Here is a 56,275-nt window from a genome sequence, read left to right on the forward strand (position 1 = left end):
AGTTGTGCCGCGGCGGCGGGCACGAGGTCGCCCACTCCAGCGACGCGCCGAAGCCCCACGGGTCGTCGACGGTGACGTGCGGCGCATGCCGCTCGCTGATCCAGACGTTCCAGAGGAAGACCAGGGTCGAGGCACCGAGGAGGAAGGCGCCGACGCTGGAGACCTGGTTCAGCCAGACGAACCCGTCCTTGGGCAGGTAGTCCGCGTAGCGGCGAGGCATGCCCCAGACGCCGAGCAGGTGCTGGATGAGGAACGTCGTGTGAAACCCGATGAACAGCATCCAGAAGTGGATCTTGCCGAGCCGCTCGTCGAGCATCTTGCCGGTGAACTTCGGCCACCACAAGTAGAACCCGGCGAACATCGCGAACACTACGGTGCCGAAGACCGTGTAGTGGAAGTGGGCGACGACGAAGTAGGAGTCGGTGACGTGGAAGTCCAGGGCCGGGCTGGCCAAGATGATGCCGGTCAGCCCACCGAAGAGGAAGGTCGTGATGAACCCCAGCGCCCAGACCAAGGGTGTGTCGAGGGTCAGCTGGCCACCCCACATGGTGCCGATCCAGTTGAAGAACTTCACCCCGGTCGGCACCGAGATGAGCATCGACATGATGGCGAAGAAGGGCAGCAGCACCTGGCCGGTGGCGTACATGTGGTGGGCCCACACGGCTGAGGAGAGCGCGGCGATCGCGATCAGCGAGAAGATCATCGACTTGTAGCCGAACAGCGGCTTGCGGCTGAAGGCGGGGATGACCTCGCTGATGATGCCGAAGAACGGCAGCGCGATGATGTAGACCTCGGGGTGGCCGAAGAACCAGAACAGGTGCTGCCACAGGATGGGTCCGCCGTTGGCGGTGTCGACGACCTGCAGGCCCGGGGTCCAGAGCTCGGCGCGGATCATCATCGCGAGCACTCCACCGATGACGAAGAACACGAAAGACGTTGCGAGATATAGCAGTCCGATGACCTTGTGGTCGGTGCTCGCCGCCCAGCGCACCCAGTAGCCGGGGGAGCGACGTGGCGGACCAGGGGGAGCGGTTGACGTCGTCGAAGGTGCCTGCAGCCGGTCCGAAAGGATAGCCATGATGGTCCTCCCCGGTGCGCGTGACGGATGCCGACGCTGGGGTCCCAGTGCCGAGCGAGGCAAGGTCCAGACCTGACCCCAGTGGACCACCGACAGCAGACGGGCACAAGGGTCGGTGCATCGGGGTGCGGGTCGCCTGGGGCCGACCTAGACTCGGCACACGTCGTCCCCGCACCCGAGAGAACGGCATCGCCATGGCTGAGCTCGTCATCGACCGCGACTTCGCCGCCCCGTGCGAGCGACTCTTCCAGGCCTTCACCGACCCGACCGTGCTGGTCGAGTGGTACGGCCCCGTGGGCTTCTCCGTCCCCCGCACCACCTGCGAGATCGACCCCCGCGTCGGAGGCCGCCGACGCCTGGAGCTGGTCAACGACGACGACCCCGTGCAACGCCTGTCGGTCGACGCGACCTTCACCGAGCTGGACCCGCCGTGGCTGATCGCGTCGCAGGAGGAGCTGCCCGACGGCGGCACCTACGCGCTGCGGATCGAGATCGACTGCTGCGAGGGCAAGGAGCGCAGCCACGTCCGGCTCGTCCAGCTGCCGTGGCCGGGCGCCGACGTCGAGCAGATCCGCTCGGGCTGGGAGAGCTCGTTCACCAAGCTCGACGCGCTGCTCGACCTGTAGACCGGGCTCAGCGGCTCAGCGGCTCAGCGGCTCAGCGCCAGCACCGGCCCAGGGTCCACCGCCGTCGTCACGTCACCGCCGGCCGCGCGCACCTCGACGTGCAGCTGGCACCCGTCCGGTGCGCCCACCGATCCGGCCGTGGCGATCGGCTCGCCCACCGCGACCCGCTGCCCAGGACGCACGCGCACCGAGGCCGCGTGGGCCACCAGGACGTCCATCGCGTTGTCGGACGTCCGGATCCGAAACACGGTGGGGCCGTAGGAGCGCCCTGGTCGCGTCGGGGTGTCCGGAGCAAGGACCGTGCCGGCGATGCCGGCCAGGATGGTGGTGCCGCACGCCATCGCGATGTCGGTGCCGTGGTGGAATCCCTGCTTGCCCGGGCACCGCGGGTCGGAGCCGTAGAGCGGGGACGTGGTGCAGCCGAAGGGGTTGAGCACCGGCCAGGCCTCGGTGAACCACGGCGAGGTGTAGCGCGTGCGATCCGTCGTCGCGAACACGTCGTGCGGATCGACCGGCGGCTGCGCCGGCGCGCGTGCCGCCGTGCTGGTCGGGCTGCTGGTCGGGCTGGGTGAGCTGGGCGAGGCTGCGGCCTTCGTGGTCGTACTGAGCGACGGGCTGGTCGACGGGCTGGTCGACGGGGCGACGGTGGGGGCGACGGACTCCGTGGTCGAGGCGCCGCTGCAGGCGGGGAGGGCGCCGAGGGCTGCGCAGAGCAGCACCGCGCCTACCGAGCGCCGTGCACCAGGCGCCTGTGGGTCGCGCGGCACAGCGAGCTCAGCCGGAGACGCCCAGGTCGACGACGACCACGGTGATGTTGTCGCGGCCGCCCTTGTCGAGCGCCAGCTCGACGAGCGAGCGGGCGGCCTCTGCGGGCGTGCCGGTGCCGAGCCACTCGGCGATCTCGTCGTCGGTCAGCTCGCCGTTGAGCCCGTCGCTGCACAGCAGCAGCCGACCCGTGGCCGGCAACCGGGTGAGCGTCACGGTCGTGTCGGCCGCACCGGTGCCGGTGAGCGCGCGGGTGAGCTGGTACTGCCCCGGGTGGTGCTGGGCCTCGGCCGCAGTGATCATGCCGAGCGCGAGCATCTCCTCGGCGACGTTGTGGTCGCGGGTCACCTGCGTGAGGGCCTGGTGATCGCCGCGGTCGTGGCCGCCGCCGTCACCACCACGTGCGCCGAGGACGTAGGCGCGGCTGTCGCCGACGTGCCCGATCACCACCTCGTCATCCTCCTGCACGGCCAGGATCAGCGTGGTGCCCATGTCGGACGTGACCTCGTCGCCGTCGGCCGCGCGCTGCAGCAGGTCCAAGGCGTCGGAGAAGGCTGACTCCACCAGCTCGACCAGGGACTGCCCGGGGTGCGGGCCACGCTCTACGCGATTCACGGCCGCCTCGACCGCCAACCGGCTGGCCACCTCGCCGGCCTGGTGCCCGCCCATGCCGTCGGCCACCATCCAGTAGAAGTCGCCGACCGCGAAGCTGTCCTCGTTCTGGGCGGACACGCGCCCGATGTCGGTGTGCGCGGCATAGCGCGACCCGGTCGAAGTGGTCATGGGGGTGATCCTGCCAGGTCGACCGCCGATCCGCAGCAGCCCCAGCGCCTAGGCTGGTGCCATGTCGAGCACCATCACCGTGAGCGACCGGGTCTGGACCGTCCCCAACGCGCTGTCCGTGGTCCGGCTCCTCGGGGTGCCGCTCTTCTTGTGGCTGATCATCCGCGGGCACGACGGCTGGGCGCTGGCGGTCCTCGCCGGCTCTGCCGCGACGGACTATCTCGACGGCTGGATCGCCCGGCGCTTCGACCAGGTGACCCGGTTGGGGCAGCTGCTCGACCCGGTCGCGGACCGGCTCTACATCCTCTCCGCGCTCGCCGGGCTGCTCGTGCGCGGCATCGTGCCCTGGTGGCTGGTGGCGCTCATCGTGGGCCGTGACCTGTGGGGCGCCCTGGCGCTGCGGCGCTGGCGGTCCTACGGCCTGCGCACCCTGCCGGTCACGTTCGTCGGCAAGGCCGCGACGTTCAACCTGCTCTACGCCCTGCCGTTGCTGCTCCTCGGGCACGGCAGCGGGGCGGTGGCGGACGTGGTGCGGCCCATCGCGTGGGCCTTCACCTGGTGGGGCGTTGCCCTCTACTGGCTGGCCGCCGTGATGTACTTCGTCCAGGCCCAGCACCTGGTGGCAGCGGTCCGACACGAGGCTGCGGCCCCGCCGTCGACGCGCCGTCACCGGCTGGGCCCGACCGTCCAGCAGGCAGCGCACGAGCAAGCAGCGCACGAGCAGGGAGAGGTGTCACGGTGAGCACGGCTGCGCCCCGGCGTCCAGACGCCTCGATGACCCTGCTCACCGAGATGATGGAGCGGCCGCTCGACCCGGCCTACGCGGCCGAGGCCGAGCGACGGGTCGCCCGCGGTCTGTCACCGACGCCGCCCCCTCGACCGCTGCGCATCGCTGCGATCCTGCTCGTCCTCGCGCTGGTCATCACGATCGCCGCCCTCGCGCTGCGCCAGCCCCGAGCCGTGATCGCCGAGCAGAAGGCCGACCTGATCAGCCGCATCGAGGAGCGTCAGCAGGCCGGCGACGCCCAGCGGGCGCGGGCCGCCACGCTCAACCAGGAGATCGCCACGGCGCGCGGTCAGCTGCTCGCCGCCCAGGACCTCCAGACGCTCAACAGCGAGCTCGCGGCTGCCGAGCTCGGCACCGGCGCCATCGCGGTCAGCGGCCCCGGGGTGGTCATCACGCTCGACGACTCCGCACAGGCCGCAGGATCCGGCGCCGCGGGCGACCCTCGCGCGGCCGGTGACGTCGACCAGGGCCGGGTGCAGGCTCGCGACCTCGCGATCGTCGCCAACGGCCTGTGGCAGGCCGGTGCCGAGGCGGTCTCGATCAACGGTCACCGACTCACCTCGCTGTCGGCGATCCGGTTCGCAGGCGACGCGCTGATCGTGGACTTCCGTCCGCTCACCCGGCCCTACGTCGTCTCGGCGATCGGTGAGAAGGGCCAGCTGCACACGCGGTTCGTCGGCACCGACGCCGGCAGCTACGCCCAGGGTCTCGCCGACAACTATGGCGTCCGCTACTCCGTGGACGACCACGACCAGCTGACCCTGCCCGCCGATCCGTCCATGGACGTGCGCGTCGCCCGGGTGCCCGGTGCCGGCCCCAGCGCCGCAGCGACCAGCGGCGCAGCCCCCACTACCGCCACGAACACTCCCGCAGCGACCACCACCGCAACGACCACCAAGGAGGCGGTCTCCCCGTGATCCCAGCCCTCGGACTGATCGTGGGCATCGCCCTCGGCATCTTCCTGGACCCCTCGGTGCCGGTCTGGCTCCAGCCCTACCTCCCGATCGCGGTCATCGCGGCGCTCGACGCGGTCTTCGGTGGCATCCGGGCCGTGCTGGACGGCATCTTCAACGACAAGGTCTTCGTGATCTCGTTCCTGTCCAACGTGGTCGTGGCGGCCCTGATCGTCTTCCTCGGCGACCAGCTGGGCGTGGGCTCGCAGCTGTCGACCGGTGTCGTCGTGGTCCTCGGCATCCGGATCTTCTCCAACGTCGCCTCCATCCGCCGACACCTCTTCCACGCATGAGCAGCACGACGCCTCCGCCGCCGCCCACCGACCCCACCCGGCAGGAGTCGGGCTGGAGCCGGCTGCTGGAGGCAGCCAAGCCACGGGCCAACCGCAAGACGGCCGTCGCCACCGCGCTGGCCCTCGCCCTCGGGTTCGCCGTGGCGACGCAGGTGCAGGCCACCGGCAAGCAGGGCCTGGAGTCGTTGCGCACCACCGACCTCGTGCGCATCCTCGACGACCAGACCTCGCGCAACGAGCGCCTGGACCTCGAGACGCGCCGGCTGCAGGCCACCCGCGACGAGCTCGTCAACGGCAGCTCCAAGGACGAGGCCGCCGTCAAGGCCGCCACGGAGCGGCTGAACCAGCTGCGCATCCTCGCGGGCACGGTCAAGGCCACCGGGCCAGGCATCACCATGACCATCACCGGCCAGCCCGGTCAGGTCACCTACCCCACCCTGCTGGACCTGGTGCAGGAGCTGCGCGACGCGGGTGCCGAGGCGATCCAGATCGGCACGGCCCGGGTGGTCGCCCAGTCCTACATCGCCGAGCACGACGGTGCGCTCTACGTCGACAACACCAAGCTCACGCTGCCCTACACGATCAAGGCCGTGGGCGACGGAGACACCCTGCAGGCGGCGATGAACTTCCCCGGTGGGATCGTCGAGACGATCCGCCAGCAAGGTGCCGAGGCCACCGTCACCAAGGCGCCGTCCGTGCTGGTCGATGCGTTGCAGCAGCCACCGACCGATAGATACGCTCGGCCTGTCCCGAGTGCCAGCCCGTCCGCTCCCTGAGCGGCCACCCACTCGACCAGCTGGACCCGGCCGACCGGCCAGCGCCACGACCCATTCGTGCCAGTCACCGCCGCAGTACCTCGAAGGAGAGCCATGTCCGAGCTGACCTACCCGTCGTCCCTTCGCTACACCACCGACCACGAGTGGGTGAAGATCGACGGCGACCAGGCCACCGTGGGGATCACGGCGTTCGCCCAGGACGCCTTGGGCGACGTGGTCTACGTGAGCCTTCCGGCCGTCGGTGACGAGGTCACGGCGGGGGAGTCGTGCGGCGAGGTGGAGTCGACCAAGTCCGTCTCCGACCTCTACGCCCCGCTGACCGGCACGGTGACCGCCGCCAACGAGCAGCTGGACGGTCAGCCGGAGCTGGTCAACACCGACCCCTACGGCGACGGCTGGATGTTCACCGTCCAGATCTCGGACGAGGGCGAGCTCGACGCGCTTGTCGACGTCGACACCTACCAGGACAGCCTGACCTGACCAGTAGCATGATGCTTCGGCCGGCTGGCCGAGCGTAGGAGGGAGACTGCACGTGAGCAGCCAAGACAACGATCGTCCGGCACGGGTCGACGGTCCGTCGACAATGCACTTCCCCGGCGTCGGGGTCGAGCCCACCGATACCGGCCATGACATCGAGGGCACCCTGACCACCCAGGACCAGGCGACCGTCGACGCCCTGCGTCCTGGCACCGCCCTGCTCGTCGTGCTCCGTGGACCCAACACCGGCGCCCGCTTCCTCCTGGACGCCGACGAGGTGAGCGCCGGCCGCCACCCCGACAGCGACATCTTCCTCGACGACGTGACCGTGTCCCGACGGCACGCGGTCTTCGTCCGGAACGGCTCGCACTTCGAGGTCCGCGACGTGGGCTCCCTCAACGGGACCTACGTCAACCGCGAGCGCACCGACGTCGGCGCCCTGAACGCCGGCGACGAGGTGCAGATCGGCAAGTTCCGGCTGGTCTTCTACGCCGCTGCCGCGGGGGCGTGAGCGCTCGACCGCTGACCATCGGGGCGGTCCTGGCGCAGCTGCAGCCGGACTTTCCCGACATCAGCATCTCCAAGATCCGGTTCCTGGAGGCCAAGGGCCTCGTCACGCCCGCACGGACCGGGTCCGGCTATCGCACCTACACCGCTTCGGACGTGGACCGGCTGCGCTACGTCCTCACCGCCCAGCGCGACTGGTTCTGGCCGCTCAAGGTGATCGCCGACGCGCTGGACGCGATGGACCGCGGGCTGGAGGCGCCGACCCCGAGTGCTGGTGCGGGATCCCTTCCAGCGGCACCGCCGGCGCCCGTCGACCCGTCCCTGCCGAGCGCGGCCGACCTCTCGGTCGCCCCGACGACGCTGCGCCTCACCGGTCGTGAGCTGGCGACGGCAGCCGGCCTGGACGAGCCCACCGTCGCCGCCCTGGTGCAGTTCGGGCTGCTGCGAGCCGACGCCCAGGGTCACTTCGACGACGCTGCCCTGGCGGTGGCCCGGGCTGCCGGCGCTCTCGGGTCCTACGGCCTGGAGGCGCGCCACCTGCGCCCGTTCAAGATGGCGGCCGACCGAGAGCTCGGCCTGGTCCAGCAGGTGGCGCGACCGCACCGGGGCTCGGCCGCCGACCCCGAGGGGAGCGATCGCACGGGTGAGGTGCTCGCCGCCTGCCTCGCCCTGCACACCGCCCTGGTGCGTCAGGGGCTGACCGCGAGGTAGGTTGGACGGGTGAAGAGGCTCGAGGTCCACGGAGTTCGCGTCGAGATGCCGACCAACCAGCCGATCGTGTTGCTGAAGGAGAGCGACGGCACGCGGTACCTACCGATCTGGGTCGGGGCGGCCGAGGCGACGGCGATCGCGTACGCCCAGCAGGGCATCGTGCCCCCGCGCCCGCTCACCCACGACCTGCTGGTCAACGTGATCGAGGCCCTCGGCCACACGATCACCGAGATCCGCATCGACGCCATCGTCGACAACGTCTTCCACGCCGTCCTCGTCTTCGACCACACCATCGAGGTGAGCGCGCGCGCGTCGGACGCCATCGCGCTGGCGCTGCGGCTCGACCACGAGATCGTGGGCCGCCCCGAGGTCGTCGAGGAGGCCGGCGTCATCATCAGCGAGGGTGAGGACGCCGAGGACGAGGTCGAGAAGTTCCGCGAGTTCCTCGACCAGATCTCGCCCGAGGACTTCGAGGGCGAGGAGGGGCCGGACCGGCCCGCGTCGTCCTGAGCAGCCGCTCGGCGACACGCCCGCGGACGCATGGACCCGTTCGGTCGTTGACCGCGACCGAGGCGCGCCGTACCGTCAATAGCGTGTCGACAGCCTGGCTCGACGCTGGACGAGGAACTGGAGGCGATGTGAGCGGGACCCCTCGTGAGCCCTCCGCCTCCCAGGGCAAGCTCTTCGACGACGACCTTCCGGAGCTGTCCGAGGACATCGGCTACCGCGGTCCGACGGCCTGCCGGGCGGCCGGCATCACCTACCGCCAGCTGGACTACTGGGCCCGCACCGGCCTGGTCGAGCCCTCCGTGCGCACCGCTACCGGCTCCGGCACCCAGCGGCTCTACGGCTTCCGCGACATCCTCGTGCTCAAGGTCGTCAAGCGACTGCTCGACACCGGCGTCTCGCTGCAGCAGATCCGGGTCGCCGTGCAGTCGCTGCGCGACCGGGGCGTCGAGGACCTCGCCGGGATCACCTTGATGAGTGACGGCGCCTCGGTCTACGAGTGCACCTCCGCCGACGAGGTCATCGACCTGGTCCAGGGTGGCCAGGGCGTGTTCGGGATCGCCGTCGGGCGCGTGTGGCGCGAGGTCGAGGGGGAGCTGTCGGCGCTGCCGAGCGAGCGCACCGACGACCACGCCGAGTTCCCGGGCGACGAGCTGTTGGCGCGGCGTCGCGCCCGTTCGGCGGGGTAGTCGCGGGCCTCGGGTGCTAGCCTGACCCCGCCGACAACTCCCGTGGGAGAGTCCCCGCTCGACGGGGCGCCGAAGGGGCAACCTCCCCGGAACCTCTCAGGCACCAGGACCGCGGGGGCAGGTGCACTGGAGTCCACCAAGCACTGACCACGGATGACAGGCGGGGAACGCCACCCGAGCGGGTGCGCGTGCCGTCCTACGTGAGGAGCAGTCCCGTGCTCGACCCGTCCCCGTTGCCCGAGTTCGTCGGCCGCCACATCGGCCCGAGCGATGCCGACGTCGAGCACATGCTCTCGGTCGTCGGTCAGCCGTCCATCGAGTCCCTCCTGGCCAGCGCCGCGCCGGCCGCCATCCGCTCGGTCGAGCCGCTGGACATCGAGCCGGCCGCCAGCGAGCAGGCCGTGGTGGAGGAGCTGCGCGCCATCGCGGCCAAGAACCAGCTGCTCACGTCGATGATCGGCCAGGGCTACTACGGGACCGTCGTGCCCCCGGTGGTCAAGCGCAAGCTGCTCGAGAACCCCGCGTGGTACACCGCGTACACGCCGTACCAGCCGGAGATCTCCCAGGGCCGGCTGGAGGCGCTGCTCAACTACCAGACCATGGTCAACGACCTGACGGGTCTGGACATCGCCAACTCCTCGCTGCTCGACGAGTCGACCGCCGCGGCCGAGGCGATGACGCTGATGCGCCGCTCCAGCAAGGTCGCCAAGGACGCCGTGCTGCTCGTCGACGAGCAGGTCTTCACCCAGACCATCGCCGTCGTGTCGACCCGTGCCGTGCCCCTCGGGCTGGAGGTCGTCGTGGCCGACCTCACCCAGGTCCGCGACGCCGACTCCCTCGCGGCTGCGGCCGGGGGACGGGCGGTGTTCGGCGTGCTGGTGCAGTACCCAGGCGCCGACGGCCGGCTGGTCGACTGGTCGGCCCTCGCCGAGGCGGCGCACGAGGCCGGGGCGCTCGTCACCGCCGCCACCGACCTGCTCGCGCTCACCGTCGTCACGCCGCCGGGGGAGTGGGGCGCGGATCTCGCCGTCGGCTCCAGCCAGCGCTTCGGCGTGCCCATGGGTTTCGGCGGCCCGCACGCCGGCTTCATGTCCGTGCGGCGGGGGCTTGAGCGGTCCATGCCCGGTCGGCTCGTCGGGGTGAGCGTGGACGAGGACGGCCAGCAGGCCTACCGGTTGGCGCTGCAGACCCGCGAGCAGCACATCCGGCGAGAGAAGGCCACCTCCAACATCTGCACCGCGCAGGTGCTGCTCGCCGTGATGGCCTCGATGTACGCCGTCTGGCACGGTCCGAAGGGGCTCAAGTCGATCGCGGAGCGCACGCACGCCACCGCGGCCGTGGTCGCCGATCGGCTGCGCGCCGGTGGCGTCGAGCTGGTCGCCGACCGGTTCTTCGACACCGTCGCCGTCCGCGTCCCGGGCCGGGCCGCCGAGATCGTGGCCGCGGCGCGGGACGAGGGCGTCAACCTCTGGCAGGTGGGCGAGGACCAGGTCCAGCTCAGCTGCGACGAGGTGACGACCGCGCGCGAGCTGAACGCTGTGCTGCGCGCGTTCGGGCTGCCCGGTGACATCGAGTCCGTGCCGCGCGCGCTGCCCGAGCCGGCCGCCCTCGACGGCTTCGGCCGCACCAGCGACTACCTCACCCACCCGGTCTTCAACTCGGTGACCTCCGAGACCATGATGCTGCGCTACCTGCGCCGGCTCGCCGACCGCGACTACGCGCTGGACCGCGGCATGATCCCGCTCGGGTCCTGCACCATGAAGCTGAACGCCACGACCGAGATGGAGCCGATCACCTGGCCGGAGTTCGGGGCCCTGCACCCGTTCGCCCCGGTCGAGCAGACCGAGGGCATCCGCCAGATCGTGCGTGAGCTCTCGGACTGGCTGCTCGAGATCACCGGCTACGACGACATCTCGTTGCAGCCCAACGCGGGCGCCCAGGGCGAGCTGGCCGGTCTGATGGCGATCCGCGCCTACCACCGGGCCAACGGTCAGGGCGCGCGCACCATCTGCCTGATCCCGGCGAGCGCCCACGGCACCAACGCCGCGAGCGCCGTCATGGCGGGCATGAAGGTCGTCGTGGTCAAGACGGCCGCGGACGGCTCGGTGGACATGGAGGACCTGGCCGCCAAGGTCGAGCAGCACCGCGACACCATCGCGGCGATCATGGTGACCTACCCGTCGACGCACGGGGTCTACGAGGACACCATCACCAAGCTCTGCGGGCTCATCCACGACGCGGGTGGGCAGGTCTATGTCGACGGCGCCAACATGAACGCCCTGGTGGGGCTCGCGAAGCCGGGCCACTTCGGGGCCGACGTGTCGCACCTCAACCTGCACAAGACCTTCTGCATCCCGCACGGCGGCGGTGGCCCCGGGGTGGGCCCGGTCGCGGTTCGTAGCCATCTTGCGCCCTACCTGCCCAACCACCCGTTGGCGCCGGAGGCCGGCCCCGCGACGGGCGTCGGTCCGATCGCCGGCGCGCCCTACGGCTCCGCGAGCATCCTGCCGATCTCGTGGACCTACGTGCGTCTGATGGGTGGTGAGGGCCTGGCGCGGGCCACCTCGCTGGCCGTGCTGAACGCCAACTACATCGCGGCCCGCCTGCGAGAGGCCTACCCGGTTCTCTACGCCTCCGAGGACGGGCTGGTCGCCCACGAGTGCATCCTCGACATCCGGCCGTTGACGGCGGCGACGGGCGTCACCGTCGACGACATCGCCAAGCGGCTGATCGACTACGGCTTCCACGCCCCGACGATGTCCTTCCCTGTCGCCGGCACGTTGATGGTGGAGCCGACCGAGTCCGAGGACCTCGCTGAGCTGGACCGCTTCTGCGACGCCATGCTGGCCATCCGTGCCGAGGTCGAGCAGGTGGCCTCCGGGGAGGTCTCGATCACGGACTCGGTGCTGCGGCACGCACCGCACACCGCGGTCTCGCTGGCGCAGGAGTGGCCCTACGCCTACGACCGGCAGGTGGCGGCGTTCCCCGACGGCGTCGACCCGCGCGCGAAGTACTGGCCCGTGGTGCGGCGCATCGACGGCGCCTACGGCGACCGCAACCTGATCTGCTCCTGCCCGCCGCCGGAGTCCTTCGAGGACTGAGCCGCGGCATGACGACGGGCTCCGGCTGCGGTGCAGCCGGAGCCCGTCGCTGTCGTCAGCGCAGCGGTGTCGTCAGTTCAGCACCGAGTCCACGATGAGGGAGCCGGCGATGCCCAGCATGAAGACGTCCTTGGCCACGGCCGTCCCCTCCTGGGTGGGGCGGATGCCGTCGATCGTCATGCCGGGGGTCTTGCGGTACATGTTGAGCAGGCCCGCGCTGAACGCGCCGAGCGCGGCGCCGGCGAGCCAGCCCGGGACGAACGGCGTGAGCAGGGCAGCGCCGAGGGCGATCTCGCCCGTCGAGATGTAGGTGGCGAACTGCTTCGGCGGGATGTCGGCGAGCTGGGGCACGCCGGCGGCGCCCATGTCGCGCAGGCCCTGGGCCGCCTCCACGGGCAGGTTGCGCTTGCCGAGCCCGGAGTTGAGGATGAACAGCCCTGCGGCAAGACGGGCGGGGGCAGCAGCGAGGCTCATGAGTACTCCTTCGATAGCGGATCGAGACGCGCTGAGCACACGCCCCGTGTTCGGTGCGACCGCCGGCCGGTGCCGTCTCGATCGCACCACCATCTTGCCAAGGGACGATCGAACCTGGGTGGTTGGACCAGCTCGCGGCGTGGTCGGAGCCGATGTCAGGCCGGCACGGCGTCGGTCGCCGTCGCCGGGTCGGGCAGTCCGGAGCCGGCACCCACGCCGGTGACGCGCACGTCGCTGCCGGTCGGGGAGCGACGGACCAGGACCTGGGCCGGGATGCGGCTGCGCAGCTCGGAGACATGACTGACCAGGCCCACGGTGCGGCCGCCGTCGCGCAGCTCGTCGAGGACGCCCATGACGAGCTCGAGGGTGTCCTCGTCCAGGGAGCCGAACCCCTCGTCGACGAACAGGGTGTCCAGCCGCAGCCCGCCGCTCTCGGCGCGGACGGCGTCGCCGAGGCCGAGCGCCAGCGCGAGCGAGGCCATGAACGTCTCGCCCCCGGACAGGGACCGGGTGTCGCGCGAGATGCCGGTCCAGGCGTCGAGCACCTTCAGACCCAGCCCGCTGCGGCCGCCGTTGGCGGCTAGCTCCTCTGAGTGCTCGAGCGTGAAGCGCCCGTCGGTCATGGGCGCCAGCCGCTCGTTGGCGAGCCGGACGACCTCACGCAGCCGGAACGCGAGCACGAAGGAGGTCAGGCTCATCCGCCGGGTGTTGTCCCGGCCGCCGCCCGCGAAGGCCTCCGCGAGATCGCGCATCACGCGGACGTGCTCGGCCAGGGGCTCGACGTCGTCGAGTGCTGCCAGCACGTCCTGGCTGCGGGCGTCCAGTGCGGTGCGGATGGCCACCGCCTCGGCCTGCCGAGCCGTGGCACGCTGCAGGGCCGTCCGCGCCTGGGCTGCCATGCTCTCCAGACCCAGCTGGTCCGGCCTGGGCAGGTCGACGACCGCGGCCACGTCGTCCTGCGCGAGGATGGCGCGCTGCGCGGCCAGCTCGTCACCGTGGCGTCGCACCACGACACGCAGCTCGTCGATGGCGGCCGGCTCGCGTCGTGCGTCCACCACGGCCTGCTCGTCAGCGAATCCCTCTGCAGTATAAGCATTTTCGAGCTTGACCAGGGCATCGCTGAGCGCCTGGTCGGCCCGAGCCTGCTCGGCGAGCGCGTCGCTCAGCGTGGCCGCGGCCAGGGCCGTGGCGCGGTGTCGGCCGACGGCCGCGCGGACCTGGTCGGCCAGGTCAGCGGCCGCGTGGGCCAGGACCGCGTCCGTGTCGGCCCGGTCACCCTGATCGTCCTGCTCGTCTCGGGCCGGCGCCACCGCTGCGTGCGGGTCGACGCACGGGCAGGTCTCGGCGTGCCGGGTGGCCAGACCGCGCACCTCGGCCGTCGCCTCGGTGAGCGCTCCGGTGGCCACGCGGGCCCGCACCGCGGTCTCGGTGAGCTGCTGCTGGGCCTGGGCTGCTGCCTGGGCGAGGCGCTCCTGCTCGTGCTCGGAGGCGGCGGTGCGCTCGGTGGCAGCGGGGAGCGAGTCGGCCGCCGCCTGCACCTGCTCGCGCTCGCTGATCGCCGCCGCCAGCGCCTCGGCCACCGGACCGGACCGGAACGCCTCGACCCGGACCACGTCGTCGATGACGGAGTCGTCGCTCACGGAGGTGGCGCTGCCATCGGGGCCGGCCTCGCCGCTGGAGCCTGCCTTGCCGCCGGAGGTGTCACCCTCGTCCGCCAACCCGGCGGGGACGTCGAGCAGATCGGCACAGGACTGGGCGAGGGCCTGCAGCTGGGCTCGCTGCTGACGCGCCGTGGCGGTGGCCGCGACGTGGCGACCGTGCGCAGTCGTGCGAGCCGCGCTGATCCGCTCGCAGTCGTCCTCACCGGCCGCGACGTCCTCGCGCGACACGGCGACGGTGGCGGCGATGGATGCCTTGGCCGGGTGCACCGTCGAGCCGCACACGGGACAGGGAGCGTCGTCGCCCAGGTCGGCCGCCAGCTCGGCGGCGAGGTCGGCGGAGCGCCGGGCGTGCAGCTCGGCGAGCTGGTGACGCGCCTGCGCGTGCTCGGTGTCCAGCCGGGCCAGCTGCGCACCGGCGCGCTGCGCCTCGCGCAGGCTCTGACCGAGGGCCACCAGACCACCGTCCAGCGCGGCGAGGTCCGCGACCCGGCGAGCGGCCGTCGGGGCCTGCGCTGCGAGCTGCGTCAAGGCGGTGACCTGCTCGCGCAGGTTGGTGACCCGCCGCTCGTGGTCGGCCTGGGCGTGGGTCGCCAGGGCAGCGGTCTCCTGTGCGGACCGGTGCTGGGCGTGGGCGGCCTGCTGAGCAGCCGTGGCCTGATCCAGCCGGCGAAGGTGCTCGGCCAGGGTGGCGATCACGTCGTCCTGACCCCGCACCTCGTCCAGCCAGGCGGCGACCACCGTCTCGTCGGGGTCCGCGGCGGGCTGGATCGGGAGCGCGGGGAGACCGGCGCGCGCCTGGGCCGTCGCACGGCGGCGCTGGGCCACGGTGGCCCTCGCGGTGACCGCGGCGTCGCGGTAGCCCCAGACCGACCGGGCTCGCTCGGCGTCCGCGATGGTCTGGTGCGCCAGGTCGACGGTCGGCGTCGCCTCCTCGAGCGCGGTCAACGACTGTTGGGCCTGCGCGGCCCGAGCCTGCAGCGCGGCGACCCGCCGGCCCTCGGCCGCCGCAGCGTCGGCGTCGTCGGCGGCGGTGCGTGCCGTGGCGAGGGTCGCCTCGGCCGAGGTGGTCGCGTGGTGGACGAGGGTGGACCAGGCGACGAGCTGGTCCGCGACGGTCTCTCGGTCGAGCTCGTGCGGCGGCTGGTCGCTCTCGTCGAGCAGCGGTGACACGGCGTCGTGCGCCCGGCGCAGCTGGTGGCTCAGCGTGCCCTGGACCTGGGCCAGTCGCTGCTCGCCGGCGCGACGCTGGTCGGCCAGCCACTCCTCGACCGCGCGGAAGCCTGCCGTGTCGAAGAGCCGCTCGAGGATCTGCTGGCGGTCCTTGTTGGGGGAGCGCAAGAAGGTGGAGAAGTCGCCCTGGGGGAGCAGGACGACCGTGGCGAACTGCTCGCGCCCCAGACCGAGCACCTCGCCGAGGAGGTCGCCCATCTCGTCCAGCCGGGTCGACCTGTTGACCCAGTCACCGGTGACCAGCTCGTCAAGCCGACCGTGCGCCTGGACCGAGGTGGTGCCGCCGCCCCGCTTCTTGGGGCGCTCGAACGAGGGCTGGCGCCAGACGCGCAGCCGGCGGGACCCGATGGTCAGCTCGAGCTCGACGCTGGGCACGGCGTCGACGCCGGCGTGGTCCGAGCGCAGCGATGCCCGGTGCTGCTCGGCCCGCGCCCCGGCCAGCCCGCCGTAGAGCGCGAACGTCACGGCGTCCAGCAGGCTGGTCTTGCCCGAGCCGGTGGCGCCGTGCACGAGGAACAGCCCGGCCTCGCCCAGCTCGTCGAAGTCCAGCTCGACGACGTCGGGGAACGGCCCGAAGGCCTCGATGCGGATGCGGTGCAGCCTCATGTCAGGCGACCTCGTGGTCGAAGAGGCTGGTCTGGACTGCCTGCAGGTCGGCCTGCGCCCGTGCCGGCGCTGGGGCGCTCACGGCGACGCTCGGCTCGTCGAGGTGCTCGGGCCTGGTCGCCTCGATCGCCTCGCGCAGGATCTCGCCCTCGGCAGGCGTCGGGCCGGCCCCGCCCCGCACGTGGGCGAGGAAGTCGCTGCACAGCTCGAGCCGGGTGCGGGTGCTGACCTGCAGCTCGGAGCGGGCGCGGGAGGCAGGCGCCCCGGCCGGCTCGAAGGTCAGCTGCAGCAGGTGCGGGAACCGGGCGAGCAGCCGGTCGAGGGCCCCCAGCGGTCGGGCTGGGTCGGTGAGCACCGCCTGCACGTAGGCCGACTCGGCGTGGGCGTGCTGGGGACCGCGGAGCAGCTCGTCGAGCGTCCCGCGCACGACGGCCAACGGTCGGTGCACGGGGGTCGGCACCGCCACGACGTGGTCGGCGCCGCGCCCGTCGGTCGACAGGTCGACCAGCCAGGAGGACTTGGTCTGGCCGGCCTCCGAGAAGCTCATCGCCAGCGGCGAGCCGCTGTAACGGACGTGCTCGCTCAGCAGCTGAGGCCGGTGCAGGTGCCCCAGCGCCGCGTAGTCGACGTGGTCGAACAGGTCGAGCGGCACCGCGCTGACCCCGCCGACCGCGATGTCGCGCTCGGAGTCGCTGGACACCGCGCCGCTCACGAAGGCGTGCGCCATGACCACCGTGCGGGTGGTCGGGTCCGCCACCTGCGCCACGCGGGCGAGCGCAGAGCCCAGCACGGCCTGATGGGTGCGCTGCTCGGCCTCCAGGGCCGCGGAGGCGACGGCCGGCTCGAGGTAGGGGAGGGCGAAGACGCGGGCGCCCGGGAGCTCTACGGGGCGGGTGATGCCCTCGATCGAGGTGCGCACGTGGACGCCGGCGGTCTCGAGCAGCCGCGACGCGAAGCCCAGGCGGATCGCCGAGTCGTGGTTGCCGCTCGAGAGCACGACCGTGGCGCCCGCGTCGTGGAGGCGGCACAGCGCCTCGGAGAGCAGGTCCACGGTCGGCGGTGCGGGCAGCGCGCGGTCGTAGACGTCACCGGACACGAGCACCGCGTCGACGCGCTCGGTGCGCACCGTCTCGACGAGGTGGTCGATGAAGGCGGCCTGCGCGTCCAGCAGGCCGACCTGGTGGAACGAGCGCCCCAGGTGCCAGTCGGACGTGTGCAAGAACCTCATGCTCGCCAGGCTAGGTGGCGGGTCTGACACACCCCCCTCTCCCACGCCGAGGGCCGTCCACCTGGTGGGAATCGCGTCCTGGTGGGAGTTTCTGGCCCCCTGAGCGGGGGTGGGCGTGGTGCCATGGCGCGCATGGGTGAACAGATCAGCTCCATCGTGACCCGACGCGAGCGTCAGCAGTACCGCGAGAAGGTCCAGCAGTGCCTGGACGTCTTCGCGCGGATGCTGTCGTCGAGTCACTTCGAGGACACCGACCCGATGGTGGGCCTCGAGATCGAGCTCAACCTCGTCGACCGCGAGCTGCGCCCCAGCATGACCAACGAGAGCGCGCTGTCGGTGACCACCGAGGCGTTCCAGTCCGAGCTGGGCCGGTTCAACATCGAGCTCAACGTCGACCCGCGTCCGCTGCACGGGGACCACCTGCGCCAGCTCGAGGACAACCTGCGCGCGGAGCTCGACGACGCCCACGCGGCCGTGCCGGACGCCGGGATCGTCTGCGTCGGCATCCTGCCCACCCTGACGGCCGAGGCGATGTCCGCCGAGGTCTTGTCGCCCGACCTGCGCTACAAGGCGCTGAACGACTCGATCCTCGACGCCCGCGGCGAGGACGTCCTCATCGACATCCAGGGCCGGTCGGGGGAGCGCTTCTCGCAGTACTTCGACACCATCGCACCCGAGGCCGCGTGCACCTCGATGCAGATGCACCTGCTGGTCTCGCCGACCGACTTCGCGTCCTACTGGAACGCGGCGCAGGCCATCTCGGGCGTGCAGGTCGCCCTGGGGGCCAACTCGCCGTTCCTGTTCGGCAACCGCCTCTGGGACGAGACCCGGGTGCCCCTGTTCTACCAGGCCACCGACACCCGGCCGCCGGAGCTGCGCAACCAGGGTGTGCGGCCGCGGGTGTTCTTCGGCGAGCGGTGGGTGACCTCGGTCTTCGACCTGTTCGAGGAGAACGTGCGCTACTTCCCGGCGCTGCTGCCCGAGATGTCCGAGGAGGACCCGGTCGCGGTCCTCGACGAGGGGGGCGTCCCGACCCTGCGCGAGCTGCGCCTGCACAACGGCACGATCTACCGGTGGAACCGGCCGATCTACGACAACTCGTCGGGCATGCCCCACCTGCGGATCGAGAACCGCGTGCTCCCGGCCGGCCCCACCATCGTCGACACGGTCGCCAACAGCGCCTTCTACTACGGGCTCGTCGGGGCGCTGGCCTCCGACGACCGACCGCTGTGGAGCCGGCTGTCGTTCGACGCGGCGCACGAGAACTTCACCGACGGGGCCAAGCGCGGGCTGCGGGCCCGGCAGTACTGGCCCGGTCGCGGCGAGGTGCCGGTCGACGAGCTGGTGCTGCGGCACCTGCTGCCGCTCGCGCACCGCGGCCTGGAGATGTGGGGCGTGGACGCCGACCTGCGCGACCGCTACCTCGACATCATCGAGGGACGCTGCACCAGCGAGACCAACGGGGCGACCTGGCAGTCCGACTGCGTCGGCGCCCTCGAGCGACGCGGCCTGTCCCGCAACGACGCGCTCGCGGGCATGCTCGAGCGCTACGTCGACGGCATGCACTCCAACGAGCCGGTGCACACCTGGGAGCTCCCGTCGGTGACCTCGTGAGGGTCAGTCGACCGGCAGCGCCTCCTCGAGAGGCAGCAGGTTCCAGTGCTGGATGGCGGGGTTGTGCCGCTCGTAGGCGAGCACGCAGATGGCGCCGGGGTCGAGGATGAGCTGGGCCCCGAAGCGGGGCTCGGTGCGCAGCCACACCGAGGCGAGCACGCGCAGCAGGTGACCGTGCGCCACCAGGGCGACGTCACCGACGTCGAGGGCGGGGCGCACCCGGTCGATGACGCTGCGGGCGCGCGCCGACACCTGCTCGATCGTCTCCCCGGGCGACTCCCCGGGGACCACGCCGTCGTCCCAGACGTTCCACTCGTAGCCCAGGCGCTCGCGGATCTCGCTGGTTGTCAGTCCCTCGTAGCCGCCGTAGTCCCACTCGACCAGTGCGGGCTCGATCTCGACGTCGGTGAGCCCGGCCAGCTCGGCCGTGCGCCGGGCGCGCTGCAGCGGCGAGGAGAGCACCAGGGAGAAGTCGAACAGCCGCATCATCGGCGCGATGTCCTGGGCGAGCTCCTCGCCGCGCTCGGTCAGCGGGATGTCGGTGAGGCCCGTGTGCTTCATGGCCGTCGACCACTCGGTCTGGCCGTGGCGCATCAGGACGAGCCGGTGCTTGGGCGTGGGGCGCCCCGCAGGGGCCGGGGTGGAGGTCGTCACCCTCGAAGGCTAACCGGCAGTGCGATGCCGAGCGATGCCGAGGGCGGCGCGGCGCTGTCGAGCGCGCCACTGATAGCGTGGGACACGTGCCAGAGGTGGAGCCGAGGTGGCCACGCGGGCGCCTCGCGAGCGGGCAAAGGAGCCAGCCATGACCAGGAACAACTCCGACGGTGAGACCCCCGGGACCTGCCAGGTGGTGGTGGGGTTCGACGGTTCCGACCATTCCTACCGAGCGCTGGACTGGGCGGCCGACTGGGCCCTGGAGCGGGGCAGCAGCCTCGAGGTGATCATGGCTCAGGAGGTGCTGGCCACCGCGCCGCACGAGCTGGGCTGGGGCGGCGACATCGACGACCTGATCGGCAAGGCCACCGAAGACATCCTGGATCACGCGAAGGCCCGCTGCGCCGAGCGCTTCCCCTCCTTGCCGGTGACGACCCGCGCCCAGTGGGGCAACCCCGCCGCGGCGCTGCTCGAGGCCTCCGAGCAGGCCGAGATCGTGGTGCTCGGGACCCGGGGGCAGGGAGGCTGGCGCGGGCTGCTGCTCGGCTCGGTCTCGCTGGCGGTGGCGGCGCACGCCCAGTGCCCGGTGATCGTGGTGCCACGGCCGCGCACCGAGGAGGAGACCGCCGAGGCGGCCGAGGGCACCGACGGTGCCGCGAACCAGCTGATCGTCGACGCCGTCCTCGGGACGGACGGGCGTCGTGGCGTGGTGGTGGGGGTGGACGACTCCGCGGACGCGGCACGAGCCGTCGAGTTCGCGTACCACGAGGCGGCGGCCCGCGGGGTCCCGCTCACCCTCCTGCACGCCTGGACTCTCGACTTCCACGGCGGGGTGGTCCCCACCGAGGAGGGCAGCGAGGCCTTCACCCGTATGCGCGCCAAGCAGGACGCGCTGCTGGAGCGGGCGCTGGGGGAGCTGGGCGCTCAGGGGTCTCCGGCGGCTCAGGGGGCGCAGGGCAGCGGTCGGCAGGGGCAGGCCGAGGTCGAGGTCAGGCGGTCCATCGTGCGCGGCACGCCAGGTCGGGTGCTCGCGGCAGCCTCCCAGGCCGCCGAGCTGGTCGTGGTGGGCAGCCGCGGCCGGGGTGGCTTCCGCGGGATGCTGCTGGGCTCGACCAGCCGTGAGGTGATGGCCCGGTCGGCCTGCCCGGTCGGCATCGTCCGCCGCGGCAGCGACCACAAGGCCTAGCCGCCGGCCAAGCCAGCCGGTGCCGGCTGGAGCGAGCAGGCGCACGCTGGCTCACGCAGGGGGTCTACGGGATCGCTGACCCCTGCGTCGTCCACAGGCGCAGGACCGAGGCCACGCGCCCCGGCGTCGGTCGGCTACAACGGTGGGACCACGCCACCGATCCGAGGAGCGAGATGACCTCCGCGACCCACGCCTCGCGCCGCCGCGCCGTGCTGCCGCCCTTCGACCAGCCCTTCGCCGACGAGTGCCTCGCCTGCTTCGTCTACCGCGTGCTCGCGGTCCACGGGTGCGACGGGGGACTGCGCTGGACGATGCGCTGGCGGGACGCCCGGGCTCCCCGGGCCACGGCGCTCGCGTCACGGCTGGCGAGCGCGTCGGCGACGTGCGACTGCCGGGTGGTGTTCACGGCCTACCGGGTGGTGGCCCGGCTCCGCGAGCTGCACGGCGGGTCACCGGCGACGCTGCCGCCGTGCCAGCGGGTGCGGCAGGGGTCGGCCCACCCGTGCAGCCACTGGGAGCGCACCCGCGGAGGCACGGACTGACGCGCCCCACGGGCTGCGACACGAGGTGCCACAGCCCGCGGGGCGGTCGGGACGAGCTACGTGCTACTTGCGGCTGGTCACCGCGTTGAGGGCGTCCACGATGCCGTGGCCGTACCAGCCGTTGACCTCCGTCGTGCCCTCGCACTTGGCGGTGTAGGCGTCCGGACGGTCCGGGTAGTCGTAGACCGGCGCCGGGCACGGGGTGGGCACGGCGGTCTTCTCGAGGATCTTCTGCGTCTGCTTCGGCGCGAGGTCCAGTCCTCCGGTCTTCGGGGCCGGGTGGCCCCAGCGCGACACGATCAGGGCCGCGACACCGGTGGCGTGCGGGGCGGCCATCGAGGTGCCCTGGAGGTACTGGTAGTAGGCGCACTCGCCGCCGGTGCAGTCGCGGATGACGGCAGCCGTCTTCGGAGCGCCCGTGGCTGGGTCGATGAGCCCGTCGGCGAGCAGGACGTTCTTCGGGACGGTCGAGAGGATGAGGTTCTGGTACTGACCGTACTGCGGCGTGCCGTAGAAGTCGCGGAAGTACCCGCCGGGCGCGGCGACCGTGACCTGCTCGGTGCCGTAGCTCGAGTAGTCGGCCTTGAGCTTGCTCGGGCCGACCGACGAGATCGACATGACGTTGGTGCCCTCCGTGGGCAGGCTGACGCACGAGTTGTCGATGGTGCGGTCGTAGGCCGCGTCCTCGGGGTAGTCAGGCGAGCTGCCGTCGAAGGTCGGGTTGTTGAGGTCGGTGTTCTGGTTGCCGGCCGCGGCGATGAGCGCGATGCCGCGGCTGGAGGCGTACTTCAGCGCACGGTTGGTGGCGGCGATGATGGTCTGCTGCTGGGCCTGCGCCTCCGGCGAGTCGGCCGGATTGTTGGCGCAGTTGTAGAGCCACGGGTCGATGTAGTAGCTCATGTTGACCACGTCGATGCCGGTGTCGGCGGCGTAGGTGAGCGCGTCGACGGTGGGCTTGAGGAAGAAGAAGCCCGAGTCCTGGCCGACGCGCAGGTTCACGATCTCGGCGTTCGGGGCGACGCCGGCCATGCCGCGCCCGTTGACCGCCGCCGCGATGGTGCCCGCGACATGGGTGCCGTGGCCGCCCTCGTCCACGGTGGCCGGGTCGTTGCACGACTTGTCGGGCTCGTCCTCGCACGGGCCGTCGATGTCCGGCATGTCGACCGTGAAGTTGCGGCTCAGCTCTCGGTTGACGTTGGCTCGCAGGTCGGGGTGGTCGGCGTCCACGCCGGTGTCCATGACACCGACCCGGGCACCGCGCCCCGTCGCGATCTGGTGTGCGGCCTCGGTGCGGATCATCCGCATGTCCCACTGGTAGCCCGCGAGCGGCTCGCCGGACGTGGGCACGGCGGGCTTGGGCACACCCTTGGTGTTGCCGACGGCGCGGTCGGTGAGGGCCTTCTCGACGTCCTTGTTCTTGGCGCGCGCGGCCGCAGCATCGGGTGAGCGCCCGATGACCCGGTCACGGGCGACGCCCTGGATGGCGCCCGAGCCCATGGCGTCGGCGCTGAACGCGCCGGCCTTCGTCGAGACGTCGTAGAGCCCGATGGCGACGTTGGCGCTGCTCACCGTGCCGCCGGCACGAGCGATGGCGGCGCGGGCCGCGGAGTCGGACACGCCATCCTTCGCAAGCACGAGCAGCTGTCGCTCCGGGGTGGTGGTGTCGGCACTGGCGGTCGGAAGGGTGCTGGCCAGCCCGCCGCACAGGGCGACGAGGGCTGCTCCGGAGACCGTGATGGCGGTCCTGCGCATGAGCTTCTCCTTGGTGTGGGACGACGATGTCCCAACGGGGGATGGGTGGCGTCAGGATAAGCGCATTCTCAGGTGTTGTCTGCAGGGGGTGGGGTGCCAGTCGCCCCTCGTTGCGCTGTCGGGTCGCCGCCCTATCGGCCCGGGCGTGGCTAGGCTGGCCACCGTGACGGAGCGAGCCCGGGCATGACCCGAACGGCAGAGATCTGCGCCCACCGCGGTGAGTCGTGGGGGCACCTGGAGAACACGCTGGCGGCCTTCCAGGCGGCCATCGACGGCGGTGCCACCTGTGTGGAGCTGGACGTGCGGGTGACCGCCGACGGCGTCCCGGTCGTCGTGCACGACCAGACCCTCGCCCGGATCTGGGGCGTCCCGCGGCGGGTCGACGAGCTCGGCTGGGAGCAGGTCGCAGCCCTGCGCAGCGCAGGTGAGCGGATCCCGTCGTTGGCGGAGGCGCTGGACCTGTTCGTCGACGGCCGCTCGGACGTGCTGATCGACGTGACGACCGCCGCCATCGCCGACCTCGCGTTCACCGTCGTCCGTGAGCACCCGGCGCGCGCTCACACCCGGTGGTGCGGGGCGACCGAGGCGATGCGTGCGGTGCGGGCGCTCGACCCGGACGCCACGGTCTACCTCGCGGCGGAGGGGGTCGGCGACGCCGAGCTGGAGCAGCAGGTGGCCGAGCTGCGCCCGACCTACCTCAACAGCCCCGGCGACGAGCTGGTGCCCGCCGACGTGGCGCGCTGCCACGCGCTCGGCCTCAAGCTGTCGGTGTGGACCATCGACGACGCCGGCGCGATGCAGCTGCTCATCGCGCTCGGCGCCGACTCGATCACCACCAACCGGATGGGCCTGCTGCGTCGGGTCAACGAGCTGGCCGCCGCGGACCACCCCGCCGATCCCGTAGACCCCTCGCTGACCAGAGCGCGCGACGTCGCACTCGCGCTGGCCGGCTTCGCGGTCCGTCGAGCGGCTGCCGGCCCGGGTCGGATCGACGCGAAGCCGGCCGCCCGTGCTGGTGACGACGAGGTGGTGACCGACGTCGACGTGGACATCGAGACGCGGGTGCGCGAGGTGATCGGTGCGGCGTTCCCCGAGCACGCCGTCGTGGGGGAGGAGGCGGGTGGCGAGCCCGCGGAGTGGACCTGGTTCTGCGACCCCGTCGATGGGACGACGAACTTCGCTGCGGGACTGGGGATCTCGGCGTTTTCGTTGTGCCTCGTGCACAACGGCGCCCCTGTGGTCGGCGTCGTCGCGAACCTCCTGACGGGCGAGATCGTCGACGCCGTCGCCGGTGGGGGAGTGCGGGTGGCGGGTCTCCCGTGGACCCGGCTCGACGCGCGCCTGGATGGTGGTGTGGTCCTCACCGAGCTGGCCGGGCTGCGTCGGTGGCCCGGCCAGGCGGAGCTGGAGGACGCGGCCGCCGAGGCCGGGGCCTGCGTCCGGGTCCTCGGGTCCGGGACGTGGTCGACGACCCAGGCCGCGCTCGGCCGCGCTGCGGTGTGCGTCATCGACGCCTTCCACAGCCTCGACCACGGCGCGGCGGCGCTCGTGGCCGCCGAGCTGGGGTGCTGGCACGGGGCGCTCGACACCGGCGCCAGCGTCCCGGCGGACGGTCCGCCGCCCGGCGGGGTGTCGACCGGCGGGACGCCGACCGACGGCACCAGGCGGCTGCCCGAGAGGCGACCGTTCGCCGTCGGGTCGTCCGAGCACGTCGCGCACCTCACCCGCCGACTGCGCAACCCCAAGGAATCCCGTTGAGCCGCCACGAGATCGACATCGCCTCGCTGCCACCCGGTGGTGCCTACCGACTGCTGACCGCCTCGGTCGTGCCGCGCCCGATCGCGTGGGTCAGCTCGCGCTCCGCGACGGGCGTCGACAACCTCGCGCCGCACTCGTTCTTCACCGTCGTGAGCGCCGACCCGCCGATGGTGTCGTTCACCTCCGTCGGTCGCAAGAACACGCTCGACAACGTCGAGGCCACCAGGGAGTTCGTCGTCAACGTCGCGTCTGAGCCGATGTTCGAGGTCATCAACGCCACCAGCACCGACTACCCACCCGACGTCAGCGAGTTCGACGCCGAGGGGGTCGAGCGTGAGGCCTCCGTGACGGTGGCACCGCCGCGCGTCGCTGACTCGCCCGTGGCGCTGGAATGCGTTCTGCACCAAGTGATCCCGATGGGGGACTGCCACCTGGTCATCGGTGAGGTCAAGCACGTGGCGGTTTCCGAGTCGGTCGCCCGGGTGCTGGAGGGCGGCCGCATCCACCCCGAGATCGAGGCGCTGGCACCGCTGTCGCGGCTCGGGCGCGACCAGTGGGGGCTGCTCGGCGAGATCCGCCGGATCCGGCGAGTTCCCTTCAGCGAGAAGCGCACAGCACGATGAACCCACGGTCCTGAACGACGATCCTGGCCCTGCCGAACGCCCTCCGAGCCGCCTCCAGGTAGGGCAGGTGCGTGTTGTAGACGCACCACAGCTCGCCCCCGTCGCGCAGGACCCGATGGCTCTGCTGGATGAGCTGGAGCGTGGCTGTCGAGTCTTTGGCCGCGCCGACGTGGAACGGCGGGTTGGTGACCACCAGGCCGGCCGACCGGTCCGGCAGCGAGTCGATCCCATCGGCGAGCAGCACCGTCACGCGGCCGTCAAGTCCGTTGCGCCGCAATGTCTCTGCCGTGGACGCGACCGCCGCACGGGACACGTCCACAGCGGTCACGGTCCGTCCCTGACGGGCCAGGACGGCGGCGAGCACGCCGTTGCCGCTGCCGACGTCCACCGCGTCGCCGGCCCGCCAGTCCGAGGCGGTCGAGAGCAGCAACCGGGTCCCGGCGTCCAGCCGCGCGCCGGCGAAGGTCGATCCGTGCGCCACCAGCTCGAGACCTGTGCTCGGCTCGACGAGAGCCTGCGGTCCACGGCGGGGCAGCGGGGGGTCTACGGGATGGGAGGCGTGCAGCGCGCGACACTTGCCGACCCCACGGCTGGCGTGCACCTGGGTGAAGTGACGTGCCAGCACGTCGTTCTGGCGCGGCGTCATGTGCTTGTTGCGGCCGGCGCACACCACACGCACCCCCGGGTTGCACCAGGCGGCGACCCGCTCGACGTAGTCCGCGAGGCCGCCGAGCGACGGTGGCAGCACCAGCAGCACCAGGTCCACGCCCGCCAGCGTCTCGGGGGTGAGCTCGATGCTCGGGCCCACGTCGCACCGGTCCCGGTAGACCGTGGCGTGCGGCCAGCGCTCGGCGCACCGCTCCAGCAGGGCGGGGGAGCCGTCGATGACGAGGACCGAGCGGGCGTCGTCCGGCGCCTCGGCGAGCAGCAGCCGCTCGACCGGACCGAGCTCGGGCGACGTCTCCATGGCGGTCAACGTAGCAGCCGACGCAGGACCGGCGGTCGAGACAACCCGGCCGTGGGCTGGCAGCATGGGGCCATGGCAACCGAGGGGATGGGCCGATGACGGACTCGGACCGGATCGTCGAGTCGATCGAGATCGAGCGCGCGCCGGAGGCGGTCTGGGAGCTCGTGTCGCAACCGGGCTGGTTCGTCAACGACGACGCGCTGCGCGAGCACACCGTCCGGTGGCACGACGACCGCTCGGTCACGGTGACCGACCCGGTGCACGGATCGTTCACCTTCCTGCTGGTGCGCAGCGACGAGCCGCGGGTGATCGAGTGGCGCGGCTGGTCCGGTGGGGACCTCGGTGCGGAGCCGTCCTCCACGGTGACCTTCTCAATCGACCCGGTGCCCGGGGGCAGTCGGCTGCAGGTCGTCGAGTCCGGCCTGGACGCGCTGGCGCTCAGCGCGGACGCTCTGCGGGCGCACGTCGAGGAGAACACCCGGGCCTGGCAGCTCGAGCTGCGCCTCGCCAAGGAGCACGTCGAGACGGCCAACCCCGCCGGGCCGCGCCCGTGCGTGTGGCGCCCCGCGGCGGTCCTGTGGGACATGGACGGCACGATCACCGACAGCGAGCCGCTGTGGAGCCTCGCGCGGGTGTCGTTGGCCGCCGAGCACGGCGTCGACTGGGTCGAGCCGGAGCCGTCCGCCTTCGCCGGCAAGCCGATGCCGCACACTGCAGAGACGTTGCGAGACAGGGGAGTAGAGCTCCCGCTCGACGAGATCCCCGACCGTCTCGTCGCCATGGTGTCGTCGGTCCTCGACGACGACGACCCGGACTGGCGCCCTGGCGCGCGCGAGCTGCTGGCCGAGGTGATCGAGGCCGGCATCCCCGTCGCGCTGGTCACCCAGGCGTTCACGGGCGTGGCCATGCGGGTGGCGAGACGCGCTCATGGCCAAGGTTTCTCGGTCGTCGTCGCAGGTGACGACGTGACCCACGCCAAGCCGCACCCGCAGCCCTACCTGCTGGCCTGCCAGCGTCTCGGAGTCGACCCCTCGCAGTGTCTGGCCATCGAGGACTCCGAGACGGGCACCAGCTCGGCCGTCGCCGCGGGCATCACCACCATCGTCGTCCCGCACGGAGCGCCGATCGCCCCGGGACCCGGCCGCGTCATCATCGACACGCTCGCCGGTGTGCACCTGGCGGACCTGCCCCGCCTCGTCGGGCGCGACTGAGCCTGGCCGGCGGGACCGGCGGGACCGGGCAAGACCAGACCAAGACCAGAGCAGGACCAGAGAGGGTAGCCACCATGACGACCGGGCCAACCATCCGCGAAGCCTTGCGGTCCGAGCTCACTCGAGCCATGAAGTCCCGTGACAGCGTGCGGGTCTCGGCGTGCCGCTCGGCGATGTCGTTGCTGGACAACGCTTCTGCGGTGCCGCTCGACGAGTCCCGGCACCGCGCAGGGGCGGTCGAGCAGTCGGCGGTGGGTGTCGGCGCGGCCGACGGGGCACGCCGCGAGCTCACCGAGGACCAGCTGCGCCGGTTGGTGGCCGACGAGATCGTGACGCTGCGCGCCGAGGCCGACACCTTGCGGGCGCTGGACGGTGCGGCCGGCAGCGCCCGCGCCGACGAGGTCTACGCGCAGGCCGAGGTGCTGGCCGAGGTCCTCGCACAGACCAACGACGTCACCCGATGACGACGCTCGCCTCGGCGGTGTTCATCAAGAACGTGAACGACTCCTGCAGGTAGAGCTCGACGCTCTCGGCGTCGTGCGACAGGTAGCCGATCGACAGGTCCTGACCGAGCCGCAGCTCGTAGTCGCCACCCCGCTCGGACACCAGCAGCGCGCCGTCCAGCGCGGCCGCCCAGACGATCCGTCCGTCGTGCATGATCCGCCGCACGTGCTCGTAGACCGGGTACCCGTGGTCGGCGGTCTCGGCGACGGCGGTCCAGACGTCGGCCGACAGCAGCAGGGCATACGGCCCGTCGACTCCCGCGAGGCGCAGCTCGCTGAGCGCCTTGGCGACGGCGTCGGGGTAGTCCTTGACCTCCGGCGGCAGGGACACGTGTGCGTTGGATCTGCCGGGCACGATGCCCGTGATGGTGGTGCCGGCCACGCCGCGGAAGACCGTCCGGTCCTCGGCGGTGGCGATCTGGGTGGCGGCCTGCTTCACCGCCGACCAGTCCGAGTCGGTCGAGCCGCGGTCGACGTCGTCGACGGCGGCTCGGCTCACCCGGAAGGACGCCCGAAGCTCGATGACCGGGCGGACCTGACGCTGGGAGGCGCTGACCCCGTCGGTGGGGGACTCGATGGACTCCAGGTGTCCGGTGCCCACCGCCGACAAGGTGCTGCCGGCGGCCTCGGGCACGTCGACGACCCGTCGGGCGGCGGCGCGCTCGGAGAAGGTCCGCCGCGCCTCGTCCTCGATCTGGTCCCAGGCTGCGTCGGCGATGGGGGCCAGCTGGCGGTGCAGGTTGTTCATGACTGATCGACCTTTCCGTTGGTGGGGGAGCTGAGCCGTCCGATGCCGAGCGAGCCGTCGGGATGACCATCCGCCGAACCCGAGCCCGACGTGGAACTCGTTGTCGCAGAACGGTCTACGGGACCTTGGGGGACTGGATCGTCCAGGAAGTCCTCGTTGGGCACGAAGAAGAGCGCGCCGGTCACGGCGGTGGAGAAGTCGAGGATCCGGTCGTGGTTACCCGGCGGCACACCGATGAACATGTTGCGCAGCATCTGCTCGGTGACGGCGGGTCCTTGGCGTAGCCGATGAAGTAGGTCCCGAAGTCGTCGTCACCGATGCTGCCGAACGGCAGGTTGTCCCGCACGATCTGCAGCTGGTTGCCGTCGGCGTCGTGGATGGTGTTGAGCGCGACGTGGGAGTTGGAGGGCTTGACGTCGTCGGGCATCTCGATGTTCTCGAGCTTGCTGCGTCCGATGGCCTTCTCCTGGTCCTCGACGGAGAGCGCGCCCCAGGCACCGAGGTCATGCTGGTAGCGCTGGACGATGACATAGCTGCCGCCCGCGTAGGCCGGGTCCTCGTCGCCGATCGTCACCGTGTCGACCGCCCGCCGACCCTCCGGGTTCTCGCTGCCGTCGACGAACCCGAGCAGGTCGCGGTCGTCGAAGAACATGAAGCCGTGCACCTCGTCGACGACCTTCACGTGCCCCTCGAGGCTCAGCACGATCTGCCGGGCCAGCTCGAAGCACATGTCGACGTGCTCGGCCCGCAGGTGGAGCAGCAGGTCCCCCGGCGTGGACACGGCCGTTTGCGTCGCGCCCACGATCGGCTCCAGCGGGTGTAGACCCTTGGGCCGGGGCAGGTCGTACATCCGGTCCCACAGCCGCGCCCCGATCCCGACGACACAGATCAGGTTGTCGGCGGGGAGGCGGAACGACACCGAGCGGGCGAGGCTGGAGACGCCCTGAAGAGCCTCGCGCACCGCGTCCTCACTGCCCGGGTTCACCGTCCTCGACGGGGGAGACCTGACCTTCGGGTCGGCGCCCGCGCCGCCAGATCCGGCCAAGGAGATCCGTTTGTTCCTGGTCAAGCTCTACATCGGGGTGGGCCGCTACCGAAGCGGCGAGCGCGTCGCGGCGAACGCGCACGTCCGGACGTATGCGGCGACGAGTCTGGCGTGGACCTTGCGCCTGCGGCTCGGCGCGACTCCGTCCTCGAACCCCTACGATCCGCTGCGTCGCCTCGAGGTGAGCCTGCCTGGCGTGGGGAACCGGCTTGCTGACCTGCTGGACGCCGACCTCGAGGCGTGCGCGCGGGGGATGCTCGGCCTGGCCCGCACCGCGCTCGAACCGGACTGGCCAGACTTTCCCACCGACGCCGCCAACCTCCTCGAGACCCGTTTGGGCTGGTCGCGATGCAAAGACCGGACGGCGTTCATGCCGAGATCTGCCTCATCATGATTGATGATGAGGCTTTTGTCTGATCAATGGCTCGCGCCGTTTCACGGAGTGCCAGTCGGGCCCTCGGTCCGAGTTGGTGGGTTTTTGTTTCCGCGTAGAACGGGGGGCTGGATCACATAAGTAGGCCCTATGCCGGGTGTTGAGGATCCAGGCCACACGCCCGTGCGGGTAGATCCCTTGAGCGCCACTTTGATCCGGCAACAGCTTCCGTGCGCTGCGACTCTCACGGAGTTTGGATGGGGGAGCGTGGGAGATGCCAGTGGGTGCGAATTGGCAGCGGTTCGCGTCACTGGCCCCCGGCGGTCAACGTGGAGGTCGGTGATGAATGGCGTCGCCGTCGACGCCGCACAGGCTGGCCCGAACGGCGCTGCCCCAGGACAGCCGCGGCCAAGGCGAGGACGAAGCCGACGGTCTGTTGGAGGGTCAGCGTCTCGCCGAGAAGGAGCCACCCCAAGAGGGCGGCGGTGACGGGGCTGAGGGGGCCAAGCAGGGATGTGGAGGCGGCGGGCAGGCTGCGGGCAGCGTGGAACCACAGGGCGTAGGCGAGGGCGCCTCCAACGATGCTGAGCCACGCGTAGCCGAGCACGGCTCGTGCGCTGAGGACTAGCTGACCGTCATCGAAGAGAGGGATGAGTGGAAGGATCATCAACCCTCCCATCAGGAGTTGCCAGGCGGTGGACCCCAGGCCGGTCAGGCCCGAGGTCGGCCCCCAGGCGCGGGTCAGGGTCACTCCCAGCGCCATTGACGCCGTCCCGGCAGTTGCGGCGAGGATGCCGACGGGGTCGACCGCCTGGGTGCCGGGGGCAAGTGTCATCGCGACCCCGAGGACCGCGACCAGGGCCCAGAGCAGCTGTCGGACCGGTGTCCTCTCGCGGAAGAACGACCACGCGGCAACGGCCACGATGAACGGCTGGGCCGCCCCCACCACCGCAGCCAAGCCACCAGGCAGGCGGTAGGCCGCTACGAAGAGGAGCGGGAAGAAGGCACCGATGTTGAGCAGCGACAGCACCATTATCCGATCCCATTGGCGCGGCCATTCCGGGGCGACCAGCAGGAGGATGAGGCCAGCGGGGACAGCCCGTAGCGCGGCTGCCGTCATCGGCCGGTCCGGGGGCAGCAGCTCGGTGGTGACTGCGTACGTCGTTCCCCACGTCACCGGTGCCACTGCGCCCAAGAGAGTCAGCGTGGTCTTGGATGTTGCTTCCATGGAAGAGAGATTACTTCCTTGGAAGGGATTATGCTAGGGGCATGAACGACGCGGACCGGGTGGACCAGATTCAGCGCGAGTGGCAGCGTGAGCGACCCGATGTGGACGTGACCCCGCAGGGCGTGATCGGCCGGCTGCACCGACTCGCTCGGGCGCTGACGGTAGAGCTGGAACAGGTATACGCGGCCCACGGCCTAGCCGAGATCGACTTCGACATCCTCTGCACGCTGCGCCGAGCCGGCGCTCCGTATGCCCGGCGCCCGGCCGACCTGGCACGCTCGACCATGGTGACGACGGGTGGGATCAGCAAGCGACTGGATCGACTCCAGGCCGACGGCCTGGTCGAGCGCACCAAGCCCAACGGGGGAGACGGGCGAGCGACCGAAGTGCGCCTAACCGCCGAAGGCAGGCGCCGCATCGACGCTGCGTTCACCGACCACATGCTCAACGAGCGACGCCTTCTCGACCAGCTCCCAGCAACGGACCAGCAGGCACTAGAGCGCGGCCTTCGCGCCTGGCTCAGTCACCACGACGCGACCTGAGGCCCGGGCACTACAGCGCGTCAGAGCAAATAGGTGGACACCCGGCAAGTCGGGGGCTGACCCGTGAAGGGTGGTGTCGAGCAGGAGGGGGCCAGGGCAGCGGTCCTTTCGTTACTGGACAGGCTGCGTATCAAGTTCGGGCGTATTGAGGGCAGACAACGTCCGATTCGCGGCATGAGCGCGCGGGCTGCGTACACCCGCAGGGCCGCAGTAGCGGTCATAGGCCGGGAGGACGAACTCCGCGAAGGAAGCCAGCTTGCACGCGCCCACCGGCCGCATCGAGGACAGCCCGGCCAGCCTTCAGAAGGTCATCCGTATCGTGGCTGCCCGCTGCCCAGGCCACCAGGCCGAACTCATCCGGCCCGACCAATAGCTCTCGAAATAACCACTTGCCGGTTCCGAGCCACCGTCTGCGAATCAACAAGGCGAGTTCGGCCGCTTCCCGCCAAACCGTTGCCTTGAGCGTGAAGCGTTCACCGGGATCGGCGACGTCCACCAAGTCGTCTAGCACGGCGGACAAGCTGTACGCCCGAACGCCAAGTTCCGCGGGGTCCGGATCCGCCGGGCCGTGATCGAGCACCCGACGAGAACCGTCGATCAGGTCACGAGCGGCTCGTCCACCGGTGAGTGCAATCCCTTCGCCGATCAACTTGTCGAGCACAGGTCGACGTCCTTCGCGTCCCTTGATGAGCCAGCTCTGTAGCGCATCGCGGCCGTAGACGAAGACCTCGACCAACTGGCCTTCGTAATCCGTGGTCTCGACGAACGAATCTGCTTTCCACTGCTCTGGAAGGACGACCAAGATGTCGAGATCGGAACTCTCCGTAGCGCGGCCAGTCGCGGCACTGCCGCCGAGGAACGAGGCCTCGGCGATCGGAAAGCGTTCCTCGACGAAGCGTTGGGCTCGAGCCCGAAAGTCCACCATGCAGCCATTCTCGGACATCCGCCCATCGGCAGCGGCGCTTCGACGTCAGCGCGATCTGATTGCGCGGCCTGCGTAACGGGCCCACAGTTCGGCGGCTTCTAGGGCGCGCAGCACCACATCAGGTATCGACGATCGCGCCGCTGCTTATGCCGGAGTCGGCGACCGCCATCCGGCGAATGCCTCGGCTGCACTGGCCGACGCTTGGGTCGATGGCGCAGCCTGCGCCGCCGTCGGGCCTACCAGCACCATAGCGCTCACCCCCAAACATGCGACTGCTTCGATTTCCTTCTCGTCTCTGTTTCCCCTGGCGTGACCAGCCGCCCCTGGGACGGGAACGCGCCCATCATGCACCGCAGCGAATGACCGCAGCCGCGGATCGAACCACGCGCAGCTCAGAGGCGTCCGGATGCAGGGATGGACATGCCGCCCGCCCTCGTCGCCGCCCGGCCGCTGGACGGCGTCCACGACATCGTCGGGGTGTTGAACGCGCTGGGACATCGGCACAGACTTAGCACCTCGCGGGCACTGGTCCAGAGCGACGTCCCGCTGTCGGTGCCGCAGCTGCGGGTGCGCGTGTCCCGACCGGCGACCGTGCTCGACCATCTCGGGACACTAAGGTCCGCCGGCTTCGTGGAAATGCTCGGCCAGGGCCGGGCAGCCAAGTGGCGCGTCGTGCCGGGCAGCCTCGACAAGGCGGCTACGCTGACCGCAACCGACCCGCACTGACGGTGGGCTGACCCACCGGATTCCGTTGGCTCTCAGCGCTGCACGGCATCGAGGTCGGCCTTCGTCAGGAGCGACACTGTCGCGAGCTCGATCTCGCCGAGCGTGTTCTTCCGGGGCTCGGACCGGTCAATCGCGCAGACGACGGTGTGCACCGTCGCTCCGAGCTCGCGCAACGCCACGGCTGCGTTCCGCACCGCGCCACCGGTGGTGACGATGTCCTCGATTAGCGTGACGGTCTTGCCGATGAAGTCGCCCCCTTCGGCCAGCCTGCACGTGCCGTAGGTCTTGGCCTCCTTGCGGACGAAAACCGTGGGGAGGTCGGTGAGCGAGCTGACCACGGTCGCGATCGGGACACCACCCAGCTCAAGGCCGCCCAACACCTCGGTGTCGGCCGGCAACAACGGAACCATGGCTTCGGCTACGCGGCGCAGGAGGGCCGGGTCACCCTCGAAGCGGTACTTGTCGAAGTACTCGTCCGTGATCGTGCCGCTTCGTAGCGTGAAGGTGCCGCGGATCCGGCAGGCAGCGTCGACGTCGGCAGCGAGGTCTTCCAGCTCGTGGGTCATGGGTGGATCGTCCCATCCTTGCAGAGGTGTCACTGCGGTCGAGCGGGTCTGCCGCGATGTTCGATGTGCGTCGACCCTAGGGCGTGTTGCTAAACCGCCCTCTGGCTGGCTGTTCGGCGAGTCTTGAACGCGTGTCGCGTAATGTGATCTCTGATGAGGCCTGGGCTGTGATCGGCCCGTTGTTCCCGAAGGTGAAGTCGACGGGTCGGCCTCCGGTGGATCGTCGCACGGTGGTGGAGGCGACGGCGTGGCGGTTCCGGACGGGTGCGCCGTGGCGGGACGTCCCGGAGCGGTTCGGGAACTGGAACACGATCTACAAGAACTTCAATCGGTGGGCCGAGCAGGGCGTCTGGGCGCGACTGCTGGAGCAGGTGCAGTCCCTCGCACAGCGGTCTGGGGACTTGGACTGGGTCACGTCCATCGACTCCACGATCGTGCGCGTGCATCAGCACGGGGCGACCCTTCCGCGCGCCACAGGGGGCTCAGTCGAACTACAAGAAGTTCGGGCAGGAGCCGACTGATCACGCGATCGGCCGCTCCCGCGGCGGGTTGACGACGAAGAACCACTTGGTCTGCGACGGGAAGGGTCGTGCTCTCGCGTTCATCCTGACGCCCGGGCAGGCGGCCGACACCGGCATGCTGGCCGCGACGCTGACCGAGATCCGTGTCCCGGGCGCGCGCGGCCGGCCGCGGTCTCGACCGGACCGGGTGCTCGCTGACAAGGGCTACCCGTCGAAGGCGAACCGTGCCTGGCTGCGCCGACAAGGGATCGCATCGACGATCCCCGAACGTGACGACCAGATCGCGCACCGCCGGAAGAAGTCCGGCCGCCCGATCGACTTCGGCGACCAGCAGCGCGAGCGCTATAAGGGACGCAACGTCGTCGAGCGGTGCTTCAACAAGCTCAAGCAATGGCGCGGGATCGCCACCCGATCAGACAAGCTCGCCCGGAACTACCACGCCGGTCTCTGCCTCGCCGCAACCCTCCACTGGCTCAGCAGCAGCGATCACTGAGCATCGACGTCGACTGCTTCGCCCTCGCTCACACGCTTCAATCGCGCCAAGTGGTAACGCCACCCCTCATCGTGTTCCGCAGGCAACGAGTTCGGGGTCCGAGCGCGGGAGAATCCTGACTCGGTGAGCGTGACCAAGGTCGTCTGTCCGTGCGTGGCGAGCTCGATCACGACCTCGAGAGGGTGATCCCAGCCCTGCGCGGTCCAACTGAATCCGAGAACGTGCGGCTCGTCGCATCGCGTGACGCTCCCCGTCGCGCTTACGTGCCGGCCTTCCTCGATCCAGGTTTCGACGAGCGGAGAGCCGACAGCGGCATCGAAACGCATCTCAGGCCACCATGCGCCTCGCGCAGTCGTCAGGAATCGCCAGACAACCTCGACGGAGGCATCAACGTCCGCCACCACCGTCACGGAATCACGAAGCACACAACCAAGCTATCGCTCCGGCAGGAGCCTTTAGCAACACGCCCTAGGCGGGCCGGGGCGGCCGTGAAACTCGGGCAATAACCTCGTCCGAGAACTCCACCCGAAGCGGCAATTCGGCCAGGGCGCCAGCCTGTATGGGAACTCCCATAGCCTGCGCCTGGCGTGCTAGCGAAGACCAATGTCCTCGCTCCATGTCCTGCTCGGTCAAGTCACCTGTGGCACCGTCTGGGCCAACGACCATCCTCGCCACCGACTCCAAGTCAGCGAGGCTGGCCGTTGGCCACTTCTCGGTCGACCCCCAACCTCGATCGGTGATGAGAGGTATCCGGCTGCCGCTCTCGAACTCCAGCAGCAGTTCACATGAGACGTCCACCTGTGAGCTGCCCGGATCGCCGAGATTCACTGCTGTCACCAGGTTCATCATCGCTGGCCCCTCACTCCTCTTGTTCGTGGGACGTGCGTCCCGGACCGCTTCGCGACCACCCTGGCTCGGAGATCTTGGCTACGACCGACGATGATGCCTAAGGCTAAGGCGCGCGGCCTCGTCGACGGCGCGCGCCGACGTCGGGTCCACCTCCCCCGCCATTCCGAGGTCGAGCAACTCCTCGACGGCCGCCTCCGCGCGCGACCGGACCACGAGCCCCGGCTCCCATGGGCAGCGGAAGGACAAATCCGGATCCGTGGCGCGGCAGGGCTTCACCGCTGCACGCGAGTTCGGCGGGAGCCGCCCGCTACCATGGGGCCATGCGCCCGCCGCTCAGCGCCGACGACGTCCGGATCGTCCCCGCCACCGCCGACCGCGCCGAGGACGCCTGCGCCGCCGTCAGCCCCGGCTGCTGGTGCATCATTCCGCGGTTCCCTCCGCGGCTGCAGCCCGACGGCCGCGAGGCCAAGTTCCGCGAACTGCTCGCGGGCGACGTCCCGCCCGGGCTCATCGCCTACATCGACGGCGAAGTCGCCGGGTGGCTCGGCCTCGGGCCGTTGGACTTGCTCCCCACCGTCCGCGACTCCAAGCGCCTCACCCAAGTCGACGACGCCCCCGCCTGGACCATCGTCTGCTTCCGCATCCAACGCAAGCACCAGGGCCGCGGGCTCGCGCGGCTGCTGCTGCGCGCCGCCGTCGACTACGTCCGCGCAACCGGCGCGCCGATCATCCAGGCCTACCCCGCCGACACCTCCGATGGCCGCATGAACTCCACCGCCGCGTACGTGGGGACAACGAGCCTGTTCGAGTCCGAAGGGTTCGAGCGCATCACCGAGACCGTCTCGACGGCGGGGGGCCACGCGCGCTGGTTGATGCGGCTGGCGTTGGGGTGACCCGGGAGCAGCCCCGCAGCTCTTCGAGGAAGTACAGCAGTTGACCGGACACAGTGCGCCGGCCCGCCGCAAGTCCGAGCTTACTCACCAGGCCGCCCACTAGTCACGGTGGGTTCGCGCGCCCACGTTGCGTGGAGCGACCTAATGGGTGGCCAACCGTGGGGACGTGCATGGGGCCTGGCCTAACTGACGGATACCCCAGCCTCCAACCGGTCCGCCACGGCCTCCCACGCCTCAACGAACGGCCCGTACGCCGTCTTAACCTCGATCCACCGATGGGCTGACTGGGGAAGTCGCGTCCGGCGGTGGTAGTCGATGTGATGGCGTGGGCGCGTGAGGTCCGCCGGTCTGCCCGGCTTTTCCACTGGGATTCCTGCTCGTAGGGACTGGGTCTGGTGGTCAGATCGGTGTGGTCGCCCGGCGCGGAAGGAGGGCGTCGTAGAGCGCGGGCCAGGCCGTCTGCCATGGCCAGCTCTGGGGCAGGTGTAGGCGTAGGCGCCGGGCGGAGCAGGCGATCCGTGCCGGGATGTTGATGAGCTTGCGGCGGATCGTGGCGGTGGTCGCTCGCGCCAGCGTGCTGTTCTTGGTCAGGGTGGCGGCGGCGCGGGTGAGGTTGAAGGCCATCACCGCGCAGGTGAGCCAGAGGGCGTTGGCGTTGAACACTCCGGAGGGCATGTGCGCCAGCGCGGAGGCCTTCAGGTCGGCGTGGACGTTCTCGATGATCGCGTGGGCCCGGTGGACCTTGTCGGCGACCACGGTGTCGCGCTCGGCGTGCGGGGTGGTGGTGAAGAAGGCGTGGAAGCGCCAGGTGTCGAACAGCGTGGCCTGCCCATGGTCCTTCTTCGGGTTCAGGTCTGGGATGCGTCGCACCACCAGCCGGCCCGGGACCTGGCCGGTCTTCTTGGAGGTGAAGGCAGTGAAGTCGATCTCGGCGACCTCGGCCCGCGAGGTCCACTGACCGGCTTCCTCGTCGTAGATCGCGTCGGTGTACTTGATCGCCCTCCAGGCATCATCGGTGATGGCGGCGATGGCGCGTTTGACGGCCGGGTCCATGCGCACGGTGATCGAGACATGGGCGCCGGTCTTCAACGCGGCGGCGACCAGGGCGTGGGAGTAGAACGCCGAGTCCGCGCGCACCAGCACCGCCCGCCGGGCCAAGTGAGTGCGCCGCAGGAAGGCCAGGGCGTCAGTGGCCAGGCGGATCGCTCCGCGCGGGGAGCCTGCCGAGCCCTTGCGCAGCCGCTGGGCGGCGATCACCGGGGCGGTCTGCTCGGTGCTGACGGTGGCCAGCAGCGCGTTCAGCCCCCGCACTCCGGAGTAGCCGAAGGATGCTCCCTGCTTCTGGTAGCCGTGGACCTCCACGATGGTGTCGTCGATGTCCACCATCACCGTCCCGCCCTCGTCCTCCCGCCCTAGGCCGTGTTGATCAAGAGTCTGAGACCGGATACGGCCAGGAATCCCATCCGTCAAGACCCGATCAGTCGGCGGGTTCCCACTGGGCGCGATCGAGCGCCAGCGCAGCGCGAGCGGCAGCGTCGGCTTCGCTCTTCGGAGCGCCCGCTTCCTGGTGCGCCCGCGACCACTCTTCAGACCCGCGTCTAGCGAACTCGGCACCTTCTTCTGACCCCATGATGCGGCTGACGGCATCGAGGTCAGCACGCGGATCGTCGAGATGAAGCGCGAGCCCCAGGAGCCCCGCGTCCCACCCGCCACCGCCGGCAGCAGGACCGTACTCGCGCCAGTGGTCGTTGCTCTCTCCAAAGTGACGCACGGTGAGCGCGGCTGCCCCGGTGCCATGTCCTTCGATCGACGCGGTGACGCGAGAGACCTCGCCCTCGTACTCCCACGTTATCGTCAACGCGCGCGGCGCCTCGCACGTCTCGATCGTGCCGACCGTGCCACTGTCCAAAAGGCGATACCGACCACCCCGGCGCAGGTCTCCGGTCAGGGGCTCGAACCAGCGCGCCAGGCGGTCGGGATTCGTGCACGCGTCCCACAGGTCGTCAGGGGTCGTCGGGAAGGTCTGGGTCAGGGTGATCACGTTCCGCTCGTCGTCGAACTCGACGTGACGAAGAACCTCGTTGATCTGACTGGCGATGTTCACTGCTGGCTTCCTTTCGACTCATAGCGACGGTCACGCTGACCGCGCGCGATCTCGGTGCCCAGCGCCGAGAGCGAACCGCCCCACAGCTGCCGCAGCCGGTCCGCCCACTCGCCGATGGCCTCGACACCGTCGCGGTCCAGGCTGTAGATGCGACGCGATCCCTCGACGCGCGAACGTACGAGCCCGGCCTCGCGCAGCACGCGAAGATGTCGAGACGCTGCGGGCTGACTCACTCCGAACTCTTCACGAACTACGGCGCTCAGCTCGCCGGCCGTACGATCACCCTCGGCAAGCTGCTCCACCATCCGCAGACGAGTGGCGTCCCCCAGGGCACCGAAATGATTCACAGATCCGTTATATAACGAAAAACGGAATCAATCAACCATGCTTGTGATTCGAGGGGAGTATCCGAGAAACGGTGTAAGTGGCTCCATCGCCCGCAAGGGCAGGAGGAGTCATGATGACCGAGACAACCACCACCAGCAGCAGTGCGGAGGCCGTGGAGTCGGCCAGACTGGAGACTGTGACCCCAAACCCACCACCACCGCAGGATGAGCCGGCCGAGCTGGACAAGGCTCAGCGTGAAGCCGTCGCGCAGATGGTGCGCCAGGCCAAGGACGCCGGTATCGCCCTGACCGGCCCCGACGGCCTCCTCAAGACCCTCACGGCGCAGATCGTCGAAGCAGCCCTCGACGAAGAACTCAACGAGCACCTGGGCTATGACAAGCATGATCCCGTCGGTCGCGGGTCGGGCAACTCCCGCAACGGCACCCGCTCGAAGACGGTGATCACCGACAACGTCGGTGCCGTCAACATCCGGGTGCCGCGGGATCGCAATGGCACGTTCGAGCCACAGTTGGTCACCAAGCGCCAACGCCGGTTGTCGGACATGGACGCCATGGTGCTGTCGCTGTTCGCGAAGGGCCTGACGACTGGGGAGATCGCTGCCCACTTCGCGGAGGTCTACGGGACCTCGGTGTCGAAGGACACGATCAGCCGGATCACCGACCGCGTCGTCGACGAGATGAACACGTGGATGGCCCGCCCGTTGGAGCCGATCTACGCGGCGGTCTTCATCGACGCGATCGTGGTCAAGGTCAGGGATGGGCAGGTCCGTAACCAGCCCTACTACGCCGCGATCGGTGTCGACCTCGACGGGCACAAGGACATTCTGGGGATCTGGCCCGGGCAGGGCGATGGGGAGTCGGCGAAGTTCTGGTTTGCCTGCCTGACCGAGTTGAAGAACCGAGGCGTCAAGGACGTGTTCTTCATGGTCTGCGACGGGTTGAAGGGCCTGCCCGACAGCATCGGGTCCGTGTTCCCCGCCGCGAAGGTCCAGACCTGCATCATCCACCTGCTGCGCAACAGCTTCAGCTATGCCTCGAAGCGGCACTGGCCCGAGATCGCCGCCAACCTCAGGCCCGTTTACGAAGCATCCACCCCGGCCGATGCGGAGCGGGCGTTCGAACAGTTCGCCGAGAAGTGGGGCAAGGCCTACCCCGCGATGATCAGGCTCTGGCGCAACGCCTGGACCGAGTTCATCCCGTTCCTGGACTACGACGTCGAGATCCGCAAAGTCCTCTGTTCCACGAACGCGATCGAGAGTCTCAATGCCAGGTTCCGCAGGGCGGTGAGGGCCCGCGGTCACTTCCCGAACGAGCAGGCCGCGTTGAAGACGCTCTACCTGACCGTGAGATCGTTGGACCCCAAGGGCACCGGCCAGACCCGCTGGGGGATGCGCTGGAAGCCAGCGTTGAACGCGTTCGCCGTCACCTTCGCTGACCGCATGCCCGCGGCCAGCACCCACCAGTAACGAAAATGCCACTTACACCGATAATCGGATAGTCCCGATTCGAGGACGGCTGCAAGCAGGACGGGGCGCCGCTCCTGCTGTGTCGGCTGGCAATCACCGGCGCATCGGGTAGGTCGCGCTGTGTAGGGTGGTGTCGATCTGACAGTTGATCACGGCACCGTCAGCATCGCGGACACCGGTCCGTGCTCAGGCCGGAGGAGGCAGGTCCGTCTTGATCCAGATCAGCGTCGCGGCGAGGCTGACGGCGGCCCGATAGTTGCGGGCGAGCTTGTCGGAGCGCATCGCGATTCCGCGCCACTGCTTGAGTCGGTTGAAGCAACGCTCCACGACGTTGCGGCCCTTGTATCGCCCCTGCTGCTGATCGCCGAAGTCGATCGGTCGGCCCGGCTTCTTGCGGCGGTGCGCGATCTGATCGTTACGTTCCGGGATCGTTGCCGCGATCCTCCGGTCGCGCAGCCAGGCCCGGTTCGCCTTCGATGGATACCCCTTGTCCGCCAGGATGCGGTCGGGACGGGTGCGAGGCCGGCCCTTCCCGGCGCGCGGAACGCGGACATTCTCGAGCACGGCGGTCATCATCGCGGTGTCGTTGATGTTCCCGCTGGTGATCATCATGCCTAGTGGCCGGCCACGGCCGTCGCAGACCAGGTGCAGCTTGGTCGTCAGCCCTCCCCGGGAGCGGCCGATCCCGTGATCAGGCGGCTCGAACCGCGGATTCTTGTGATTCCGCAGAGCCCCCTGTGTCCCGCTTCAGGGTCGCGCCGTGCTGATGAACACGCGCGATGGTCGAGTCGATCGAGACGACCCAGTCGATCTTCCCAGCAGCGTCCGCCTGAGTTGAGTCCCCGATAGTGGTGTAGCGCGGTCGCCGTGATCGTCGCCGGCGTGTACGCCGGACGTAGACGCGGCCACCGCGTGATCCTTCGAGTTCACCTCCTACAGCTCACTCGAACGGAGTCATCACGATGACCGCACCACACATTGTCGACCCTGCACGCCTGCTCGGCGAAGCTCTCGCCGAAGCGTCGCCGGATCTGATGCGCCAGTTGTTGCAGACGATGATCAATGCCCTGCTGTCCGCGGATGCCGATGCTGTCGTGGGCGCTGAGTACGGCCGCCCCAGCCCGGGCCGGACCGCGCAGCGCAACGGCTACCGCCACCGCGACCTGGACACCCGCGTCGGGACCCTCGAGGTGGCGATCCCCAAGCTGCGCAAGGGCACCTACTTCCCCGAGTGGCTCCTCGAGCGCCGCAAGCGTGCCGAGACCGCTCTCATCACCGTCGTGGCCGACTGCTACCTCGCCGGCGTGTCCACGCGGCGGATGGACAAGCTGGTCAAGACCCTCGGCATCGACTCACTGTCCAAGTCGCAGGTCTCAAGGATGGCCGCTGAGCTCGACGAGCACGTCGAGCAGTTCCGCCACCGGCCGTTGGACGCAGCTGGGCCGTTCACGTTCGTCGCCGCGGACGCGTTGACCATGAAGCTCCGCGAAGGCGGGCGGGTGATCAACGCCGTCGTGCTGCTGGCCACCGGCGTGAACGGCGACGGGCACCGCGAGGTCCTCGGTATGCGAGTGGCCACCGCTGAGACCGGCCCAGTCTGGAACGAGTTCTTCGCCGACCTGGTTGCCCGCGGCCTGACCGGGGTCCGTCTGGTCACCAGCGATGCGCACGCCGGCCTGGTCGAGGCGATCGCAGCCAACCTACCCGGAGCCTCGTGGCAGCGCTGCCGCACCCACTACGCCGCCAACCTCATGTCGGTGACCCCGAAGTCGATGTGGCCCGCGGTCAAGGCGATGCTGCACAGCGTGTACGACCAGCCCGACCGACCCGCGGTCCACGCCCAGTTCGACCGACTCCTGGACTACGTCGCCGACAAGCTGCCCGAGGTCCACGACCACCTCGACGGCGCCCGCGCCGACATCTTGGCCTTCACCGGCTTCCCCAAAGACGTGTGGACCCAGATCTGGTCCAACAACCCCGCTGAACGCCTCAACCGCGAGATCCGGCGCCGCACCGACGCCGTCGGGATCTTCCCGACCCGCCCAGCGATCGTGCGGCTCGTCGGAGCCGTCCTGGCCGAGCAGACCGACGAATGGGCCGAAGGCCGCCGCTACCTCGGACTTGAGGCACTCGCCCGCTGCCGCGTCAACATCGTTCCCACCACCCAACCCGAGATCGGAGCCGATGACCTACCAGCCTTGACCGCCTGACCAATCCAGAGGGAGAACGCAGCGCTACACCACTACCCGGGACTTGACCTGTCGCGGTGGCCGCGCAACGCCTGATTCTTCCGCCGCCACGTACGGTTTGACGCCGTTACGACGACGCTCGGTGCTGCGTTTCCGCTGGTCAGAGCTGGGTTCATTCCGGCCAGCGGGGCAGTGGGTCAGCCGCCCGCGATTGATTCCTCCGATGCAATACGCAGACTACGTAGTGACATAATGTAGATTATCGGCGAAACGAGTCGTGCTGGAGACCCCACCCAGGGCGCGCTCGGCGGACCCTCTGACCAGGTGCGCAGGAAATCTCACGTTGCCGCGTTCCGGGAAGGCTGCAACGTGAGATGTCCTGCGCTGACGGCCGCCGGACGGCGTACCCAGCCTCCCAGCGCCCAGCCTCCCGGGCACGCTGTGTCAAGATTGGACAAACATTTGACACCCGGCCTGGCGGGACGCAGGGTGAGGCATGCCCACCGTGACCCGCACCGTCGCCACGACCACCGACGCGACCCGTGTGATGACCTACCTCGCCGACTTCGAGAACGCCACCGAGTGGGACTCGGGGACGGTCTCCTGCGTGCGGATCTCCGGCGACGGCGGCCCCGGCACGCAGTACCGCAACGAGTCCTCCTTCGCCGGCCGCACCGTAGAGCTCATCTACACCGTCGAGGAGCGCACCGACCTGCGCTTCGTGATCGTCGGGCGCAATGCCACCACCACCTCCCGCGACACCATCGTGGTGCGACCTCACGGCGGCGGCGCGCTGGTGATCTACACGGCGGACTTCACGCTGGCGGGGCCCGCGCGCCTGCTCGGCCCGATCATGTCGCTGCTGCTCCAGCGGCTCGCCTCCACGACGGCCGCCACCTTGAAGGCCGCGCTCGACGCGCTGCCCTGAGCGGACCCTGCCGACAGGACCCTGCTGAGAGAACCCTGAGGGTCACGAGGGCATCACCCGTCTGGCTGAACAAAAAAGTTCGCGTTACACCCAAGAAATGTGTGCCAGGGCATACTTTCCCCACTGGATCGTTCAATCCCGGGCTGATCCTTCCGTCCTCCGTGAGGATCCCCCATGAGTGAAGCCAGCCACGCATCGTCGCTGGACGCTGAGCAAGTCGGCTACAAGCAGTCCCTCGGGCGTCGCCACGTCCAGATGATCGCGATCGGCGGCGCCATCGGCACCGGCCTGTTCCTCGGCTCCGCATCGCGCCTGCACAGCACGGGCCCGGCCCTGCTGTTCAGCTACGCCTTCGTCGGCGTCATCGCCTACCTGCTGATGCGAGCCCTCGGGGAGCTCGTGCTGCACCGCGCCACGTCGGGAGCCTTCGTCTCCTACATGCGCGAGTTCTACGGCGAGTTCGCGGCCTACGTCACGGGCTGGATGTACTGGCTGAACTGGGCGCTGACCGGCATCGCCGAGCTGTCCGCCGTCGGCCTCTACGTGCAGTACTGGTGGCCCACCATGCCGACCTGGGCGACGGTGCTGATCGCGCTCGCCGCGGTCCTCGTCATCAACCTGCTCTCGGCCCGCGCGTTCGGCGAGTTCGAGTTCTGGGCCTCGATCGCGAAGGTGTCGGCGATCGTGATCTTCCTCGCCGTCGGCCTCGTGGTCGTCCTCGGCCGGATGGACGTCGGCGGACACCAGGCCGGCTTCCAGAACCTCTGGAGCAACCCGGGCGGCTTCTGGCCCTCGAGCGGCGACTTCAACTGGTACGGCCCGATCCTCGTGATGTCGGGTGTTGTGTTCGCCTACGCCGCCATCGAGATGGTCGGCGTCGCCGCCGGTGAGATGCAGGACGCCGAGACCGAGGTCCCGAAGGCCGTCAACGCCGTCATCATGCGCATCGCGGTGTTCTACTGCGGCTCGATTCTGCTGCTGGTCTCGATGCTGCCGACCAGCGAGTACAAGTCCGGCATCAGCCCCTTCGTCACCGTCTTCGGCCGGATGGGCCTGGACTGGATGGGCAACCTGATCCAGGTGGTCCTGATCATCGCCGCCATGTCCAGCCTCAACTCCGGGCTCTACTCGACCGGTCGCGTGCTGCGCAGCCTCGGTATGGCCAAGCAGGCGCCGCAGTTCACCCTCAAGATGAGCAGCTCTGGCGTCCCCTGGGCGGGCATCGTCATGACCTCGATCGTCTACCTGTTCGGTGCCGTGCTCAACGCCTTCGCCCCGGACGCGTTCGAGATCGCCCTCGAGGCGGCCGCCATCGGCGTGCTCTTCACGTGGGGCACGATCTTCCTCTGCCAGATCCGGTTGCGACAGCTGGTCGACCGCGGCGTCATCCCGAAGAGCCCGTTCCAGATGCCCGGGTCGCCTTACACGAGCTACGTCGGCCTGGCCTTCCTCGTGTTCGTCGTCTTCGGCATGGCCGTCTCCGGCTGGCAGTCCTCCCCCTACTTCTGGCACAAGACCAACTTCATCGTCGTCGTCATCGGCATCCCGCTGATCGCGGTCGCCCTGCTCGTCGGCTGGAAGGTCGTGCGGCCGCTCGTCGTCGCCAACACGGGCGACCGACTCAAGGCCGTGTGGTCCGACAACGGCCCGACCTACGGTGGTGCCACGGTCGGCGCCGGCCCCGACTCCACCCGCGACAGCAGCTCGGTCTGAGCAAGGACGGAACCTCATGAACCACAACACATCTTGTAGTCCCCTTGCCCGCCGCGCGCTGGTCACCCTGGTGGCGTCGGGGCTCGCGGCCGCGTCGCTCGCCGCCTGCTCCGGCTCCGGCGGCGGTGACGGGTCGACCAGCCCCAGCGCTGCCGCTCCCGCCACGAGCGGTGCGACCCTCGCCATCGGTGTCGCCACCGACGAGCCGGGCATCAGCGTGAAGGAGGGGTCGAGCTACAGCGGCTTCGACATCGACACCGCGAAGTACGTCGCAGGCAAGCTCGGCGTGGGCGAGTCCAACATCGTGTGGAAGCCCGTCGCCAAGGCCGACCGGGAGTCCGCGCTGGCCTCCGGCGAGGTCGACCTGGTCGTGCAGAGCTACTCGATCACCGACGCGCGCAAGCAGAAGGTCGACTTCGCGGGCCCGTACTTCGAGGCGAAGCAGGACCTGCTGATCCGCCGCAACGACGAGACCATCTCCAGCCCGGAGACGCTCGACGGCAAGACCCTCTGCTCGGTCAAGGGGACGACGTCGGCGGCCTTCGTCAAGCAGCGTTACGCCGGCAAGATCACGCTGCGCGAGGTGCCCTCGCTCTCGGAGTGCGTGCGCAGCCTCGCCGCCGGTGACGTCGACGCCGTGACCGACGACGACCTCATCCTCGCCGGCTTCGCCGCCACCCCCGAGTACAAGGGCGTCCTGCGGGTGCTCGGCAAGGGGTTCAGCGACGAGACCTACGGGATCGGCGTCAAGAAGGGTGACTCCGCCATGGTCGGCAAGGTGAACTCCGCTCTCAAGGAGTACATCTCGTCCGGCGCCTGGAAGAAGTCGCTCAACGAGACCGTCGCCCCGTCCGGCTACTCGGTCCCGGCCGCGCCGACCGTCGGCTGAGCGTGGAGCAGCAGCGCAGCCCGCTGGGCTCGGTCCTCGCCGAGCACCCGCCGTTCGACGCCCTCGGCGACGACGAGCGGTCCACGCTCGTCGCGGCGGCCGACGTCCACGGCTACCCAGCGGGCGCGCTGGTGCTCGACGCGTTCAAGGACGCGTCGGCTGCGGTCTACGTGGTGCTGTCCGGGCAGGTCGGGCTGTGGCACGACCCGGCGCGTCTCAACGAGGAGCCGGACGAGATCGTCTCCCCCGGAGGCTTCTTCGGCTTCTCGGCGCTGCTGAGCGAGCGCTCGGTGGGGCCGCGGGCGACCGCACTCGTCGAGAGCGAGGTCGCCCGGCTGCCCGGATCGATCGCGGCGAGCGCCTTCGAGACGCGTGAGGGCGCGCGGTTCCTAGCCGAGCACGTCGCCTCGGCGTTGGTGGGCACCCCGCCGTTCCCGAGCTACGGGATCGTCGACGAGCTGCTGAGGACGCGGCCGCTGATCGTGCCCGCGACGATGCCGGCGGACGAGGTGGCCCGGCTCGTCTCCGAGCGGGGCGTGCCGTGCGCGATCGTCGAGCTGCCAGACCACTCGCTCGGTGCCGTCACCGATCGTTCTCTGATGCAACGGATCCTGCTGGACGGGCTGCCGGTCACCGCGCCTGCCGGAGACGTCCTGGCCCCGCCCCCGCCACGCGGTGAGCTGGGCGAGTCCGCGGCGGACGTGCTGATCCGGATGCTCGAGTCGGACGCCGACGTCGCGCTGATCACCGACCCGCGAGGTGCGCCGCAGGGGGTGGTCAGCCTGCGCGACTTCAGCCTCTCCCCCGCCACGGCCGACGTGGCGCTGCACCAGCAGCTGCGGCACGCGACCACGCTGGACGAGCTGGCCCTGCGAGCGCGGGAGGCGCCCGGCCTGCTCGACCGCCTCTTGCAGCGCGGGCTCGCCAGCGGCAAGGTCATCGCGGTCTACTCCAACCTGGTGGACACCACCATCCGCCGGGCGCTCGAGCTGGCGTTCGTCGGTCGCCCCGACCTGCCGATGGAGGCGTTCACGTGATCGCGTTGGGCAGCAACGGTCGTCGTGAGGCGGTGCTGTCCTCCGACGTGGACTCCGCTGTCGCCTTCGTGGACGGGACCACCGACGAGCAGATGGCCGCGTACCGAGCGGTCTTCGCCACCGTCGACGTGACCCTCGCCAACGCCGGGCTGACCAGCGACAAGCACGGGGTGAGTGCCCGCAGCGCCGCCATGTCGCGCACCCACACCCAGTGGCGCGAGGCGGCCCACCACTGGCTGCTCGACCCCGCCGAGGACAAGGGCGCGATCATGACCTCGCTGCTGGTCGACGGCCGTCCGATCTACGGCGACCCGGGCCTGGCCGCGATCAGCACCATCTTCCGAGACCTGCGCGAGCACCCGCTGACGATGCGGCTGCTGCTGATCGACGCGCTGGCGCGGCGCGCCACGCTGCGCTCGGCCCGCGAGGCTCCCTGGCGGCGCTCGGCCCACTTCGACATCAAGGGTCATGCGCTGCTCCCCCTGGTCAACCTCGCCCGGTGGTCCGGTCTCACCGCCCGCTCCACCGCGTTGTCGACCGTAGACCGTCTCCACGACGCCGCGGGCACGCCGCTGCTGCCGGACGACACGGCACGCACGCTCGCGGAGGTGTTCGAGGTGTTGCAGCGGTTGCGCCTGCGCTACCAGCTGCTGCAGCTGCAGGAGGGGCGTCGGCCCTCGGACGAGGTGACCTTCGACCTGATGTCCCCCATCGACCGCAGCATCGTCGTCCAGGCCGTGCGCGAGATCTCGACCGCTCAGCGGCGGATGGCCAACGTCGCGCAGTTCGTGGATGCCTCGGAGTGGACGTTGCCGGAGCCGCACTGATGCGCCACGCGGTGATCGGGGACGTGGGTGGGCACGCCCACGACCTCTGGGCGGAGGTCGAGCGACTGGGCGGTGACCCGCGCTCGGGTCGGCTCCCTGACGACCTCGTCGTGGTGCAGGTGGGTGACCTGGTCCACCGCGGCCCGCACTCCGAGGAGGTCGTCGCTGTCGTCGACCGGTTCCTGCAGCGCTCCCCCGACCGGTGGCTGCAGCTCGTGGGCAACCACGAGGCGCAGTACCTGCGTGAGCCGGCGTTCGAGTGGCGCCAGTGGGTGAACGCCCGCGCCAGGGCGACCTTGCGGGGGTGGTGGGCCGACGGCCTGATGCGGGTCGCCGCGGCGCTGCCCGGGTCCCCGGCTGCATCGGCCCCGTCCGGGCCCGGCGGAACGGCAAGCACCTCTGGCGTTCTGGTGACGCACGCCGGGCTGACGCAGACCTTCTGGCGGGACGACCTCGGGTCGCCGTCGACGGCGGCGCAGGCCGCTGACGCGCTGAATGCGTTGGGCCGCAACGATGCTGATGTCATCTTCCGACCCGGTGTGATGCTCGGTGGACGGCATGACCACGCCGCCGGTCCGCTCTGGGCCTCTGCCGGTCAGGAGCTGTTGCCGGGCTGGCTGGGCGTCTCGATGCCGTTCGACCAGGCGCACGGCCACTCGTCGGCCTACGACTGGCAGCGGGGGGTCTACCGGACGGTGCCGGAGGTGGTCGGACGCACCACCCTCGACCACGACGGGGGCCACGAGACCACCCACCTCGACGGCGGGCGCATCGTCGGCGTCGACCCCGGCCACGGCGCACAGGCCCACCACACCTGGCGCGCCTGGGAGCACCGGCCGCTCAGCGCCGGCGCGTGAGCCTGCGCACATCCCGGCGTCGGTCGCCGCGAGCCCGGTGCGTGCCGCGCAGCCGGTGTCCCCGTGGCATCCGACTGTCCCCACGACGCGGCTTCAGGAATGGTTCAGCGGACCGGGCCGATGGTGGGTCGATGCACCGCCGCCAACCCCGAGGACCACGATGAGCAGCTCCCTGCCGGCCACCCCAGACCAGGTCCCGCCCGAGCCGGCCTCGTCCGGAGCGGACAGGTCGCGCCCGCTCACGTCCCGGCCGGGGCCGGTCGCGCTCGGCGGCGCTGCGCTGCTGGCCGCAGGGACGGCGCTGGGGACCGTGGTCACCGAGGAGGGTGCCCGGGCGACCGGCGAGCTGCATCTGGACCAGCTGATCGCCGCCGACCGCGAGGCGCCCCTGATCGCTCTGGCCCGGGCGATCGACGTCGGGCTTGGCCCCGTGGGCGCCCCGATCCTGCTGCTGGTGCTGTGCCTCGCCGTGGCGGTCAAGAACCGTTGGGCCGCAGTGGTGCTCGGCGGTGTGACGCTCACCGGCTGGTTCTCGGTGGCGCTCGGCAAGATCGTCTTCGCCCGGCACCGGCCGCCCATCGACGAGGTCCACGCCCTGGTGCACGAGACGGGGGTCGACAGCTACCCGTCGGGGCACACCGCGTTCGCGGCGGCCCTCGTCGCGGGGGTGGTCCTCGCGCTGCGCGTCTCCGGGCGGTCTACCCGCTGGGCGTGGTGGCTCGGCGTCCCCTTCGTCGTGGTGGTCGCCGCCTCCCGCCTCTATCTCGGGGCGCACTACCTGAGCGACGTCGTGGGCTCGAACCTCTACGTCGCCGGCAGCGTCCTGCTCCTCAGCGCACTCCTGTCGAGCCTGATCACGCGATGGGGCTCCCGGCGCGAGACGATGGGTCGGTGACACCGGCCTCCTTGCGTACCCGGTGGCGGGTCCGATCGCTGCGCTTTCGCATCGTCGCCGTCACGGCTGCCGCCGCGACCCTCGCGATCGTGCTGGCCCTCGGGGCCTACCTACTGACCCTGCGCACCATCCTCGACAACACGGCCACGACGGCCGCCACCGATCAGGCCGGCCGGGTCGCCGCCCAGCTCGCCGATCGTCCTGGGGACCCCTCGAGCGTCCTGCAGGCCGTGTCCGCGCAGGGCTCGATCCTGCAGCTGCTCGACGGTGCCGGTCGGGTGATCTCCTACAGCGACAGCGCGGGCGCCACGCAGCCCCTGGCCGGCCTGCGTCCCGCTGCCGGCCAGGTCCAGAGCGCGCAGGTCGACGGGGTCCCCACCGACGAGCACGAGCCCTATGTGGTGGTGGCGCGCGGTCTCAGGCCCTCCGAGGGGCCGCCGGGAGGCACCCTGCTCGTAGCCACGCCGGTGCAGAACGAGACGGTGCTCATCGAGGGGGCGAGCATCGCGCTCGGCCTGCTGGCCCTGCTCCTGTTCGGCGGGCTCCTCTGGCTGATCAACCGGGTGCTGTCGAGCGCGCTCGGCCGGGTCGAGCGAATCCGGTCGTCGGTGGCCGAGATCGGGGCGACCCGGTCCGACTTGCGCGTCCCCGTGCCCTCCGGTGACGACGAGATCACCCACCTCGCCGAGACGATGAACGCGATGCTCGACCGCCTGCACGAGGCGGACGCGGCCCAGCGCGCGTTCGTCAGCGACGCGTCGCACGAGCTGCGTAGCCCGCTGACGGCCATCCGGATGATCGCCGACACCTCGGCCGGGGGCATCGACGCCGACGGCACCCGCGTCGTGCGGGCCGAGGCACTGCGCCTGCAGCACCTCGTGGACGACCTGCTCACCCTCGCCAAGATCGACGACACGGCCGCGGTGCGCCCGCACGTCGAGGTCGACCTGGACGACCTGCTCATCGACGAGGCCCGTCGGCTGCGCGCCACCGGCACGCTGCGCGTGGAGGCCCAGATCGAGGCCGCGCGTCTCGAGGGCGACCCGGTCCAGCTGGCCAGGGTGGTGCGCAACCTCGTCGACAACGCCTCGCGGCACGCCCGGACCGCGGTGCGGCTCGGCTGCGCCGCCACGGCGGACGGCTCGGTGACCGTCACGGTGGACAACGACGGCGAGCCCGTGCCGCTCGACCGGCGCGAGGCCATCTTCGACCGGTTCACCCGGCTGCAGGACTCACGCGACCGAGACACCGGCGGCAGCGGGTTGGGCCTCGCCATCGTCCGGGCGCTGGTCGAGAGCTACGGCGGCACCGTGGTCACCACCGAGACGCCTGAGGGCCGGTGCCGGTTCGAGGTGCGGATCCCGGGCTGAGGGGCTCGGCTAACGGTCTACGGCGTGGAGGCGGTAGCCCCGACCACGGACCGTCTCGAGCGACTCGACCCCGAACGGCACGTCGATCTTCTTGCGCAGGTGCCCGACGTAGACCTCGACGATGTTCTCGCCGCCGTCGTAGGAGGCGTCCCAGACGTTGTCGAGGATCTCGGCCTTGGACACGACGTCACCGGTGTGGCGCATCAGGAACTGCAGGACGGCGAACTCGCGAGCGGTCAGCGCGATCGGCTCGCCCCCGTGCGTGACCAGGTGCTTGGCGGGGTCGAGCACCAGGCTGCCTGCCTCGAGCGCGGACGGCCGCTCCGGCGCACCGCGACGCATCAGCGCTCGCAGGCGGGCGACGAGCACGATGAAGCTGAACGGCTTCGAGAGGTAGTCGTCCGCGCCGAGGTCGAACGCGTCGGTCTGGTCGTACTCGCCGTCCTTGGCCGTCAGCATCAGGACGGGCGTCCAGATCTGCAGCTCGCGCAGGTTGCGCAGCACGTCGTAGCCGTTGCGCCCGGGCAGCATGATGTCGAGAACGATCACGTCGTAAGGGTTTTCGGTCGCCAGCCACTGACCGCTCACGCCGTCGTGGGCGACGTCGACGACGAACCCCTCGTTGACGAGCGCCTTCTTCAGCGGCAGCGCGATGTTGACGTGGTCCTCGACGACCAAGACCCGCATGACGGTCCTCCTCGTGGCTCTGTGCGCTGGTTGCGACGCTCGCTCGTGGCTCGATCGCTCGTGGCTCGATCGCTCGTGTCGAGCGCGAGGTTAGCGATCGGCGGCTGAACGATTTCTGAACGGACCGTGGTTCGCGAGCTCCTCGAGCGCAGCGCCGTCGAGCCGCTGGCTGGTCCAGGCGGCCAACGGGTCGGCGCCGATCGAGCGGTAGAAGCCGATGGCGGGGGCGTTCCAGTCCAGGACCGTCCACTCCAGCCGGGTGTAGCCGCGCTCGACGCAGCGGCGCGCGAGCGTGGCGAGCAGCGCCTTGCCGAGGCCCGACCCGCGATGGGCGGGCTCGACGAACAGGTCCTCGAGCCAGATCCCGTGCCGACCGGTCCAGGTGGAGAAGGTCAGGAACCACACCGCCATCCCGACCACGCGGCCGTCCGTCTCCGCGACGTCCGCGTAGACCGCCGGCTCGCCGTCCGTGGGAAACAGGGCCTCCCGAAGGTCCTGCTCGCTCGCCTGCGCGGCCTCCGGCTCCTTCTCGTAGACCGCGAGCTCGCGCACGAGCCGGACCAGGTCGGGGACGTCGTCGGGGGTTGCGGGGCGGATCATGATGCCGAACCTAGCGGACGACCACGTCGGCCACCGCTGTCCTGCCGTAGACCCAGAGCATCAGCTCGATCGGGGCACCGCGGACCACGGTGCGCACCGGCCCGCGGGTGACCTGGGCGCTGCGACCGTCCGGGACCTCGAGCACCAGGCCCGGCGTGCGGCGGCGGTGCAGCATCCAGGCGGCCACCCGCAGCCGCCGCCAGAGCGCGTCCTCGAGCGGGGCGTCCGGTGCCGGACGCTCCACCCGGTTGGGTCGGGCTACGTCCTCGGTGTGCACGACGTACTCCCCCAGCGCGTGCCGGTGACCCTCGAACCGGTCGCCGGCCATGCAGGCGATGCCTCCCCCGCCGTGCCGCAGCTGCGCGACGAGCTCGGGATAGGACCACCGGGCCCGGACCCGCGCGGCGCGCCGGGCGCCGAAGTCGGCCAGCCGGTCTACGTCCATCGCGGGCCACGCGAGCGGATCGTGCTTGAGCGTCCACAGGTGCACGGCCAGGTCGTGCGCGTCCCACCCCTCGCAGAGCGTCGGGGCGTCCGGGGACACCTGGTCGAGGACGTCGCAGAAGGCAGCCAACTGGCGATCCCGCAGCTCCTTGCTCACCGGCGCGCGCCGTCAGCGGATGCGGAGGACGCCGACCTGGCCGGTGGCGCCGGCGCCCCAGCAGGTGCCGCCCGGGACGCACTTGACCGCGTGGAAGCCCTGGTCGCTGAGCCGCTGCCAGGTCCGCCCGCCGTCGCGGGTGAGACTGGTGCCGGAGGACCCGCGGTAGGTGCCGGTGGCGATGGCGACCCGGTGGCCACCACCGACGAACGCGACGTCCTCGCCGACGTGGGTGAGGTCGATGCCACCCGTCCAGGTGCGTCCGCCGTCGCGGGTGTAGGCCGCCGCATCGGTGTTGTCGGTCGGGTCGGCGAAGTCCCCGCCCACGACGATGCCGTGGCGTGGGTCCGCGAATGCCAGGGCGAAGCCACCGGCCGCGTCACCTGCGGGGATGGCGCTCGCGGCCGTCGTCCAGGTGCGCCCTCGGTCGTCGGAGCGCAGCACCCGGGACTGGGCGCCGCCGGTGATGATGAACGCCGAGCGACCCGCGGTGACCAGGCAGTCACCGCTTGCGGCGAAGGCGCCCTCGCCGGTCGTGTCCGGCATCCCGACCGAGGGCAGCACGGACCAGGAGCGGCCACCGTTGCTCGTCGACAGGATGCGGAACTTGCCGTCGACGGGATCGCTCACGGCGAGCCCGTGGCGTCCCCCGGGATAGAACGCCATGCAGTCGTAGAACGCGTTGGCGTCGGTGTTGCGGAACGACTCGGTCCAGGTCCGGCCGTCGTCCGTGGACCGGTAGATCCGTGACGCCTCCCCCGGCCCGATGGTGAGGACGTTGACGGCTCCCCCTGCGACCTCGACGTCCCGGAACGACAGGCCGGTCGTCCCTGGCGGCGTGCGGTCCACCCACGAGCGACCCCCGTCGGTCGTGTGGAAGATGCGCGCCGCCCCGTCCGTCAGGCTCTCGCCGGTGACCCAGACTTCCGTGCGGCTGACCGCCGCCAGGCCGCGGAAGTTCTGGTCGGCGTCGAGCACCGTGACCCGCCAGCTGCCGTGGCGGCGCTGGCCGGTGTCGGTGGCTGGGGCGTGGTGGGTGGCTGGTGCCGTGGTGGCTGCTGGGGTGGCCTGGGCGGCTGGGGTTGCTGGGGTGGCGGTGGCCACGGCGGGAGCGGCGCCGAGCACGAGGAGGGACGACACGAGGGCGGTTCCGATTCGTCGCATTCCCGAACGATCCTCCAGCCGCCAGACCTTGTCCAGACCCTGCCGGCGTCGTTGGCCTTGGACGTCGGGCCGCGTCGTGGCGCGTCGGAGCTCGTCGAGGTGGCAGTTGGCGACCGAGATGGCGGTTGGTCACACGACTGGCGTCGAGATGGCGGTTGGCCACTGAGATGGCTGGTGTACCAGCCGTTTCGGTGGCCAACTGCCGTGTCGACGGGGTGGGGGTGGCTAAGTGCCGTTTCGGTGGCGAAGTGCAGTGTCGACGGGGACGCGGTGGGACGGGAGGAGCCGGTGGGGCTACAGCGGGACGACGGCACGGACGGTGGTGAGCAGTCTGCCGTCGGCGACGAAGGCTTCGACGGCGTCCAGCTCGTCCGAGAGGTAGACATCGGGGCCGGGTCCGGTGACCACGTCGCCGAGTGCGGCGAGGACGGCGGTGCCGGCCGGGCCGGGCTGCAGCGGAGCGCGCAGGGCGAGGGCGCGGGTGGCGGCCAGGAGCTCTACGGCGAGGACGCGACGCAGACCGTCGACGCCCTGGCGCAGCTTGCGGGCCGCGTGCCAGCCCATCGAGACGTGGTCCTCCTGCATCGCCGAGCTGGGGATGGAGTCGACGGACGCGGGGACGGCGAGTCGCTTGAGCTCGGAGACGATCGCGGCCTGGGTGTACTGCGCGATCATCAGGCCGGAGTCGGTCCCGGGGTCGTCGGCGAGGAACGGCGGCAGGCCCTGGGACCGGGCGACGTCGAGCATCCGGTCGGTGCGCCGCTCGGCCATCGACGCCACGTCCGCCACCGGGATGGCGAGGAAGTCCAGCACGTGGGCGACGGGGGCGCCGTGGAAGTTGCCGTTGGAGGCGATGGTCAGGTCGTCGAGCACGACCGGGTTGTCGATCGCTGCGGCCAGCTCGCGGTCGGCGACCAGGGTGGCGTGGCTGATGGTGTCGCGCAGCGACCCGGTGACCTGCGGAGCGCAGCGCAGCGAGTACGCATCCTGCACCCGCGTGCAGTCCGTGCGGTGGGACGCCGTCATCGGCGAATCAGCCATGACCGCAGTCATGTTCGCTGCGCAGCGACCCTGGCCGGGGTGCGGGCGCAGCGGCTCGTGCAGGGCTGCGCGGAAGGCCTGGTCGGTGCCGAGGAGGGCTTCGGTGGACAGCGCCGCGGTGACGTCCGCAACGTCGGCGAGCTCGCGCAGGTCAGCCAGCGCGAGCACCAGCTGGCCGAGCATGCCGTCGGTGCCGTTGATGAGCGCCAGGCCTTCCTTCTCGGCCAGCACCACGGGCTCGATGCCGGCCGCGGCGAGCAGCTCGCCGACCGGAAGCTCGACACCGTCGGGACCGGTCGCCCTCCCCTCGCCCATCAGCACGAGGGCGCAGTGCGCCAGCGGCGAGAGGTCGCCGGAGCAGCCCAGCGAGCCGAACTCGCGCACCACCGGAGTGATCCCGGCGTTGAGGATCGCGAGGTAGGTGTCGAGCGTGCTGGGTCGGATGCCGGTGTGGCCCGAAGCCAGGGTCTTGGCGCGCAGGAACATCAGCGCCCGCACCGTCTCGCGCTCGACAGCCGGACCCATGCCGGCGGCGTGCGATCGCACCAGGGATTGCTGCAGCTTCGCGCGCTTGAACGCGGGGATGTGG

54 protein-coding genes, 3 pseudogenes and 1 riboswitch (2 of these 58 cut by a window edge) are annotated in these 56,275 nt (G+C 70.6%); of the genes and pseudogenes, 33 read left to right on the forward strand and 24 right to left on the reverse strand.

The genetic code is table 11. The features are described 5' to 3' along the window. Positions 1-853, reverse strand: a pseudogene (locus MM440_RS14815) (cytochrome c oxidase subunit I) (its annotated part extends 128 nt beyond the left edge of the window); the annotation flags it as partial. Positions 854-1,272: 419 nt separating this feature from the next. On the opposite strand from MM440_RS14815, the gene MM440_RS14820 reads away from it, so the two are divergent. Beyond that, positions 1,273-1,704 carry an SRPBCC family protein gene (locus tag MM440_RS14820; protein ID WP_241445267.1) on the forward strand — a complete coding sequence of 144 codons (432 nt, stop codon included), beginning with the start codon at positions 1,273-1,275 and terminating at the stop codon, positions 1,702-1,704. A gap of 23 nt (positions 1,705-1,727) precedes the next feature. On the opposite strand, the gene MM440_RS14825 is transcribed toward MM440_RS14820, so the two are convergent. Further along, a complete protein-coding gene (locus MM440_RS14825; RefSeq protein WP_241445268.1) occupies positions 1,728-2,423 on the reverse strand; it encodes a M23 family metallopeptidase in 696 nt (231 codons plus the stop codon). 55 nt (positions 2,424-2,478) lie between these two features. Next, the gene (locus MM440_RS14830; protein ID WP_241445270.1) at positions 2,479-3,252 is read right to left on the reverse strand and encodes a PP2C family protein-serine/threonine phosphatase; all 774 of its coding nucleotides are present in this window, start codon (positions 3,250-3,252) and stop codon (positions 2,479-2,481) included. Positions 3,253-3,313: 61 nt separating this feature from the next. On the opposite strand from MM440_RS14830, the gene clsA reads away from it, so the two are divergent. The 10 genes from clsA to gcvP all read left to right on the forward strand — a co-directional run bounded on the left by clsA (position 3,314) and on the right by gcvP (position 12,053). Then, positions 3,314-3,994 carry a cardiolipin synthase ClsA gene (gene clsA / locus MM440_RS14835; protein ID WP_338155665.1) on the forward strand — a complete coding sequence of 227 codons (681 nt, stop codon included), beginning with the start codon at positions 3,314-3,316 and terminating at the stop codon, positions 3,992-3,994. 32 nt (positions 3,995-4,026) lie between these two features. Further along, positions 4,027-4,956: a DUF881 domain-containing protein gene (locus MM440_RS14840; protein WP_241445271.1), complete on the forward strand. Its 930-nt coding sequence runs from the start codon at positions 4,027-4,029 to the stop codon at positions 4,954-4,956. Then, entirely contained in the window at positions 4,953-5,285 is a 333-nt protein-coding gene (locus MM440_RS14845) for a small basic family protein (RefSeq protein ID WP_241445272.1), read from the forward strand. The genes MM440_RS14840 and MM440_RS14845 overlap by 4 nt, the downstream gene beginning before the upstream one ends. Next, entirely contained in the window at positions 5,282-6,061 is a 780-nt protein-coding gene (locus MM440_RS14850) for a DUF881 domain-containing protein (protein ID WP_241445275.1), read from the forward strand. Before MM440_RS14845 ends, MM440_RS14850 begins: the two co-directional genes overlap by 4 nt. Positions 6,062-6,154: 93 nt before the next feature. Further along, entirely contained in the window at positions 6,155-6,541 is a 387-nt protein-coding gene (gene gcvH / locus MM440_RS14855; protein ID WP_241445279.1) for a glycine cleavage system protein GcvH, read from the forward strand. A 52-nt stretch (positions 6,542-6,593) separates the two neighbouring features. Further along, positions 6,594-7,049, forward strand: a complete 456-nt coding sequence (locus tag MM440_RS14860; protein WP_420914173.1) for an FHA domain-containing protein — start codon at positions 6,594-6,596, stop codon at positions 7,047-7,049. Further along, the gene (gene ftsR, locus MM440_RS14865; RefSeq protein ID WP_241445280.1) at positions 7,046-7,756 is read left to right on the forward strand and encodes a transcriptional regulator FtsR; all 711 of its coding nucleotides are present in this window, start codon (positions 7,046-7,048) and stop codon (positions 7,754-7,756) included. Before MM440_RS14860 ends, ftsR begins: the two co-directional genes overlap by 4 nt. 9 nt (positions 7,757-7,765) lie before the next feature. After that, positions 7,766-8,266 carry a bifunctional nuclease family protein gene (locus tag MM440_RS14870; RefSeq protein ID WP_241445282.1) on the forward strand — a complete coding sequence of 167 codons (501 nt, stop codon included), beginning with the start codon at positions 7,766-7,768 and terminating at the stop codon, positions 8,264-8,266. A gap of 128 nt (positions 8,267-8,394) precedes the next feature. Next, positions 8,395-8,952: a MerR family transcriptional regulator gene (locus MM440_RS14875; protein ID WP_241445283.1), complete on the forward strand. Its 558-nt coding sequence runs from the start codon at positions 8,395-8,397 to the stop codon at positions 8,950-8,952. Positions 8,953-8,985: 33 nt separating this feature from the next. Further along, a riboswitch (glycine riboswitch) is annotated at positions 8,986-9,074 on the forward strand. A 60-nt stretch (positions 9,075-9,134) separates the two neighbouring features. Continuing rightward, positions 9,135-12,053: an aminomethyl-transferring glycine dehydrogenase gene (gene gcvP, locus MM440_RS14880; RefSeq protein ID WP_420914174.1), complete on the forward strand. Its 2,919-nt coding sequence runs from the start codon at positions 9,135-9,137 to the stop codon at positions 12,051-12,053. A gap of 72 nt (positions 12,054-12,125) precedes the next feature. Here the strand turns inward: gcvP and MM440_RS14885 are convergent, their stop codons facing one another. The 3 genes from MM440_RS14885 to MM440_RS14895 form a co-directional block, all read right to left on the reverse strand. Beyond that, complete coding sequence (locus tag MM440_RS14885; RefSeq protein WP_241445285.1) at positions 12,126-12,527, reverse strand: hypothetical protein; 402 nt, start codon at positions 12,525-12,527, stop codon at positions 12,126-12,128. Positions 12,528-12,682: 155 nt separating this feature from the next. Continuing rightward, complete coding sequence (locus MM440_RS14890; RefSeq protein ID WP_241445286.1) at positions 12,683-16,024, reverse strand: AAA family ATPase; 3,342 nt, start codon at positions 16,022-16,024, stop codon at positions 12,683-12,685. A gap of 1 nt (position 16,025) precedes the next feature. Next, positions 16,026-17,252: an exonuclease SbcCD subunit D gene (locus MM440_RS14895; protein ID WP_241445287.1), complete on the reverse strand. Its 1,227-nt coding sequence runs from the start codon at positions 17,250-17,252 to the stop codon at positions 16,026-16,028. A gap of 132 nt (positions 17,253-17,384) precedes the next feature. On the opposite strand from MM440_RS14895, the gene MM440_RS14900 reads away from it, so the two are divergent. Then, positions 17,385-18,866, forward strand: a complete 1,482-nt coding sequence (locus tag MM440_RS14900) for a glutamate-cysteine ligase family protein (RefSeq protein ID WP_241445288.1) — start codon at positions 17,385-17,387, stop codon at positions 18,864-18,866. 3 nt (positions 18,867-18,869) lie between these two features. On the opposite strand, the gene MM440_RS14905 is transcribed toward MM440_RS14900, so the two are convergent. After that, a complete protein-coding gene (locus MM440_RS14905; protein WP_241445289.1) occupies positions 18,870-19,520 on the reverse strand; it encodes a histidine phosphatase family protein in 651 nt (216 codons plus the stop codon). A 148-nt stretch (positions 19,521-19,668) separates the two neighbouring features. Here MM440_RS14905 and MM440_RS14910 point away from each other — a divergent pair, with 148 nt between their 5' ends. Continuing rightward, positions 19,669-20,706, forward strand: coding sequence for a universal stress protein (locus tag MM440_RS14910; RefSeq protein ID WP_241445290.1), 1,038 nt, complete (start codon positions 19,669-19,671; stop codon positions 20,704-20,706). A gap of 173 nt (positions 20,707-20,879) precedes the next feature. Then, positions 20,880-21,248, forward strand: coding sequence for a DUF2695 domain-containing protein (locus tag MM440_RS14915; RefSeq protein ID WP_241445291.1), 369 nt, complete (start codon positions 20,880-20,882; stop codon positions 21,246-21,248). 63 nt (positions 21,249-21,311) lie between these two features. Here the strand turns inward: MM440_RS14915 and MM440_RS14920 are convergent, their stop codons facing one another. Next, positions 21,312-23,000 (reverse strand): S8 family peptidase, encoded by a 1,689-nt coding sequence (locus MM440_RS14920; protein WP_241445292.1) that lies wholly within the window; start codon positions 22,998-23,000, stop codon positions 21,312-21,314. A 183-nt stretch (positions 23,001-23,183) separates the two neighbouring features. On the opposite strand from MM440_RS14920, the gene MM440_RS14925 reads away from it, so the two are divergent. Both MM440_RS14925 and MM440_RS14930 read left to right on the forward strand, forming a co-directional pair. After that, a complete protein-coding gene (locus MM440_RS14925; RefSeq protein WP_241445293.1) occupies positions 23,184-24,758 on the forward strand; it encodes an inositol monophosphatase family protein in 1,575 nt (524 codons plus the stop codon). After that, complete coding sequence (locus tag MM440_RS14930; protein ID WP_241445295.1) at positions 24,755-25,381, forward strand: flavin reductase family protein; 627 nt, start codon at positions 24,755-24,757, stop codon at positions 25,379-25,381. The genes MM440_RS14925 and MM440_RS14930 overlap by 4 nt, the downstream gene beginning before the upstream one ends. On the opposite strand, the gene MM440_RS14935 is transcribed toward MM440_RS14930, so the two are convergent. Further along, a complete protein-coding gene (locus MM440_RS14935; RefSeq protein ID WP_241445297.1) occupies positions 25,356-26,348 on the reverse strand; it encodes a class I SAM-dependent methyltransferase in 993 nt (330 codons plus the stop codon). The two genes, MM440_RS14930 and MM440_RS14935, sit on opposite strands and share 26 nt — an antisense overlap. Before the next feature lie 95 nt (positions 26,349-26,443). Here MM440_RS14935 and MM440_RS14940 point away from each other — a divergent pair, with 95 nt between their 5' ends. Both MM440_RS14940 and MM440_RS14945 read left to right on the forward strand, forming a co-directional pair. Continuing rightward, a complete protein-coding gene (locus MM440_RS14940; protein WP_241445299.1) occupies positions 26,444-27,559 on the forward strand; it encodes an HAD-IA family hydrolase in 1,116 nt (371 codons plus the stop codon). 74 nt (positions 27,560-27,633) lie between these two features. Further along, entirely contained in the window at positions 27,634-28,023 is a 390-nt protein-coding gene (locus MM440_RS14945; RefSeq protein ID WP_241445301.1) for a hypothetical protein, read from the forward strand. Here the strand turns inward: MM440_RS14945 and MM440_RS14950 are convergent. After that, complete coding sequence (locus MM440_RS14950) at positions 28,013-28,810, reverse strand: family 1 encapsulin nanocompartment shell protein (protein ID WP_241445302.1); 798 nt, start codon at positions 28,808-28,810, stop codon at positions 28,013-28,015. The two genes, MM440_RS14945 and MM440_RS14950, sit on opposite strands and share 11 nt — an antisense overlap. After that, positions 28,807-29,795, reverse strand: a pseudogene (locus tag MM440_RS14960) (Dyp-type peroxidase). Before MM440_RS14960 ends, MM440_RS14950 begins: the two are co-directional and overlap by 4 nt. Positions 29,796-29,865: 70 nt before the next feature. Here MM440_RS14960 and MM440_RS14965 point away from each other — a divergent pair. Then, positions 29,866-30,249, forward strand: coding sequence for a hypothetical protein (locus tag MM440_RS14965; protein ID WP_241445309.1), 384 nt, complete (start codon positions 29,866-29,868; stop codon positions 30,247-30,249). 286 nt (positions 30,250-30,535) lie between these two features. On the opposite strand, the gene MM440_RS14970 is transcribed toward MM440_RS14965, so the two are convergent. Continuing rightward, positions 30,536-31,456 (reverse strand): EamA family transporter, encoded by a 921-nt coding sequence (locus tag MM440_RS14970; protein WP_241445314.1) that lies wholly within the window; start codon positions 31,454-31,456, stop codon positions 30,536-30,538. Positions 31,457-31,497: 41 nt separating this feature from the next. Between MM440_RS14970 and MM440_RS14975 the strand changes: the two genes are divergently transcribed. After that, positions 31,498-31,998 carry a MarR family winged helix-turn-helix transcriptional regulator gene (locus MM440_RS14975; protein ID WP_241445317.1) on the forward strand — a complete coding sequence of 167 codons (501 nt, stop codon included), beginning with the start codon at positions 31,498-31,500 and terminating at the stop codon, positions 31,996-31,998. 217 nt (positions 31,999-32,215) lie between these two features. Here MM440_RS14975 and MM440_RS14980 read toward each other — a convergent pair whose 3' ends face one another. After that, positions 32,216-32,923 carry a nucleotidyltransferase domain-containing protein gene (locus MM440_RS14980; RefSeq protein ID WP_169797206.1) on the reverse strand — a complete coding sequence of 236 codons (708 nt, stop codon included), beginning with the start codon at positions 32,921-32,923 and terminating at the stop codon, positions 32,216-32,218. A gap of 414 nt (positions 32,924-33,337) precedes the next feature. Between MM440_RS14980 and MM440_RS14985 the strand changes: the two genes are divergently transcribed. Next, entirely contained in the window at positions 33,338-33,649 is a 312-nt protein-coding gene (locus MM440_RS14985; protein ID WP_241445319.1) for a helix-turn-helix domain-containing protein, read from the forward strand. Positions 33,650-33,681: 32 nt separating this feature from the next. Here MM440_RS14985 and MM440_RS14990 read toward each other — a convergent pair whose 3' ends face one another. Next, positions 33,682-34,215: an orotate phosphoribosyltransferase gene (locus MM440_RS14990; RefSeq protein WP_241445321.1), complete on the reverse strand. Its 534-nt coding sequence runs from the start codon at positions 34,213-34,215 to the stop codon at positions 33,682-33,684. A gap of 131 nt (positions 34,216-34,346) precedes the next feature. On the opposite strand from MM440_RS14990, the pseudogene MM440_RS14995 reads away from it, so the two are divergent. Beyond that, positions 34,347-35,229: pseudogene (locus tag MM440_RS14995) on the forward strand (IS5 family transposase). Here MM440_RS14995 and MM440_RS15000 read toward each other — a convergent pair. Next, positions 35,223-35,654, reverse strand: a complete 432-nt coding sequence (locus MM440_RS15000) for an SRPBCC family protein (protein WP_241445323.1) — start codon at positions 35,652-35,654, stop codon at positions 35,223-35,225. The pseudogene MM440_RS14995 and the gene MM440_RS15000 overlap by 7 nt on opposite strands. 744 nt (positions 35,655-36,398) lie before the next feature. Here MM440_RS15000 and MM440_RS15005 point away from each other — a divergent pair. Continuing rightward, positions 36,399-36,971 carry a GNAT family N-acetyltransferase gene (locus tag MM440_RS15005; protein ID WP_241445324.1) on the forward strand — a complete coding sequence of 191 codons (573 nt, stop codon included), beginning with the start codon at positions 36,399-36,401 and terminating at the stop codon, positions 36,969-36,971. Positions 36,972-37,370: 399 nt separating this feature from the next. On the opposite strand, the gene MM440_RS15010 is transcribed toward MM440_RS15005, so the two are convergent. From MM440_RS15010 to MM440_RS15020, 3 genes are read right to left on the reverse strand one after another with little or no spacing between them, the layout of a single operon-like run. Continuing rightward, a complete protein-coding gene (locus tag MM440_RS15010) occupies positions 37,371-38,441 on the reverse strand; it encodes an IS1380 family transposase (protein ID WP_277626740.1) in 1,071 nt (356 codons plus the stop codon). A 7-nt stretch (positions 38,442-38,448) separates the two neighbouring features. After that, a complete protein-coding gene (locus MM440_RS15015) occupies positions 38,449-39,075 on the reverse strand; it encodes an SRPBCC domain-containing protein (RefSeq protein WP_241445325.1) in 627 nt (208 codons plus the stop codon). Continuing rightward, on the reverse strand, positions 39,072-39,422 hold the full coding sequence (locus tag MM440_RS15020) for an ArsR/SmtB family transcription factor (protein ID WP_040561682.1): 351 nt from the start codon (positions 39,420-39,422) through the stop codon (positions 39,072-39,074). The genes MM440_RS15015 and MM440_RS15020 overlap by 4 nt, the downstream gene beginning before the upstream one ends. Positions 39,423-39,532: 110 nt before the next feature. On the opposite strand from MM440_RS15020, the gene MM440_RS15025 reads away from it, so the two are divergent. Next, positions 39,533-40,888 (forward strand): IS256 family transposase, encoded by a 1,356-nt coding sequence (locus MM440_RS15025; protein ID WP_277626176.1) that lies wholly within the window; start codon positions 39,533-39,535, stop codon positions 40,886-40,888. A 186-nt stretch (positions 40,889-41,074) separates the two neighbouring features. Here the strand turns inward: MM440_RS15025 and MM440_RS15030 are convergent, their stop codons facing one another. Then, positions 41,075-41,617 (reverse strand): IS5 family transposase, encoded by a 543-nt coding sequence (locus MM440_RS15030; protein ID WP_277626776.1) that lies wholly within the window; start codon positions 41,615-41,617, stop codon positions 41,075-41,077. A gap of 233 nt (positions 41,618-41,850) precedes the next feature. On the opposite strand from MM440_RS15030, the gene MM440_RS15035 reads away from it, so the two are divergent. The 9 genes from MM440_RS15035 (at position 41,851) to MM440_RS15075 (ending at position 51,593) form a co-directional block, all read left to right on the forward strand. Further along, complete coding sequence (locus tag MM440_RS15035; RefSeq protein WP_241444549.1) at positions 41,851-43,098, forward strand: IS256 family transposase; 1,248 nt, start codon at positions 41,851-41,853, stop codon at positions 43,096-43,098. A 475-nt stretch (positions 43,099-43,573) separates the two neighbouring features. After that, positions 43,574-44,005: an SRPBCC family protein gene (locus tag MM440_RS15040; protein WP_241445326.1), complete on the forward strand. Its 432-nt coding sequence runs from the start codon at positions 43,574-43,576 to the stop codon at positions 44,003-44,005. Between the two features lie 174 nt (positions 44,006-44,179). After that, positions 44,180-45,718: an amino acid permease gene (locus tag MM440_RS15045; RefSeq protein WP_241445327.1), complete on the forward strand. Its 1,539-nt coding sequence runs from the start codon at positions 44,180-44,182 to the stop codon at positions 45,716-45,718. A 16-nt stretch (positions 45,719-45,734) separates the two neighbouring features. After that, positions 45,735-46,607, forward strand: coding sequence for a glutamate ABC transporter substrate-binding protein (locus MM440_RS15050; protein ID WP_241445328.1), 873 nt, complete (start codon positions 45,735-45,737; stop codon positions 46,605-46,607). Positions 46,608-46,609: 2 nt separating this feature from the next. Beyond that, positions 46,610-47,644, forward strand: coding sequence for a CBS domain-containing protein (locus tag MM440_RS15055; protein WP_241445329.1), 1,035 nt, complete (start codon positions 46,610-46,612; stop codon positions 47,642-47,644). Next, positions 47,641-48,471 carry a putative nucleotidyltransferase substrate binding domain-containing protein gene (locus MM440_RS15060; RefSeq protein ID WP_241445330.1) on the forward strand — a complete coding sequence of 277 codons (831 nt, stop codon included), beginning with the start codon at positions 47,641-47,643 and terminating at the stop codon, positions 48,469-48,471. The genes MM440_RS15055 and MM440_RS15060 overlap by 4 nt, the downstream gene beginning before the upstream one ends. After that, positions 48,447-49,328, forward strand: a complete 882-nt coding sequence (locus MM440_RS15065) for a metallophosphoesterase (RefSeq protein ID WP_241445331.1) — start codon at positions 48,447-48,449, stop codon at positions 49,326-49,328. The genes MM440_RS15060 and MM440_RS15065 overlap by 25 nt, the downstream gene beginning before the upstream one ends. A 160-nt stretch (positions 49,329-49,488) precedes the next feature. Beyond that, on the forward strand, positions 49,489-50,223 hold the full coding sequence (locus MM440_RS15070) for a phosphatase PAP2 family protein (RefSeq protein WP_241445336.1): 735 nt from the start codon (positions 49,489-49,491) through the stop codon (positions 50,221-50,223). Then, on the forward strand, positions 50,220-51,593 hold the full coding sequence (locus MM440_RS15075) for a sensor histidine kinase (RefSeq protein ID WP_241445338.1): 1,374 nt from the start codon (positions 50,220-50,222) through the stop codon (positions 51,591-51,593). The genes MM440_RS15070 and MM440_RS15075 overlap by 4 nt, the downstream gene beginning before the upstream one ends. A gap of 9 nt (positions 51,594-51,602) precedes the next feature. On the opposite strand, the gene MM440_RS15080 is transcribed toward MM440_RS15075, so the two are convergent. From MM440_RS15080 to hutH, 5 genes are all read right to left on the reverse strand, one after another. Beyond that, positions 51,603-52,280, reverse strand: coding sequence for a response regulator transcription factor (locus tag MM440_RS15080; protein ID WP_241445340.1), 678 nt, complete (start codon positions 52,278-52,280; stop codon positions 51,603-51,605). A gap of 90 nt (positions 52,281-52,370) precedes the next feature. Beyond that, entirely contained in the window at positions 52,371-52,880 is a 510-nt protein-coding gene (locus MM440_RS15085) for a GNAT family N-acetyltransferase (protein WP_241445342.1), read from the reverse strand. A gap of 10 nt (positions 52,881-52,890) precedes the next feature. Continuing rightward, the gene (locus MM440_RS15090; protein ID WP_241445343.1) at positions 52,891-53,481 is read right to left on the reverse strand and encodes a maleylpyruvate isomerase family mycothiol-dependent enzyme; all 591 of its coding nucleotides are present in this window, start codon (positions 53,479-53,481) and stop codon (positions 52,891-52,893) included. Between the two features lie 12 nt (positions 53,482-53,493). After that, positions 53,494-54,645, reverse strand: a complete 1,152-nt coding sequence (locus MM440_RS15095; RefSeq protein WP_241445358.1) for a WD40/YVTN/BNR-like repeat-containing protein — start codon at positions 54,643-54,645, stop codon at positions 53,494-53,496. A 294-nt stretch (positions 54,646-54,939) separates the two neighbouring features. Then, positions 54,940-56,275 carry the 3' portion of a histidine ammonia-lyase gene (hutH, locus tag MM440_RS15100; RefSeq protein ID WP_241445359.1) on the reverse strand. The gene runs 212 nt beyond the window's last position, so only the last 1,336 of its 1,548 coding nucleotides appear in the window; its start codon lies off the right edge, out of view — the gene reads right to left on this strand; it ends in the stop codon at positions 54,940-54,942.

Source organism: Arsenicicoccus piscis (assembly GCF_022568835.1).
GTDB classification, from domain to species: domain Bacteria; phylum Actinomycetota; class Actinomycetes; order Actinomycetales; family Dermatophilaceae; genus Arsenicicoccus; species Arsenicicoccus piscis.

What these genes read in the sequence shown, in the direction of transcription:
- MM440_RS14840 (WP_241445271.1), top strand. Translation starts at nt 4,027, where the DNA reads ATGACCCTGCTCACCGAGATGATGGAGCGGCCGCTCGACCCGGCCTAC.
- gcvH (WP_241445279.1), top strand. Translation starts at nt 6,155, where the DNA reads ATGTCCGAGCTGACCTACCCGTCGTCCCTTCGCTACACCACCGACCAC.
- MM440_RS15085 (WP_241445342.1), bottom strand. Translation starts at nt 52,880, where the DNA reads ATGATCCGCCCCGCAACCCCCGACGACGTCCCCGACCTGGTCCGGCTC.
- MM440_RS15025 (WP_277626176.1), top strand. Translation starts at nt 39,533, where the DNA reads ATGATGACCGAGACAACCACCACCAGCAGCAGTGCGGAGGCCGTGGAG.
- MM440_RS14890 (WP_241445286.1), bottom strand. Translation starts at nt 16,024, where the DNA reads ATGAGGCTGCACCGCATCCGCATCGAGGCCTTCGGGCCGTTCCCCGAC.
- MM440_RS15005 (WP_241445324.1), top strand. Translation starts at nt 36,399, where the DNA reads ATGCGCCCGCCGCTCAGCGCCGACGACGTCCGGATCGTCCCCGCCACC.
- MM440_RS15095 (WP_241445358.1), bottom strand. Translation starts at nt 54,645, where the DNA reads ATGCGACGAATCGGAACCGCCCTCGTGTCGTCCCTCCTCGTGCTCGGC.
- clsA (WP_338155665.1), top strand. Translation starts at nt 3,314, where the DNA reads ATGTCGAGCACCATCACCGTGAGCGACCGGGTCTGGACCGTCCCCAAC.
- MM440_RS15040 (WP_241445326.1), top strand. Translation starts at nt 43,574, where the DNA reads ATGCCCACCGTGACCCGCACCGTCGCCACGACCACCGACGCGACCCGT.
- MM440_RS14850 (WP_241445275.1), top strand. Translation starts at nt 5,282, where the DNA reads ATGAGCAGCACGACGCCTCCGCCGCCGCCCACCGACCCCACCCGGCAG.
- MM440_RS15035 (WP_241444549.1), top strand. Translation starts at nt 41,851, where the DNA reads ATGACCGCACCACACATTGTCGACCCTGCACGCCTGCTCGGCGAAGCT.
- MM440_RS15070 (WP_241445336.1), top strand. Translation starts at nt 49,489, where the DNA reads ATGAGCAGCTCCCTGCCGGCCACCCCAGACCAGGTCCCGCCCGAGCCG.
- MM440_RS14935 (WP_241445297.1), bottom strand. Translation starts at nt 26,348, where the DNA reads ATGGAGACGTCGCCCGAGCTCGGTCCGGTCGAGCGGCTGCTGCTCGCC.
- MM440_RS14915 (WP_241445291.1), top strand. Translation starts at nt 20,880, where the DNA reads ATGACCTCCGCGACCCACGCCTCGCGCCGCCGCGCCGTGCTGCCGCCC.
- MM440_RS14885 (WP_241445285.1), bottom strand. Translation starts at nt 12,527, where the DNA reads ATGAGCCTCGCTGCTGCCCCCGCCCGTCTTGCCGCAGGGCTGTTCATC.
- MM440_RS14940 (WP_241445299.1), top strand. Translation starts at nt 26,444, where the DNA reads ATGACGGACTCGGACCGGATCGTCGAGTCGATCGAGATCGAGCGCGCG.
- MM440_RS14910 (WP_241445290.1), top strand. Translation starts at nt 19,669, where the DNA reads ATGACCAGGAACAACTCCGACGGTGAGACCCCCGGGACCTGCCAGGTG.
- MM440_RS14970 (WP_241445314.1), bottom strand. Translation starts at nt 31,456, where the DNA reads ATGGAAGCAACATCCAAGACCACGCTGACTCTCTTGGGCGCAGTGGCA.
- MM440_RS14830 (WP_241445270.1), bottom strand. Translation starts at nt 3,252, where the DNA reads ATGACCACTTCGACCGGGTCGCGCTATGCCGCGCACACCGACATCGGG.
- MM440_RS14980 (WP_169797206.1), bottom strand. Translation starts at nt 32,923, where the DNA reads ATGGTGGACTTTCGGGCTCGAGCCCAACGCTTCGTCGAGGAACGCTTT.
- MM440_RS14990 (WP_241445321.1), bottom strand. Translation starts at nt 34,215, where the DNA reads ATGACCCACGAGCTGGAAGACCTCGCTGCCGACGTCGACGCTGCCTGC.
- MM440_RS14985 (WP_241445319.1), top strand. Translation starts at nt 33,338, where the DNA reads ATGGACATGCCGCCCGCCCTCGTCGCCGCCCGGCCGCTGGACGGCGTC.
- MM440_RS14925 (WP_241445293.1), top strand. Translation starts at nt 23,184, where the DNA reads ATGACCCGAACGGCAGAGATCTGCGCCCACCGCGGTGAGTCGTGGGGG.
- MM440_RS15045 (WP_241445327.1), top strand. Translation starts at nt 44,180, where the DNA reads ATGAGTGAAGCCAGCCACGCATCGTCGCTGGACGCTGAGCAAGTCGGC.
- MM440_RS14820 (WP_241445267.1), top strand. Translation starts at nt 1,273, where the DNA reads ATGGCTGAGCTCGTCATCGACCGCGACTTCGCCGCCCCGTGCGAGCGA.
- MM440_RS15050 (WP_241445328.1), top strand. Translation starts at nt 45,735, where the DNA reads ATGAACCACAACACATCTTGTAGTCCCCTTGCCCGCCGCGCGCTGGTC.
- MM440_RS14895 (WP_241445287.1), bottom strand. Translation starts at nt 17,252, where the DNA reads ATGAGGTTCTTGCACACGTCCGACTGGCACCTGGGGCGCTCGTTCCAC.
- MM440_RS14920 (WP_241445292.1), bottom strand. Translation starts at nt 23,000, where the DNA reads ATGCGCAGGACCGCCATCACGGTCTCCGGAGCAGCCCTCGTCGCCCTG.
- MM440_RS14975 (WP_241445317.1), top strand. Translation starts at nt 31,498, where the DNA reads ATGAACGACGCGGACCGGGTGGACCAGATTCAGCGCGAGTGGCAGCGT.
- MM440_RS14950 (WP_241445302.1), bottom strand. Translation starts at nt 28,810, where the DNA reads ATGAACAACCTGCACCGCCAGCTGGCCCCCATCGCCGACGCAGCCTGG.
- MM440_RS15080 (WP_241445340.1), bottom strand. Translation starts at nt 52,280, where the DNA reads ATGCGGGTCTTGGTCGTCGAGGACCACGTCAACATCGCGCTGCCGCTG.
- MM440_RS14945 (WP_241445301.1), top strand. Translation starts at nt 27,634, where the DNA reads ATGACGACCGGGCCAACCATCCGCGAAGCCTTGCGGTCCGAGCTCACT.
- MM440_RS14900 (WP_241445288.1), top strand. Translation starts at nt 17,385, where the DNA reads ATGGGTGAACAGATCAGCTCCATCGTGACCCGACGCGAGCGTCAGCAG.